Genomic DNA, 57,671 nt, shown 5'->3' on the forward strand with positions numbered 1-57,671 from the left:
GCACAAGGGCGCGAATACATCAAAGAGGCCGAGGTAGCACCTCATCAAGAGCCCGGATATAAGCACGCAATCACACTAATAATGCTAAAAGTGGCTTGTACAATTGGAGGAGTCCATATAAGGCGGTACACCCGCCGAGAAATTGTGCTTTCTGGGTGTGATTGCTGGGCGTAGAAACCTGTCAGGAGGACAGGTTGGCTTTACTCATAGCTGCGATATATGGACAAGTATTTTGAGCGTGATATGTGAATTAAACAGAATTCATAGCCATTAACCCAATCCTGCTAATTTATAGTAGAATAGCCAACTTAGTGATGAGGTACTGCTGCTGTATTAAAAGCGTTTAGTACCCTATGTTGTATCCTACACTTATCTCTTGCTCCGTACGAACGACGTTATGGTAGGTGTGAGTTTGGTAAGGTGTTCAACATATGAGCTTTTAAAGTTAATTAATACAGGTGGTTATAATGGCAATACAGTGGTTCCCAGGGCATATGAATAAAGCGCGCAATGAGATCAAAGAGATCATGCCGCAGATGGATGTCATTATTGAAGTGCTGGATGCTCGTATTCCATATAGTAGCGAAAACCCGATGGTAGGGCAGTTACGCGGAGACAAGCCTGTTATCAAAATCATGAACAAAGCGGACCTTGCCGATCCTGAACTGACCAAGCAGTGGATGGAGTATTTTGAACGTGAGAGCGGCGTAAAAGCACTGGCGTTTGGTCATGATAAGGCGAATGAAGTACAGCGTATTAATGCGCTTTGCAAAAAGCTTGCACCTCATAAAGTGGGTCAAGATAAGCAGCTAAAAGCTATGATCATGGGTATTCCAAATGTGGGTAAATCGACACTTATCAATACACTTGCTGGCAGAATTGTTGCAAAAACAGGTAATGAACCAGCGGTAACTAAAGCGCAACAGCGTATTAAGCTTGAAGACGGCATTATGCTTTACGATACGCCGGGTATGTTGTGGCCAAAGGTTGAGAACGAAAACTCGGGCTATCGTTTGGCGGCAACGGGTGCTATTCGCGATACTGCTATCAATTATGAAGAAGTGGCGAGCTACACCGCTGAATATCTGCTAGGTGCATATCCAGAGCTTTTAAAAGCACGTTACAAGCTCGACGAATTACCGGATTGTGACTGGACATTTATCGAAATGGCTGGCCGCAAGCGCGGTTGTGTAAAGGGTGGCAATCAGGTCGATACGCATAAGATGTCGGAGATTTTAATCAACGAACTGCGCGATGCTGTTATCGGGCAGATCACGATGGAAACGCCGGAAATGCGAGAGTCGGAAGAAGAAATGGTTGCTGAGTTACGAGCACAAGCTGAGGCTAAAAAGGCCGCGCGTGAAGACGAAAAACGTCAGCGCCGCGCAAGAGCGCGTAAGAATCGCCGCTAAGCGGCGAATTTGGTTTGATTCCGACCTTGTTTGGCACGATAGAGCGCGGCATCGGCGCGCTTTATAAATCCATCTTCCGATTCATCAATATGGTATTGTGCAACGCCAATACTGACTGTCACTTTGACCTCACATTCCGCCTGCTCTAGTGCAACATGGATCTTCTCAGCAATCGCAATTCCTTGCTCTAATGTCGCTTTGGGTAGCAATACCATAAATTCTTCGCCTCCCCAGCGGCACAGCAAACCGTTGTTTTCTATCTGCCGTTTACATACGTTCGAGAAGCATTGCAACACTCTGTCGCCTACCACATGGCCATGTTGATCGTTCACTTGTTTGAAGTGGTCAATGTCCATCATCAACATTACTACAGGGGTTGATTGGGTACGCGCTTTAGCTAAATGATGCTGAAGCTGTGGCTCGAAGGCTTGACGATTAAAGGTATCGGTGAGTTTGTCGTACTTCGCCATTTTTTCTAAGCGTTTTTGATAATGATTAAACGTCAGCTGCGCTACGGCCAATATTAATAAGGTGACGAGGCTCCCTACCCATAAATTGGTTGTGAGGATGTCGCTTATTCCACTTGATTTATCTATTGTTTGCTCAACAATTAGATACCAGCCTATAGAGTCCAAATAGCGCGAATGAACAAACTCGGCATGGTCGTCGGTTTCCAACTGAAATTGATATTCGGATTGATTGAGCAGCGCCGTTGCTTGGGTTGGAAAACGATCATGAATACTGGTGCCAGATAGGGTCTGATCGTTAAAAAATAATAGCCTGCCTTTGTGGTCAATAAAGTACAGTTTGCGTGCGTAGCTGGCTTCGTATTGTTCGATTAAATTGTGTAAATCAGCCAATAAGATACCAACCCCAACAACGCCAATTACATCGTTGTTTTGCCTTATTTTATGATTGACGTAAACAATGGCTTCGTTGTTATCTCTTGGGTCTATATCAACATTGAGCGCATAGTCAGCATCGCTATGCAGGCTTTCTCGGTACCAATCGTTTTGTTTGGCACGGATGTCTAACTGTTGGGTGCTACCATCAAAGTGGTAATAAGTGAGGCTCTTGTCGTCCACTAAAAAGCTCGTTTTTGCGTGATGTAATACTCGAGTATCTTCTAAGTAGGTGAAAATAAGCGCAGGGTCTTGCTGTGAAGACGTTAGCCAACGTTTAATAAAGACGTTATTTGCCATTTGCTGAGAAACAATGATTGGAGCTTGGAGCCGTTTTTGTATATCTAAATCAATCAGATGGCTGGTGAGTGGCAGAGCATCATCGCTCACCCCTTTATACAACGATTGTTTAGCATGCTCGATACTTATCCAGCTGGTGAAAATAAACCCTACCAGCAGCAGCAGGCTTAACAACATGTTATAACGGTAGCGTCGAGCGTTCATATTATTGTTATTTTTGGAAAAATAGAATGATACGGATTCTAGAAAAAGAAAACGATTACACGACATTACAGCTGAACAAACGCTGATAGAAAATGTAGGCATAAAAAAAGCCCTGAGCAGGGCTTTTTGATTCATATCTACCGTCACCGATATGAGCAATGTAGCAAGTAAAAAGTGGTTGCCAGTGATACACATCAAGGGGCGTTGTAGCACATCACCGACAACACGATTCAGGGCCGAATCAGCAAGAGTATGTCCTCTTGTTGATATTGATTATCAATTAGATTTACCGTCAGGTCAATACCTTTTTGAAAATAATTCTCATTAATATTTATGCAGCTGTTTTTCGGTAAGCGTTGAAAATAGATATAAATTTTAGGCATAAAAAAAGCCCTGAGCAGGGCTTTTTACGTTCATATCTACCGTCACCGATATGAGCAATGTAGCAAGTAAATTGTGAGAATAAACTTAGTCAGGTTTAGGGGCGACTGAATTAAGCTCATTCAAGCCATTAACGTTGGCCAGCCGTGTTTCAGGGTCGAGAAACAAACTAGAGTACTAATGCCAATCTCAATGTAGCGAGTACATCAGGTAGACAGGGCTTTACAACTATCAACCTTACTAACTGAATTGGCTAAACAACACGTTGCCGTCTTGTTGATAGTGATTATCAGTTAGATCTAACAATGAGTCAATACTTTTTTGAAAATAATTCTCATTAATATTAGTGTGGCTGTTTTTCTAGGAAATACCGAAGTAAAAATAAATTTTGGACATAAAAAAAGCCCTGAGCAGGGCTTTTTGATTTCATATCTACCGTCACCGATATGAGCAATGTAGCAAGTAAAAAGTGGAGTTAGCGTCTAAATACGAGGAGCAATGCAAGTGCCTACTAACGTCCTTGGTAGTTGTGGATACCAGCCTTGTTTCGGGTCAAGAAACTATTGTGATAACAAGTTGAGCCGTCACTCTCGTCTTGTTGATAGTGATTATCAATTAGATTTGAAGAGCTGTCAACGCTCTTTTTGAAAATAATTCTTATTTAGATCTAAGTGGTTGGAATTACGCCAAATTTAAATTTATTGAGTGTATTGTTTTATTAATGTGATGGTTTTTGGTGTGTAGTATGTCTTATTTCTGCTTATTCTAGGGGGCAAAGTATTATTCTATATTGAGCTTTGTAGGTTCACCGCTTCTAGAGCTTCAGAGAAAAGCTAGGTTAATTCACCATCCACATCTTAGATATTTTGATTAACGCAGCAGTCATACTTTCGCTTTACTCGTTATTTATTTCCACACTACTTTGTATTTTGTGCATATTGCTCATGATTTTTATGCACAAAACGCGTTTTACTCAACTTAATCAACTTATTTCCGCAATCTATGGTTAATTGAGGGTTAACAATAAGCTCGTACTTGATAGCAGGTTGTAGTCGCTAGTCACAATACGTTTAAGACAAATGAGTACAGAGCAATGAGAACAACAATAATGAAGCCAGTTGCAGCAATGTCATTAATTGCGGTAACTGCTTGCCCCGTTTTGGCACAACAAGATGAAGCACTAGCCAGCAAGGTTGCAAAGCTAGAAGCGCAATTAAAGGAATTACAGTCCAATAAATCACTGAACCTTGAGTTTGGTGGGCGTGTACAACTCGATTTTAACCATTTTAGTGGTGCATACAGCGCCGATAATAAGGGTGATGCCGCGAGCGATTTCTTTCCGCGCCGGATCCGCACCTATGTCGAGAGTGAGCAGGGCGACTGGGAGCACAAGTTGCTACTCGATTTTGCTGAAGGCGATGCCGAGATAGTCACTGTAAGAGTGCGCTATACCGGCTGGAACAACGGCCCGCGCTTTCAGTTTGGTAAATTAAGAGAAGATATCACCCTGAATGCGCTCACCAGCAGCAAACACATCAATACCATAGAGCGCAGTTCCATCGCTGATACGTTTTCTCCTTACTTTCGATGGGGCGCATCAGCTTATCAATATTTTAAAGATTCCGGTTTTCGCTATGCGTTAGGGGTATATAAAAACGACGCCTTTGGTGCATCTGGGCGTGACCAAGATGACCGTCTGGCACTTGCCTATTCGGGGCGTTTGACTTGGTCGCAACACACTCCCGGTAAAACCCTGCATTTAGGTGGTTGGGGTTCGTACCGTGATATGGGCGGCGCTACGCTGGGTAATCGCCTTGCTCGCGGTGAAGTACGCGAAGCCAAAGTGCGCCTCGTGGATTATGCTGCAGGCGGTGATGTAGTTGCTCTTGATAGCATGTCACAAGCCGGGTTAGAGCTCGCTTATCAACATAACGCCTTTATGCTTGAGGCCGAATATGCTACACGCAACTTAGATACCCTCGACCCTACTTCTGCTTTAGATGGGGGAGATATTTCGGGTTATCACTTGTCCTTGAGCTATTTCCTGACCGGTGAACACAAACAATATTCTGCAGGCTCTGCGGTATTTAAGCAACCTAAAGGGGTAAAAAATGCGTGGGAATTGGTTGCACGTATTTCCAGTATGGATGCTGAAAACGCCAACCAAGGTACGCAAGTCGATGCCTACACACTGGGCGGCACCTATTACCATTCCAGCAGCTTAAAGTTCATGGCTAACCTTGTCTATGCGAATGTTTCAGGAGCTGGAAGTTCCGCGTTGGTTGGTGACGAAGATTCAGGGTTTGGTTTTGCTGCACGCTTGCAGTATCTATTTTAACGGGAGCAGGTTATGAAGTTTGCATTAAAGCACCTCAAGTTAGCAATGGCTGGCGTGGCAATGATGTCTACTCAGGTATTAGCGGATACCCACTTTTTAATTCCCGGCGGTCCAGGTGGTGGTTGGGATACTACGGCTCGAGCTGTGGGCGAGGCGTTGGTGAAATCAGGGCTTGAGTCCAATGCGTCGTTTCAGAATATGTCAGGCGGCGGTGGCGGCCGTGCTATTGCTTACTTAATTGAATCGGGCAATAAAAAAGGCGATATGTTGATGGTTAATTCAACGCCAATCGTGCTGCGCGCATTGTCGGGTAAGATCCCCTACAGTTATCGTGATTTAACGCCCATTGCCAGCGTAATTGCCGATTATGGTGCATTCGTGGTGCGTGATGATTCGCCTTTTAAGAGCTGGAAGGAGGTGATTGCTCGTCTAGAAGTAAATCCAGGTTCAGTGACAGTCGCGGGTGGTTCTGCTCGCGGCAGTATGGATCATCTCGTTGCAGCACAAGCAGTAAAAGCGGCAGGTGTTGACGGTCGCAAGCTGCGTTACATTCCTTACGATGCCGGTGGCAAAGCCAAGGCCGGTTTATTGTCTGGCGAGGTGAAGATGCTCTCGACCGGATTAAGTGAAGCGCTCGACATGGCAAAAAGTGGTCAGGCGCGCATTCTTGCTGTTACTGCGCCAGAGCCTATCGCGGACTATCCAGAGATCCCAACCCTGAAGTCTCTAGGCTATAACATGGAATTTGTTAACTGGCGTGGTTTTTTTGCGGCTCCGGATCTCCCCCAAGCAAAACTCGACGAATATACCGTGAGATTACAAAAGCTGGTGCAAAGCAAAGAGTGGGAAGCGGTGCGTGCACGCAACGGTTGGTTGAATCTATTTAAGCCACAGCACGAGTTTATTGAGGCGCTAGAGGCACAAGAAGCGCAGCTGAAAGTGGTGATGGAAGAATTGGGTTTCGTTAGACGCTGATTAAATTAAATAGGTGGCTGCAGTGAGGTTACTGCACCACCTAAAAGTGGGTAATTCACTATGTTAAACCGAGAGTTGTTAGGCCCAGTGCTGTTTTTAATTCTGTTTTCACTCTATGCGGTATCTGCTTGGCAAATCCCGATTATGCCTTTTGAAGAGTATGAGGCGGTAAACTCAGCAACTTTGCCTAAGGTATACGCGCTGATTGGCATTGTTGTTTGTCTTTTGTCGATCGCCGCAACATTGTTTAAAGGCGTCTCTGCGCCTGATACACGTGAAGGAGCGGAGACTATCTCCAAGGCAACCATAGCCCAATGTGCAGCACTGATTGTATTGATGCTTATCTACAGCAGTGTGCTTGAAGAACTCGGCTTTATTGTTTCGACCATTTTGTTTTTAGGCTGTGGCTTTTTAATTATGGGTGAGCGACGTAAGCAAATTTTGTTATTGGCTTCAGTGCCTGTGGTTATCGTGTTTTGGGCCATTATGACGCAGCTACTTGGGATCTATCTGGTTCCTGGTGATTTTTGGAGTTAAGCCATGTTAGACGGTATTTTAGTTGGCCTGTCCACGGCCTTTATGTGGCAAAACTTACTGTACGTAATTGTTGGTTGCTTTGTCGGTACTTTTATCGGCATGTTGCCCGGCTTAGGGCCAATCACGGCGATTGCGTTGATGATCCCTATCACTTACAACATCGGTGCCGACTCCGGTATGATCTTAATGGCGGGCGTATATTACGGCGCTATTTTTGGTGGTTCGACTTCCTCTATTTTGATTAACGCTCCCGGTGTAGCTGGTACTGTGGCATCGTCATTTGACGGTTATCCAATGGCAAAACAAGGACATGCGGGTAAGGCTTTGGCTATTGCCGCTTATGCTTCATTTACTGGCGGAACGATTGGTGCGTTGATGCTTATGATAGCCGCACCACTGCTTGCAAAAGTGAGCTTAAGTTTTCAGTCTCCAGACTATGTGATGTTGATGTTTTTGGGTCTGACCGCGATTGCTGCTTTTTCTGCAAAAGGGCAATTTTTAAAAGCCATGATGATGACCGTATTTGGCTTGATGCTGTCGACGGTGGGAATAGACCCTTCATCTGGAACTGAGCGTTTTACCTTTGGTCAGGCAGACTTGCTAGACGGCGTAAGCTTTTTGTTGGTCGCAATGGCAACCTTTGCATTGTCTGAGGCGCTGATCAACGTGATCCGTCCTGAAAAAGCTAATCAAGGTTCGAATGATGATGACACCCCCGTTATTGGCTCAACAAAATTATCTGGCGCTGAAGTGAAAGAAATGGCGCCAGTTGTGGGGCGCTCTTCGATTTTAGGATTTATCATTGGTGTATTGCCGGGGGCTGGCGCAACGATTGCGAGTTTTATGGCTTATGCGACAGAGCGAAATTTGGCACCCAAAGCCATTCGTGAGCGTTTTGGGCGTGGTGAAATCCGTGGCTTAGCGGCACCTGAGTCGGCAAACAATGCCGCTTGTACTGGGTCGTTTGTACCCTTGTTAACGCTTGGGATCCCAGGGTCTGGCACCACTGCGATTATGTTAGGGGCGCTGATTGCCTATGGTATTCAGCCGGGTCCTACGTTAATGCAGGATAATCCTACGGTGTTTTGGTCGGTAATTGTGAGCATGTATTTTGGCAACATTGTGCTGCTGATTTTAAATTTGCCACTGATCCCTTATTTCGCAAAGGCTTTGACCCTGCCGCGTTCAGTTCTCACGGTGATGATTTTATTCTTTAGCTTGATTGGTGTTTATCTGGTGTCATTTAATACTTTCGATTTGTTTATGATGGTGGGTTTTGCCTTGGTGGCGGTGGTGCTGAGATTATTGAGTTTCCCGATGGCACCTTTGCTCCTTGGATTTATTCTCGGCGATATGATCGAACGTAATTACCGCCGCGCCATGATGATTTCGGATGGCTCTATTAGCTTTATCTGGGAGCGGCCGTTAACTTTAGGCATATTTGCGCTTGCCATGTTAGTGTTGTTGATCCCATTAAAAGAGTACTTCCAGCAACGAAAAGTTGCGCAGTAACCCTAGTAAACCCGCAGTGAGGAAATACGTGTGTCGCAATCACAAAAATTAGCACGCAGACCAAAACGCTTAGAAACGCGACTGATCACTTGGGTTGTGGGCTTGTGTGTGATCCAAGCATGCTTATTTACCGCGCTGGTGTATCAGGTTATTACGCAAAGCTTACACCAGGAAGTGGGAGAAAAAGCCTTGGCTTTGGCTAAGGCGGTGGCGGTTCGTGAAGATGTTATGGCGGCACTCATAACAGATAGGGATAGCTCACAGATCCAACGCCTCAATACTAATGTTGAGCTGCTGCGCCAGGCAACTGGCGCAGATTTTATCGTCATTGGTGACACCGAAACGCGACGTATTGCCCACCCAGATGAGCAAAAAATTGGTCGCACTATGGTCGGAGGGGATAGTCAAGCGGCGCTGTCCGGAGAGAGTTATATCTCAACGGCACAGGGAAGTTTAGGTGAATCTATTCGCGGCAAAGTGCCGGTGTACTCTCCCGCTGGTGAGGTGATTGGTTTAGTCTCGGTAGGCTTTTTAGTGCAATCCGTCGAGTCGTTGGTGTTGCAGCGCAGCATTGCCGTTTTTGTCGGAGCTGCAGCGGTGTTACTGCTCAGTGTCATTGCCGCGATTTGGATTGGTCGACGTGTCCGCCAAGCCATTTTTGGCCTGCAACCAGATGAAATCGGGCGCTTATTTGCAGAGCAAGAGGCCATACTGAATACCGTACGGACGGGGATTATCGCGCTTGATCCGGATGGCAGCGTGCGTCGTTTGAATCAACGTGCGTGCGAAATTCTCGAAAAGCCTCGCGGCTTGAGTAAGCAAGGTTTGCACCTGAGCGATCTGTTGCCAGAGCATAGCGACTTCTTGTTGCATAATCCCAATCGCCCTTTAGTTGGTTTTGAGCTATTTGTTGCAGACAAGCGTTTGGTGTTATCGCGATTTGCGCTACAAGTGCAAGGTCAACACGAAGGGATTTTACTGAGTATGCGGCCCTCCGATGAACTAGAGTATGTGTCTAAGCAGCTCACTAAAGTACAGGCTTTTGCAGAGCTATTGAGGGTGCAAACGCATGACTATTCAAACAAGTTAAATACCATTGGCGCGCTTATCCAAATGGCGCAATATGACAAAGCGATTGAGCTGATAGGTCAAGAAAGCCAAGGCTCACAAGCGCAAATTGAAAACCTTCTCACCTATATACAAGAGCCCGTTATCGCGGGCTTATTACTCGGTAAATACCATAAAGCGCGAGAGCACAATGTGGCACTCGAGGTGAGTTCCGACAGTGCGCTGTGCGCTATCCATCAAAAAGAGATGTTGGAACGAATAGTTTCAATATTAGGTAATCTTATTGATAATGCCATTGAAGCGGCAAGAACGACGGCACAGTTGCGGCCTGCCAAAGTGGTCGTAACAGTGGATGAAACGGTTCAGGATATTATCTTTGATGTTGAAGATAGCGGCACTGGACTGATTGGTAACGTCGAAGAGGCGTTTACGCCGCAGTTTAGTACTAAGTCCGGCGACCAACATGGTGTTGGCTTATATCTCGTAAAAACAAATCTTGATTCCTGCCACGGAACCTTAGAGGTTGGGGAGTCTGAATTACTTGGTGCAAGGATCACGGTCTTTATTCCCAAGCAAGTAAAAGAGCAATAACAATGACTTATTCTGTGGTGATCATCGAAGATGAAGTAGCTGTGGCACAATTATTAGCGCAATACCTAGTGACACCGGCAACACCAAGTAGCGCGAGGCAAGGGCAATATCGGGTGGTGGCCAGTAGCGACAATGTTTCTACCGCGACGGTACTGTTGAGTGCGATACAAGCTGACTTAATTTTATTGGATATTTATCTACCTGATGGCAACGGCCTTGAGTTTTTAAAGATGCTACGCGAGCAAGGCTGTAAAAGCGAAGTGATGCTGATCACCGCAGCAAAAGAAGTAGCGACGCTAGAAAAGGCGATCCGTTTGGGAGTCTGCGACTTTCTAGTTAAACCGCTGATCTTGGAACGACTCGACCTCGCACTCGCTCGCTTTGAGGCGCGTCAGCAGTGTTTGGATGGTGCCAATGAAGTGACGCAATCTATGGTAGACACTTTATTTGGTAGTGAACAGGCGAGCGTACCAAGTACGGCTAGACTACCCAAAGGCGTAGACCCACTTACTTTGGAAAAAATTCGTACGGCATTTCAAAGCCAGCCCAAGCAGGTGTTCACTGCAACCCAAATGGGAGAATTGGTGGGTGTGAGCCGCTCAACCGCTCGGCGCTATTTAGAGTTTTTGGTTAGTATAGAAGAAGTAAAAGCCGACCAAAGCTACGGTAGTATTGGTCGGCCAGAGAGAAGCTATCATTTAAATTAAGGGTGTGCCTGTAGTGACTGCCATGGGATCACCGGCGCATCATTGCTGCTAGGACGAGTAAATTCGCTGAGATAAGGTGTAGGTCCTGTGAAGAAACCGGTATTACGTAAGTAAAAGCGGCTTTGCTCCTCACCACCTTGATAATCCAAACGCGACCCTTTTCTGGCGGTGGCGTCATAAGTGAATTTAGCCTGATTCAACTCAACCCAGTTACCTTGGGTGTCACGCAAAAACTGGCGGTTATAAAATGCCTTACGCTCAAACTGTCCAGCTTCGGGTAAAAAGTTTTCCAAAAAGCTATGCGGTCTTGCAACATAGGTGTTGGTTTCAGGGCGGCTAAAGGCTGCGATCAGCTTCCATTGACCGGTTTCCGGCGCATAAAAGTAGCCACGATATTCTGTATGGCCTTCATAAGTCGTACTAGGCTCGATATTGACCAAAAAGCGATATGTCGTATCCGGTTGCCAGTTATAACGTAAATAGCTTTGCCCACCAGAACCTTCATTGCCAAATTCACCGACGTAAACGCCTTCGCCTTTGGCGAGTAATTTGATTTTAAGATTGTCAGGAATTGTGCTCGGATCATCGGTTTGGTACGGGCTCCAAACCGAAAATAGCACGCGACGCTCGGTGGGTGAGTTTACCTGAATACCAAAGTAACCTTCGCCAAAACCATTCGCCATAAAATACGAACCTTGTGGATCATAGCCAGATGGCACCGTTACTTCGTTGTAAAACCAGTTATAGTCCTTTTTGTCAGGTACGGTATAGGAAAGGTGTACTGAAGGGCCGCGACGACCCCAGTAAAAGTCTTCTTTGACATAGTTAGGCGCGGGGGCCATGGCCTCACCATCGAGACTGAGCCCGGTAATGGCAGGGAAGGTACTGTTTCGCCCATTGGCTAAGGTGTCACCGGCTATTTGGACGGTTTGATAGCCAACTTGCGTCACGATAAAGTCACCGACTTTAACCTTATTCGGACTTTGTCTATCGAGGTTAAGCGCCACTTGTTTATTGTTATGCGTTACCAGTAATGTACTTGGTGCACTTGGTTTCTCAAGGTGTAAATAGAGGGTATAGGTGCCAACGTTATTGGCATAAAAATAGTGATTAAACCTGAGTTGCTTATCTTGCCATGGGGCAATTCCGGCTTGAGTTATATATTGCCTGCTGGCGTCAATATCATTATTGACCCAGGCGTTACCGTAACTGCTGATATAAGCCTCTTGTGCTGAGGCAAATACTGAGGCGCACAGCAGTATCGGTGTGATTATTGTATTCTTCATCTTAAGTTCCTTGAATGGGGCGCGTTGCCCCATGTTGATTAGAAAGAAGTGTTAATGCCTAAACTGATACTGCGGCCGTAACGGCTCAAGTGGCTCACTTGCTCTTGGGTTTTAATGTATGACCATTGACGCTCATTGGTGAGGTTAGTCACGTTTAGGTCAATTCGTGTCTTTTCAGTAAGATTATAGCTGGCACTGAAATCAAACTGACCATAATCCGCTGCCCATTCCGGGCCGCCCCATGCATCTGGATACTTCAGGTAATCATCTCGCCAGTTGTAAGCGATACGCGCTTGGTAGTCATCCTTTTCATAATAGATAACCGCATTGTAAGAATGCTCAGACATACCAGCGAACGGTAGCTCGTCTTTTTCGGGGTCGTCGTATTTACTATCCGTAAATGTGTAGTTGATTTGCATACCTAGACCATCAAATGGTGCCGGTAGCAATTCCTCAAATGACTGTTGGTAAGCAATTTCGAAACCTTTGATCTCTGCTCCCGCTTCTGAACGTGGAGATACTTGAGTAAATTCCGGACCGTCAACTTCAACGCCGTCTTTTATGAATTTACCCACTTTTATCGTGCCAACACGTCCCTGAGCGATAACAGATTTAATGTCTTTGTAATAGGTTGCAAAGGTGAGCGCACCATAATCAGAGAAGTACCACTCTAGTCCCAAATCAAGTTGGTTTGCTCTAAGTGGCTTGATCCCAGGGTTGGCAAGATTAAGTTCAAACTTACTGAAATTAATTGAGCTATATGGGGTTAGAAAGTCGATGCTAGGTCTGGTGATAACTTTAGCCGCACTGGTTCTAAATAACAGTGAGTCTGTTATTTCTAACTTAAAGTTCATGCTAGGCAGTACATCAGTATAGTCATCTTCTACGTAAGAATCGGAGTAATAATCGGCAATATCCCCTTCTATGCGATAGATAATGTCGCCATCTTCGTCTTCTTCTACGTTGTATACCAGACTTGGGTAATCAAAAACGTAGCCATCAGAGGAGATCTCGGTTTTGATTGCTCTTACGCCTAGGTTTAGGTTGTAAGGCATTTCCGACAGCTCACCGACTAGATTGGTCTCTAAATAAAGTGCAAACGTTGACTCAGAAAGTTCGTAGGAATCTTTAGGGCTCTTGGAGGCTCTAATTTTTTCATCTGCGGCTTGGGCATTGATGGATTGATAAAAAGCATAGAGTTTGTCGTAGTCAAAGCTTGCCCACGGCGCAGGGTGCATGCCTGGCTCACCCTCTAAGAAATTATCAAAGTTGGCGGGTACAAGTACATCAGCGGGGAGTCTAAATAAGTTAAGGCCACCGAGCTTTTCTACGCTTGAGTTATCAAAGCTATCGTAATCTGAGTTTTTAAAATAAGCCCCACCATTACTGAACATCGATGGGTTATTTGACTTGCTCACATCTCTGGCTTTAGATTGCTTACCGTAATGAAAGCCAAACTTGATGTCTTTGACAAATTCCCATTCTGGAATAAATGTCCCTTCGAGCCTTAGCTCTTCAACATCACTTATCACTTCCGTGCCATAGTTGTAGCTGTAGTGAGCACCAAAGGGTTGATCGGCATTAAGTGCTGGCGACATAGTCACATCTGGCAGGAGGTTGTCGCCGGTTTGATCTATGGTGATGGTATCAACAAAGCCACGCGCCACGATGTAGCGGTTGTCGCCATCATTGATCCGCTCGGCACGGGACTTAGACACATCAAATTCAAGCGTTAGATTACTGGTGGCATACCACTTGAAGTTAAGACCGGCCTGCCAAGTGTCGGTATTGCGAGGCTCAGAGACGTTCAGTAGCTCAGCCATTGCACCATCGACTAACTCAATGTAGTTGACGTTGCCATCTTCATTAAATTTTAACTCACCTACTGCAGGGATCCCGGGCGTCCAAGGTTCATCATAGGTGACGAATGAGATTTGATATTTTTCACCGTCGGTTTTGTAACTTGAGTATAAGCTATCAAAGGTGACATCAATATCATTCGTTGGGCGCCATTGTAAGGCGAGGCTTGCACCAATGCGCTCACGTTCGTCTTGCCAGTTCGAGTAGCGTACATATCCTGGGATCATTGATGGGTGTACTTTCTCGCCCTCGTCTAGCTCACCATTTCGGTTACTATCAACAGGGACTCGCACGTCGGTATTTTCTTCAGGATCGTAAAACCCTTGTCCCTCGTAGGAGTCTTCGCGTTGTGTTCGCTCTGAATAAACGGCGGTGAATAGGGCGCCAAAGGTATTGTCAAAAAAGGTATCACTAATTAGGAAGGAGGCTTGAGGGTTGGTATCGCCGGTACGTTCTTCGTAAATGGCTTTGGCACTTCCGGCGAGGGTAAAGCCATCCATATCTAACGGTCGGCGGGTTTTTATATTGATGACTGAACCAATCCCCCCCTCTTGCGTTTGTGCTTGCGGTGACTTGTACACTTCTAATGCTTGAACCATCTCAGGCGCAATTAAATCGAAGTTAAAGTCACGGCTAGTGTGTTCAGATGCCATTCTACGACCATTGATGGTGGTAACGTTAAAGTCCCCGCCAAGACCCCGCACAGTGACGTTTTGTCCTTCACCGGCGTTACGGGTAATGGCGATACCCGTCATTCGTTGTAGCGCTTCAGCAAGGTTTTGATCTGGGAACTTACCAATGTCTTCGGCAACGATGGCATCCATTACGCCGACGGCGTTTTTCTTGAGAAAGAGTGACTCTTTGATACTCGAACGTACGCCACGTACTTCAATTTTCTCGACTTGTTGCTTGGCTTTATCTTGCTCGTCGGATCCGCTGTTCTGTTCTGTTTCCTGTGCGTGCGCGTATTGGGACAGGGCACAGCTCACGGCCAATCCCACAGCACACAGTTTTAGAGTGTGTTTCATCTTGTTGTCCTGTTGAGTGTTGTTATTATTGCGCCCGCTTTACGGGCGCTTATTCAGGCATTGATAGCATTTGCTATAGATAACGTATTTAACCTTTGGTTAGTTATGTAACAATGCCTAGTGGTGCTGCAGTGCGCCATGTGCCCCTGGTGAAATCCGGGAAGTCCTTGCTATTACTTCTGTCTGCAACTGAGTCCATTGAAAGAGGGAAGACCGCTGACCAAGCAGCTGCGTCGTAAACATCCTGATCTAGCGGTTCGCCATTACGAAGGCAGTAAATAATGCGCCAGAACATTAAGAAATCCATGCCACCATGGCCGCCGTTGCGCTCTGCTTCAGCCCCCATTTTTTGCCAAAGTGGATGGTCGTATTTACCGTACCAATCATTCATGTCGTAATCCCACTCGTGAAAGCTCTTACTCCCGCCGTTTTCAAGCGCGATGCGGTTGGGGAATCCTGCAAATACGCCGTTAGTACCTTGAATTAAATTGTGGCGGGAGTAAGGGCGTGGGGTAGTGGTATCGTGCTGTACCATAATCGAACGACCTTTGATGGTTTTAATGATGCTAGTGTTCATATCTCCAGCAATATAGTTCAGTTGGTTACGCTCATGATTTGCTGGGAATTCTCGTTTGGCATAGGCTGCCCGACCCAGTGCTGGTGAGCTCATGGATGAGATATAGTCGAAGCGATCGCCACGGTTGATATTCATATATTGAGAAACAGGTCCTAAACCATGAGTGGGGTAGAGGTTGCCGTCGCGTTTGGTATGCCACTGTGTGCGCCATGAGCCGGTTTTATGCTCAATTTCTTTCATTTGCCAACGAAGTTCATGGATGTAAGCTGCTTCACCGTGCAGTAACTCACCAAATAACCCTTGGCGAACCATGTTTAATACCATCAGCTCGTCGCGACCATAGCAAACGTTTTCCAGCATCATGCAATTCTTTTGCGTGCGCTCTGCGGTATTTACCAATTGCCACGCTTCTTCTATGGTTACTGCCGCTGGCACTTCAACCAAAGCGTGTTTGCCACTCTCCATTGTGTCTACCGCCATAGGCGTATGCCATTTCCAAGGCGTAGAGATGATCACAATATCAATGTCATCGCGCGCCAACATGCGGCGATAGTCCATATCATTCTTGCCGTAAGTCGCAGGTTTGGGTAAACCCTTGTCGACAACAATTTTAACCGCTCTATCGACGACTTCTTGGTGCGTATCGCAGATGGCCTTGATCTCGACACCGTCAAGATGGCAAAAGTGTTTTACCGCGCCAACTCCACGTTGACCCACACCAATAAAGCCCACTCGCACAACATCCAGTTTCGGTACGACGAGACCTTGAACTGAATTTCCTTGTGGCTTTGGTGTAAGCGGCGTCTTATTATTGTTACTTGCGCAGCCAACTACTGCGCTTGTTGCTGCGATAGCAGCCATTGATTGAAGAAATCGCCGGCGGTTTAGATCACCCATAATAACCTCTTAGTTGTTCACTCTTGTTGTTAAAAACGAAATATTATTTTTTGGTTATTATTACGGCAGTTTCATTTTGAACGCAAGTAAAATATCTTTCATATTCTTTCGTTTTATTTTCAAAATGCTTTGGTCTTTTATTTAAATCCATGTAAAACAGCGGGTTGTTTTTATTTTGATTGAAAATTAAAAAAATAAATTGAAAGCAAATGAAAGGTGTGTAGACTAAATTTAACCAAAACGAAAGGAGGTGTCATGCTGAACACCATCGAAAGACGCCACGAAATTGTTCAACTCGTTGGTCAAGCGGACCGAGTAGAAGTAACAGAACTGGCAGAACAATTTGGTGTATCAACCGTGACGATCAGAAATGATCTCAATGCCCTACATGAAAAAGGATTGTTGGTTCGCTCTCATGGTGGTGCCGTTGCGAGTTCTAGGTTAACCAAAGAGCTCACCATAACGGAAAAGCACGATCATCATCACCAAGTGAAAGTAGAGCTTGCAAAGGTAGTGGCGGGTCTTATAGGCAATAATGAGTCTATTATTCTGGACTCAGGTACCACCACAGAAGAGGTTGCGAGGCAACTGACTGAGCATCAACAGTTAGTGGTGATGACTAATGGACTTAATGTGGCGCAAGCGCTCGTTGTAGCCGATGGCGTTGAAGTGTTGATGACCGGAGGCTCACTGCGTAAAAAGTCGCTGTCGTTTTATGGCAGCCACGCAGAAGATCAGCTAAAGCAATATCACTTTGACCGTTTGGTGCTTGGTGTTGATGGGTTTTCTGTTGATGTTGGTGTAACAACACACTTTGAGCCAGAAGCCGCGCTTAACCGCGAGATGTGTAAAGCTGCAAAGCAAGTCATAGTGGTGACGGACTCCAGCAAGTTCGATCGTAAAGGTGTACATCGTATTATCGCCTGCGAAGAAATTGACGTTTTGGTAACGGACAGTGGTATTCCAGCTGATATTCATCAGCAATTGGTTGCCGCCGGAATTGAGGTACATTTAATAACGTCTTAAGAGGTGATCATATGCGGCGTTTCCAAGCCCTAATCGAAGCCAATAAATCAGGGAAAAACTCAGGCATTTATGCCATCTGCTCAGCTCACCCTTGGGTGCTGGAAGCGTCGATAAGATATGCCAAGCAGGAAAATACGCTGCTATTAATTGAGGCCACGGCCAATCAGGTTAACCAATTTGGCGGTTACACCGGGATGCGTCCCGCGGATTTTATTGCCAAAGTCGAAGAGATGGCCGACGAGCTTGGTTTTGATAAGCAGTTACTGATTTTTGGCGGTGATCACTTGGGACCAGTTTGTTGGACGAGTGAAAATAGCCAAGCCGCGATGGCCAAAGCGTGCGACTTAGTCGCTGAATACGTGAAGGCCGGTTTTAAGAAAGTTCACTTAGATGCCAGTATGCCCTGTGCTGACGATCCTGACGCGTTAAGTGATGATATTGTCGCTGATCGCGCTGCCTTGTTGTGTCAAACTGCGGAAGCCGCCGCAATTGCGACGTTTGGTCGTAGTGATATTGTTTATGTGATTGGTACTGAAGTTCCTCCTCCAGGTGGAGCTGATGAACAGATTGACAGCCTTCAACCGACCAGCCAAGTTGCTGCGCAAGAAACCCTAGCTTGCCACCGTGAACTCTTTGCAAACAAAGGATTAACGGATGCTTGGCAACGCGTGGTTGCGATGGTAGTGCAGCCGGGTGTTGAGTTTGATAACACCCAAGTGTTTGACTACAAACCGAATGACGCAAGTGCATTAAAAGACTTTATTCGTACCGTTGACCGTATCGCTTTCGAAGCGCATTCGACAGATTATCAAACTGCAGGCGCTTATCAGTCGTTGGTTGCTGATCACTTTGCCATTTTGAAAGTCGGACCTGAGTTGACCTTTGCGCTGCGTGAAGGGTTATTCGCGCTTCACCATATTGAAAAGCAATTACTACCCGATGTTCATAGTCAGTTTATTGAGGTAGTGGACGAGGTCATGCTGGCAGAGCCAACGAGTTGGCAGCGTTTTTATCACGGCGAGTCACAGCAACTCCGGTTCTTGCGCCAATTTAGCTTTAGCGACCGTATTCGCTATTACTGGCATCAAGAAGCGGTGCAAAAGGCGTTAGCAACGATGCTCGAAAACCTAGCGCGGCAGACTTTACCATTGCCGCTTATCAGCCAATATTTTCCAGAGTTATATCAACAAGTACGCCGTGCTGAAATAGAAAGGGACGCCAAAGCGTTGGTGATTGCCAAAATTCAACGTGTTGTAGCTCGCTATTCAAATGCGTGTTTTGCCATGGAGAAAGCGTCATGAACACTTTGCTAGGACACGAAATTGCGCAATTAAAAACACTGAATGCCTATTGGACAGCAAAAGAGATTTGTCAGCAGCCACAGATGTGGCAAGAAACCGCTCAGTTGGTTGCGAGCATAAAGCCTAGGCTTTTTTTGGAGTTAGCTCCTTTTCTAGATGACCCTGATACTCAGGTTATTTTGACAGGGGCGGGTACATCCGCTTATATCGGTGACGCCATCGCCACTCATCTTAGTACACACATGCGCCAAAGTGTGCGTGCAGTGAGTACAACTGACTTAGTTGCTGCACCAAGGCAATACCTAGCGACGGATAAACCGTGTTTATTGGTATCCTTTGCTCGCTCCGGTAATAGTCCAGAAAGTGTAGCGGCCGTAGAGTTGGTAACACAGCTGGTTAGTAACAGTCAGCACCTTTTTATCACCTGCAATCGTGATGGAAAGTTGCATCAAGCAGCGCAGCAGGCAAGCAATGCAACAAGTATATTGCTACCGGAGCCCGCGCTTGACCAAAGTTTTGCAATGACGAGTAGCTATTCGTCAATGATGGTTGCAGCGCTACAACTTTTTGCTGCGGATGACGGCTCCGTGGATAAGTTGATCAATGCAGCGCAAAGCATGTTAGCTGCGACAGAGCAGCAAAATATCCGTGCATTTGCACAACAGCCATTTGAACGTTTGGTGTATTTAGGAGCGGGTTGTTTACTGGGATTTGCAAAGGAAGCTGCGCTAAAAATGCTTGAGTTATCGGCAGGCCAAGTAATGAGCGTGAGCGAGTCACCGCTTGGCTTCCGTCATGGTCCAAAATCACTTATCAATAGCAAAACTGTCGTGGTATGTTTTATCTCAAGTGATGGTTATACCAGCTTGTACGATCAAGATTTAGTTGCCGAGTTGCAGCGTGACGGTACAGCCATGACGGTGCATTCACTTTGTCCTAAAGTGCCACCACTAGAAGACGTGTGGCAAGGGTTACTGTATATGTTGTTTGCACAGCAGTTAAGTTTCTATAAAGCGCTAACCCTCGGTATTTCACCGGACAATCCTTGCCCGTCGGGGGAAGTGAATAGAGTTGTGCAGGGCGTAGTCATTCATCCATTTGGGAGTGAAGTATGATTTATGGGGTGGATGTTGGCGGGAGTAAAATTGAAATTGCGGTGTTCGATGAAAAACTACAACGTATTGAATCGTGGCGTGTGGCGACCCCAAAGCACAGTTATGAGGCGTTTTTAGCGCAAATCGTCACTTTGGTGCAGCAAGCAGATGACAAATATGGTTGTAAAGGACAGGTTGGTATTGGTATGCCGGGGATAGTAAATGCGCAGCAGCGCGTGCTATCAGCAAATGTCCCTTGTGCCAATGGTAAAGAAGTTAAGGCTGATCTCGTTGCACAACTTGAACGGCCCATTGCCGTAGAAAATGACTGCCGTTGCTTTGCGTTATCAGAAGCCAGTCTTGGAGCCGGTAAGCAATATCAAAAGGTCTTTGGGGCAATAATAGGCACTGGTGCCGGAGGCGGATTTTGCATTGACGGCGCGTTGTATAAAAGTGCCCAAGGGATCGCCGGAGAATATGGCCACCATCCGCTTTCTGCGGTGTTGCAGCAAAAATATCACCTGCCTATTTTAGCGTGTGGCTGTGGACTGCAAGGGTGTTTAGAGCGCTATGTCGCAGGGCCAGGGCTTGCCGGTTTGTATCAACATTTCACGACGCAAACACTTACCTCAGAACAAGTTATCACAGCGATGCGGGCTGGAGAAAGTGAAGCACGCCATGCTTTTAATTGTTATATGGATCTGCTGGGATCGGCGTTTGCAAATTTGATCAAAGCATATGACCCTGAAGTTATCGTGCTTGGCGGTGGTATGTCGCTGATTGATGAACTTGTAGAGGCGCTCCCAAAAGCCATCGAACCCCATGTATTTTCAGCGGTATCAGTGCCAGATATTGTTAGAGCCAAGCATGGTGATGCGAGTGGCGCATTGGGTGCGGCATTACTTGGGAGTAAAGTACATGCTTGAGCAGCTTCGTTATATTCAGCCCCGTCGAATCTATACCCCTACCAGCGTCCTTGAAGCGCACGTTGCGGTAATAAAAGGTGAGCGTTTTCACGCGATTATTCCAGCGGCGGAAGCGCCTGATAATACCGAGTCTTATCCCAAACTCGACATGTGGCCTGGGTTAATTGATTTGCATATTCATGGTCGCGAGGGCTGTGATGTTATTGATGGCAAACTCTCCAGTTTAGAAACCATTAGCAGGTCGTTGCTCAAACATGGCGTCACTGGTTTTTTGGCAACCACGGTGACGACTACATGGCCACAAACTATTGCTGCGATGAAGGTTATTGGAGCCGCCTATAAGCAAAAGATGCCGGGCGCTCAGGTGCTGGGCGGATACAGTGAGGGTTTATTTTTTAGTGAAAAACACAAAGGTGCCCATAACGAAGCCTTTTTTAAACCGCTAGACGAAGCCTTAATTGATGAAATGATTAGCGCGGCTGATGGTGCGCTTAAAGCGGTGGCACTTGCGCCCGAAAAGGCTAATGGCGTTAAGATGACACAGTACCTAAGTAAACATGGGGTGCGAGTGATGTTAGGTCATTGTGATGCGGATTTTGCGCAAACCAATGCTGCTCTTGCACATGGTGCCTGCGGCGGGGTGCACGTGTTTAACGGCATGCGCGGCATTCATCACCGTGAGCCGGGCTGTGCTGGTGCGTTGTTACTTGATAGCCAAGCCTTGGTTGAAGTGATTGCCGATGGTATTCATTTACACCCTGCGATTTTACAGTTGATCTACCGCCTAAAAGGTCAGCATAAGATGGCCTTGATCAGTGATTGTATTAATGCTGGTGGCCTTAAAGATGGTGAATATCAATTGGGTGAAATGCCAATTGTGGTTAAGGGTGGCGTGGCGAAAACCCACAGTGGCAGTTTGGCCGGCAGTACACTAACACTTGAAAAAGCAGTGAAGAATTTAGCAGAATTGGCCAACATTCCGCTTCTAGAAGCCATTAATATGGCAAGTTTAGTACCCGCAACTTATTTAAATATGGACAATGAACTTGGTAGCATTGAAGTGGGTAAAATAGCGCATTTTTCTTTGCTAGACGATGTCTTCCAAGTCCAGCATGCTAACTTGTTTGGAAAGCAGATATTTTAAACAAAAATCCAAGCTCACCGCGCTGAAATTGACAAAATACAACGGAATTTTCTTAAATACAGCGGCCTAGCAGTAAGCGATACAGTAAAAATGGGTCACAAAGTTTCGCATTAGAAACTTTTTCGCGAATTGATTGCATTTTAGACGACTTCAAGGATGATGTTCGCTACAAGAGGTGATATACTCCCGCCGAATAATTTTTCTACTTTAAATAGAGTAAAACAATGGCAGATTTATCGAAATACAGAAACATTGGTATTTTCGCGCACGTTGATGCGGGTAAAACTACCACCACTGAGCGTATTCTAAAGCTTACTGGTAAAATCCACAAAACTGGTGAAGTACACGACGGTGAGTCTACTACTGACTTCATGGAGCAGGAAGCTGAGCGTGGTATTACAATCCAATCAGCGGCGGTAACTTGTGAGTGGAAAGGCCACCGTTTAAACGTTATCGATACTCCTGGACACGTTGACTTCACAGTAGAAGTATACCGTTCACTTAAAGTACTTGACGGTGGTATCGGTGTATTCTGTGGTTCTGGTGGTGTTGAGCCACAATCAGAAACTAACTGGCGTTATGCGAACGAATCAGAAGTTGCACGTGTAATCTTCGTAAACAAACTAGACCGTATGGGTGCAGACTTCTACCGCGTAGTTGGTCAGGTTGAGAAAGTACTTGGTGCTAACCCACTAGTTATGACTCTACCAATCGGTATCGAAGACCAGTTCTGTGGTGTTGTAGACGTACTTGAGAAGAAAGCATACGTTTGGGATGACACAGGTCTTCCTGAAAACTACGAAGTACAAGACGTTCCAGCTGACATGGTAGACAAAGTTGAAGAATACCATGAGATGCTAGTTGAGTCTGCTGTTGAGCAAGACGACGACCTAATGGAAGCGTACATGGAAGGTGAAGTTCCTTCACTAGAGCAAATCAAAGCGTGTATCCGTAAAGGTACTCGTGATCTTGCGTTCTTCCCAACGTTCTGTGGTTCAGCGTTCAAAAACAAAGGTATGCAACTTGTACTAGACGCTGTTGTAGATTACCTACCTTCTCCTACAGAAGTTGATCCTCAGCCGCTAACAGATCCTGAAACAGGTGAGCCTACTGGTGAAGTAGCAACTGTTGACGCTGATGCACCACTTAAAGCGCTTGCGTTCAAAATCATGGACGACCGTTTCGGTGCACTTACGTTCATCCGTATCTACGCAGGTCGCATGAAGAAAGGTGACACTATCCTTAACTCTGCAACTGGTAAAACAGAGCGTATCGGCCGTATGGTTGAGATGCAAGCGGACGAGCGTACTGAACTTACTGAAGCACAAGCGGGTGACATCATCGCTGTTGTTGGTATGAAGAACGTTCAAACAGGTCACACGCTATGTGATCCTAAGCACGAGTGTACACTTGAAGCGATGATCTTCCCTGATCCAGTAATCTCAATCGCTGTAGCACCTAAAGATAAAGGTGGTAACGAGAAGATGGGTATCGCGATCGGTAAGATGGTTGCAGAAGATCCTTCATTCCAAGTTGAGACTGATGAAGATTCAGGTGAAACTATCCTTAAAGGTATGGGTGAGCTTCACCTAGACATTAAGGTAGACATCCTTAAGCGTACATACGGTGTAGACCTAATCGTTGGTCAGCCTCAGGTTGCTTACCGTGAAACTATCACTAAAGAAGTTGAAGATAGCTACACGCACAAGAAACAGTCTGGTGGTTCTGGTCAGTTCGGTAAGATTGACTACCGTATCAAGCCTGGCGAAGTTGGTTCTGGCTTTACGTTCAAGTCTTCAGTTGTTGGTGGTAACGTTCCTAAGGAATTCTGGCCAGCAGTTGAGAAAGGCTTCAAGTCAATGATGGACGAAGGTGTACTAGCGGGCTTCCCAGTACTAGACGTTGAAGTTGAGCTATTCGACGGTGGTTTCCACGCAGTTGACTCATCAGCAATCGCGTTCGAAATCGCTGCTAAAGGCGCATTCCGTCAGTCTATCCCTAAAGCGGGTGCACAACTTCTTGAGCCAATCATGAAAGTTGACGTGTTCACGCCAGAAGACAACGTAGGTGACGTAATCGGTGACCTTAACCGTCGTCGCGGTATGATCAAAGACCAAGAAGCTGGCGCAATGGGCGTTCGTATCAAGGGTGAAGTACCACTATCTGAAATGTTCGGATACATCGGTCACCTACGTACTATCACGTCTGGTCGTGGTCAGTTCTCAATGGAATTCTCACACTATGCACCATGTCCAGCAAACGTTGCTGACGCGGTAATCGCAGCTGAGAAAGAGAAAAAAGCAGCTAAGTAATTAATTACTTCTTTTGCATAAAAAGGTCGCCTTTGGCGGCCTTTTTTATTTTTAAATTCAATTGTTTATAGGTTTAATGCCCTGTCTAAAAGTCGTCACGATTATTTCATGTTTTATTAATTTTAAAGTTCTTGCTTTAGGAACATTGGCTCTTTATCATTAGCTTTTCTTCAATAAATTGGGTCACATTATTGCGTCGTGGGCTCAAATTTGATTGTGGTTGGGTAAATAAAGGAGATACTCAATGAGAACTTTAGAACTGGAAATAAACTGGCATTTCTATGTACTGGCACTGTCCCTTATCTGGCTGGGTAATGCGCTGTTTTCTATCTTAGATATTCCCTCATCATTATTGCAAATAGTTACACTTACCTTACTATTTTTTACCCTATCATTATTGGTACTGTCATTAACCGGAAAGCGTTTTCTTCATATAGATAAAGCGGGAGTCAGCTATAACTTTTTTGGTAAAACCCATTATATCCATACGGAACATATTCAGGCGATTAGGTTACGCTCTTTGGGCATTGTAAGTCTTCCTGAGGTATATCTCGATGATGGTCGTATTATTCGCTTCTTTAGCTGGAAAATGAATCGCGATGAGCTTTTAAAAGCAGAAAGTTTGGTCAGATAAGGTGTAAAGGAAGTGCAGGTGAGGGTTTCACCTGCTCAAATTTAAAGGTTTCACACCAATTGCATTAATGCAATTGATATTACTTTTCATTCAGCCAAATTGCGGCTTGTTTTGCAAAGTAAGTCAAAATGCCATCCGCACCAGCACGCTTAAATGCTAGTAGAGACTCCAGTACAACAGGCTTCTCAGCCAACCAGCCGTTATCAATCGCAGCCTTATGCATGGCGTATTCACCGCTGACTTGGTAAGCAAATGTTGGTACTCCAAACTCATCTTTAACGCGTCTGACAACATCAAGGTATGGCATACCTGGTTTTACCATCACCATATCAGCACCTTCTTGTAAGTCCAAAGCCACTTCACGTAATGCTTCGTCAGAATTAGCAGGATCCATTTGATAGGTTTTCTTGTCTGCACCTTTTAGGTTGCCTGCAGAGCCAATCGCGTCGCGGAAAGGGCCATAATAACTCGATGCATACTTGGCAGAGTACGCCATTATACGAGTATGGATAAAACCGCACTCTTCAAGTGCTTCACGCACAGCGCCAATTCGGCCATCCATCATATCGGAAGGGGCGACGATATCGGCACCTGCCTCTGCATGCGAAAGCGCTTGTTTGACTAATACTTCCACGGTTTCTTCATTCATGACATAACCATCTTCATCTAAGATACCGTCTTGACCGTGGACTGTGAATGGGTCTAATGCAACATCGGTGATCACACCAAGCTCAGGACATGCTGCTTTAATAGCACGTACCGCTCTTTGTGCAATCCCTTCAGGGTTGTATGCTTCCTCAGCTAGTAACGATTTTTGTTCCGCCGGTGTTACTGGGAATAAGGCGATGGCAGGAACCCCTAGCTCTACTAGTTGCTTGGCTTCCTCAACTAATAGATCAATAGATAAACGCTCAATACCTGGCATTGATGGGATAGCTTCACGCTTAGATTCACCATCCAATACAAATACTGGATAGATTAAGTCATTAACCGTTAGCGTGCTTTCGCTCATTAGACGTCTTGAAAAGTCATCGCGACGCATTCTGCGCATGCGAGTTAGGGGGAAAAGATCGAGTCCTGATTGAGCCACGTTAGTTCTCCTGATTGGGTTTGAAAGTAACAACACGATTACGACCTTGCTGTTTTGCTTGATACAAGGCTTTATCCGCATTGTCAGTGTAAAGCTGTGGATTATGTGGATCGCTAACCACTGCACTATAAACGCCTGCACTAGTGGTTAATTTAAGCGTATCTTCACCAAATTTGATATTGAGATCCGCTGTAGCCACTCTCAGGCGTTCAGCTACTCCGACTGCACCTTCTTCTGGGGTGTTTGGTAGTAGCAAAATAAACTCTTCACCACCATAGCGGAACACTTCATCATGTGGTCGCCGCAAGTGTGATTTTATTAAGCTGGCAAATTCGCAAATTGCTTGATCACCAGCCAAGTGGCCATATTTGTCGTTAATTTTCTTGAAGTGATCGATATCAAAAATAACAAGGCTCAATACTGTCTGCTCTCGTCTTGAACGACGTACTTCCATCTGTAAACGCTTGTCGAAATAGCGCCGGTTCTTCACTTTTGTGAGTGGATCTTCCATGTTCATGCGCTCGAGCTCCCGGTTTTTATCCTCAAGTTCCCTTAATGTGACTTGAAGCTCAAAAGTACGTTCCTCAATGTTGGACTCTAAGTCGTACTGGGCCTGTTCTTGTAGTTTAAGCTTTTCTTTTAATAGGGCATCTTCAGCTTGAGTATGAGCTAGCCGTTGCTGTTGCTTGGCCAGCTTTTCATCTCTTTGAAATATATATAGACGTATGAGCAGGTAACTCAGCAACGTGGCTTCAACAACAAAAATACCAAAGTAACCCAAGTGGTTCAAAAAGCTGCCGGACTGAACCCCGAGCTCGACCGTAAACGGGTAGCTAATTACGATAAAGTGGCAGAGCGCGATTGCGATTAAGATATTTCGGCTCTTGTGGTTAATACGGGCGAGCGTATAGATAATCAATACAGAGACAATAAAGCTAATGCTAAGCGCTAGCAGGAGAGACTGAGAAACCGGTAAAAAAGCAATGAGCAGAAACAAGCACAATGTCGCTAGAATGGCCTTTCTTTTCGTCAGCTTAGGGTGCGCAAGAAGTGACTTTCCAGAGCAATAACTCAAAGCGGGCAATAGCAGTGCGCTGAGCAATAACATCATCATGCCTTGACCATACTGTTGAAACCATTGCCATGAAGAGTAAAAGTAGCGATAACCAAAGCCATAGATATGTGCATTGAAAAGCCATACTGTAGCGATAAACAAAGTGGCACATAAAAAGTAACCTTTTTTTGTAACACAATAGAGTGTGGCATTGGTTAAGGCGAGTGCTAGTACAAAGCCTGCTAAAATTCCAAAAATAAGATTAAATTTACTCTTAAATTGGAGGTATTCATTCGGCTCCCAAATTGCAAGAGGAGCCGTGATAACCCCCTCATCACTGATCTGTAAGTATAAATGGCTTTGAGTTTGTGGCTGCAGCTCAAGCGGAACAACTAGAGATTCATACTTTAGTGGCCGCTTAATCAGTGGCAAGGCATCGCCCATATCTAAGCTGAATATTGGATGGTTCGGTCTAACATGATAGGCAGTTACCGCATCGATGAGATTATTGTTTATACTTACCAATACTGGTGTGAGCGAGTTGTTGGTATTGTGCAGCGCTATTTTTAACCATAAGTACTTCGCTACAGGTCGAAGGCCTGTGGGGACTTGGGTGCTGTTATGCCATTCGACAGGAGCCGCAAGCAGTTCGTTTAACGATGCATATTTACTCAGTGTGTAACTTAGCTTTACTTGGTGTTCTACCTTAAATGACTCTGAAATAGTGACGGCAGAAATTACAGCAGAGCTGTATATCAATATAAGTAAAGACAACACAATGCGCATTACTGGCTTTACCTCACAAACAGCTGTTTAAAATTAGCCGAAGTCGTGCTCATCACTTCCGTGACAGGACATTGTTTTAGGTGTGCAATTTGCTCAGCCACATAAGATAAATACATTGGTTCATTGCGGCGAGACTTGGGTTTTGGGCTAATTGTTCTAGGTAGTAGGTAGGGCGCATCAGTTTCCAAAAGCAAACGGTCTAGGGGGATGTATTGGATTAGATCTTGTAGTGCTTGACCTCTACGTTCATCGCAAACCCAACCTGTTATGCCTATCATTAACCCATAGTCCAAGTAACGTCGTAGTGCGTTATGATCACCAGTAAAACAGTGTAGTACTCCTTGAACGTTAACTTCTTGCAGTAACGAAAATAGCGCATCGTGCGCGTCTCTTTCATGTAGATACACTGGATAATCAATAGCTTCTGCTAACTGCAGTTGCGTCAAGCACACGCTTTGTTGTATCGGCCTTGGTGAAAAATCGCGATTAAAGTCCAAGCCACATTCACCAACAGCAATAGCTCTGTCACTACTTTTTAAAAGAGTGAGGAGATCATCGTAGAGCGTATCAGGTGCATCTTTTGCGTCGTGAGGGTGGACACCTGCTGTACAATAAAGCTGGTATTGCTCTGCGAGAGAAATACTTTGTTCGCTGCTTGTTAAGTCGCAGCCAATGGCGAGCATAGATTCTATGCCAGCGTTTTTGGCTCTAGCAATTACCTCGGCCAAATCGGATGAAAATTGCGAGCTGGTGAGGTTTACACCAGCATCGAACATCGTGTTCATCAGTTAACTCGTTTAACTCGCGTTGTACGGTTTGAGCCCGCTTTTTTCATTAAAAACGAGCCAAAAGAGGCGCGTTCAATAATTAATGTGTCTCCTTCATTGGCGAAAAAAGTTTCTGAAGAAACTTGCCGCCATACTTGACCATTGTCCAAGGTGAATACCATTTTATCGCGGCCTTGAGTGGTTGTTTTTACGAGTTTAGCTGTAATTTCTTCGATTTCTTCGCTTGCCGCTTTAACTTTATGCTCTAAACCAAAGCCATCTTCTTTCAATTCTGCTTTTTTTTCATTGCGCGCTGTTTTTATTTTATCTTTGCTTACAGGCGCTTTGCTTGAATGTATTTCCGTGATTGGTTTATTAGCAATCACATTGTCGTAGCACATGAGTCGTTTAAAATCATTTTCAATCAGAGTACAAGCTTGTAGTGCCTGTGTATTTATCGGCTCTGCGGCGCATAAAGAGGAAAATCCTAGTGCGAACAGTATCATGGTTTTTTTCATTGTTCTGACTCCTGTTGTTTTGGTTTGGCGCTGTAAAATTTGGCTAGAATGAGCCCCAACTCAAACAAGAGTAGCATAGGGAATGCCAATAGAGTTTGAGATAGAACATCTGGTGGAGTTAAAAACATTGCGATGACAAAAGCACCAACGACAACATAAGGTCGTTTCTCTTTTAAGCTCGCAGGGGTTGTCATGCCACTCCAACATATAAGCATGATAGCGACGGGAATTTCAAAGGCGATACCAAAAGCAAAAAATAGCTTAAGGATAAAGCCAAGGTAACTGCTAATATCCGGTGACAGTGTCATCATCTCAGGCCCCACACTGGTAAAAAAGCCAAGTATGATAGGCATGACAACAAAGTAACAAAATGCTATTCCGCCATAAAATAGCAGCACACTAGAAAGTAATATAGGAATGAGCATACGTTTTTCGTGTTTATATAAACCGGGTGCGATAAAGCCCCACACCTGATGCAAAATAAAAGGCACAGCGGCAAATAGTGACACAAAAAGCGTTAATTTAAATGGAGCAAAAAACGGTGCTGTAACGTCTGTGGCGATCATGGTTGTGTTGCTAGGCAAGCTATTTACAAGCGGTGCTGCAACGAAGGCATAGATGTCATTGGCGAAGTACACCAAAGCAACAAAGATAACGAAAACGCTCAATAACGCTCTCATTAAGCGGTTTCTTAACTCAACAAGGTGAGCTATAAATCCACTTTGGGCTGATTCTGTCATGTAACTTGACTCGTACGAATATAATTCCAGTTAGATATAACAAAAAGGAGCGGCTTGGGCGTCTAATTACCCAAAGCTAGCCTTTGACTGAACTATCTAACTGCTAGATTGATTAGTCTTTGTTTTTATTATTTTCGGTTGATTTATAAGAATGTCTGACTGATTCAGCCGCATCTTGTAATTCTTGAACGGATTGCTTGAGTTCGGGGGCCAAATCTTGCATTCCCTGTTGTTCCGCTTTCTTCAAATTATTATGTAGCTCGTGAACACGTAATTCTTCACTCACTTCAGCCTTGACTGAATTGGCGACAGATTTTACCGTTTTTATCCATCTCGCTACGGTGCGGATTGCAACGGGAAGACGTTCAGGGCCAAGTACAATTAGGCCAACGATAAGAACGACCACTAACTCCCACATACCCATGTTGAATTACACCTTATCTTTTTCTTTCTCTGATACCGGTTGTGCTTGCTCAGTTGTTGTATTTTTTAACTTTTCTGGCTCAGAGTCGGTCGCAGTTTGCTCATCAGATACCGCCTTTTTAAAGCCTTTAACTGCACCACCCAAATCACTACCAATACCGCGTAGTTTTTTAGTTCCAAATAACAAAACAATGATGGCTAAAATAATAAGTAATTGCCAAATACTGATCCCACCGAATCCCATAATAACTCCATTGATACTTACTGCTTATGAATAATGATTATACGCCTAGCGAGCAAAAAATCACCCTGTTTTACGCCATGCGCCAATAAATACTAGCACGGCAATAATCGCGAGTAGGCTACTTGCGACAGGCTTGTCAAAAATAAAGCTCAATCCCGATATAATTGCAAAACTGCTCGCTGCTAAGCCCAATAATAGAGGCTTAGTCGCAGTATCTGCTTTTTGTGTGACAGTTGGAGGGGGGCGGCGCTTGAGATTTTGGTAAATCAAATCTGGCAGTTCAGGCATTTTTTCAGCCCAAAATGGTAAGTTTGCATATAGCTTTTTCGCCACCGCGAGAGGTCCAACTTGCTCTTGCACCCAATGCTCTAAAAAAGGTTTGGCCGTTTTCCACAGATCTAACTGTGGATAAAGCTGGCGCCCTAGGCCTTCTACATACAGCAGAGTTTTTTGCAATAATACGAGCTGTGGTTGCACTTCCATATTGAACCGTCTTGCTGTATTAAACAAATTTACTAGCACATGGCCGAACGAAATTTCAGCGAGCGGTTTGTTAAAAATGGGTTCGCATACAGTGCGAATGGCAAACTCAAACTCTTCTACGCAGGTATCTGCCGGAACCCACCCAGAATCCACATGAAGCTGTGCCACCTGACGATAATCACGATTAAAAAAGGCGATAAAGTTTTCGGCCAAATAGCGTTTATCTTCACGGTTTAAGGTGCCGACTATGCCGCAATCTATACCAATATACTTAGGGTTATGAGGATTTTCACGAGAGACAAAAATATTGCCAGGGTGCATATCTGCATGGAAAAAACTGTCACGGAATACCTGTGTGAAAAAGACTTCCACGCCGCGCTCGGCCAGCAATTTCATATTGGTGCCTTGCGCTAACAAGGCTTCGGTGTCTGAAACCGGAATACCGTAGATGCGTTCCATAACCAGCACGTTTTTACGTGAATAATCACTATATACCTCAGGGATATACAGTGAATCTGAGTCTTCAAAGTTGCGTCTGAGTTGAATTGCGTTCGCGCCTTCTCGCATCAAGTCTAGCTCGTCGAGTAAGGTTTTTTTGTATTCCCTAACAACTTCCACCGGGCGCAGACGTTTTCCTTCGCTGAGTAAATTGACAACGATTTTAGCGAAACGCTCCATTAAAGAGAGGTCGGCATGGATTTGTTTCTCGATATCGGGACGAATAACTTTGATCACGACATCTTTTAACTCATCTTTGTGTTGTAGCTTGGCTGCATGTACTTGCGCTATCGAGGCTGAAGCCAGCGGTTTTGATTCAAATTCAGCGAAGTATTCATGAATATTGTCGATTTCTAGCGCTTGCTCAATGAGCTTTTGTGCCATCGCGGGGTCAAATGGTTGAACTTGATCCTGCAAAAATGCAAGTTCTTCAGCAATATCTGGTGGTAGTAAATCTCGACGGGTCGAAAGCATCTGGCCAAACTTGATCCACACTGGCCCCAAAGTTTGTAGTGCCAAACGTAGGCGTGTGCCTACTGGTTTGTCTTTATGTTTGTTGCGCAGCCAAAACAAACTCGCTCGAGCGAGTTTACCGTACCAAGGTTGCTTATGCGCAGGGACGATTTCGTCTAAACCATAGGTTAAAAATGTTTTGGTGATCTGATGCAAGCGAAGTAAAGACAACCTAATTTCCTTTGTTTTGCTGAAGTAATACGCTGAGGCGTTGATTTAAGCTTTCGACCTGATTGTTTAATGTTCTCACTTGCTGCTTAAACTGTTGAAACTCGAGCGGGTGAGGCGCAACCTTCAACTCATCTTGAAATAACCCTGTTAGGGTTGCCTTGGCTACCTGTCCATCTTGCTTTGCGCGATGCGCTAACTTATGAAAGGTATCTACGGCAATTTGTGCGGGCCCATCACCGACATATTTGGCGAGGTGTTCCGCCCAATCAATATCAAGTGTTGCTAATGCATTACTATATAGTTGTGCTAGCGCCAAATCCCCTTCAAGATCGAGCTTATCTTGACGGATAAGCGCAGTGAGTTGGCTTGGATCTTTGAGCTCAAGCAAGGTTGGTAAATCGGCACTAATAGAACAATCGGCTTTGCCATCAAAAGGGCATAGAACGTGAATGTTAATGCCTGTGTAAGTCACAGCTAAACAAGTATTTTGATCGCGAATATCAACACTGATCACTTTGTGTTGGCCTTTACTTAGCACATGCTTTAGCTCAGGTGAGAGTTTAAGGCCTTTGTTTAAAGCCGTCTCAAGTACGGCGCCAAGTAATGAAGCTAACACAGCAACTCCTAGAATTTAAAGCCGCGATGAAGGGCGACAATGCCTCCGGTCATATTCTGGTAGTCAGTTTGTTCAAAACCGGCTTCATCCATCATGGATTTTAGCGTTTCTTGATCTGGGTGCATGCGGATAGATTCTGCAAGATAGCGATAAGACTCACTGTCATTTGCAACTAATTTGCCCATTGCAGGTAATAGTGTAAATGAATACATATCATACAGCTTTGCCAGCGCCTCGTTATCTGTCTTTGAAAATTCAAGTACCAGTAAACGTCCACCTGGTTTTAGCACTCTGTACATTGAGCGCAATGCTTTATCTTTATCTGTTACGTTGCGTAAACCAAAGGCAATAGTGATGACATCAAAAGTATTATCGTCAAATGGCAGCATTTCTGCGTTCATTTGAACGTATTCAATATTGCCAACAAGTCCCGAGTCGCGTAATTTTTCGCGGCCTACTTTAAGCATTGAGTCGTTAATATCACCTAAAACAACTTGTCCTTTATCACCAACTAATTCGCTAAATCTTGCGGTTAAATCACCCGTACCGCCAGCAAGATCAAGTACTTTGTGACCAGCGCGTACACCTGAGCAGGCAATAGTTTGACGCTTCCACAAACGATGGATACCGAATGACATCAGATCATTCATGATGTCGTATTTTGCAGCTACAGAATGAAATACGTCTGCAACCATAGAGGCTTTTTTGTCGGTCTCGACTGTTTTGTATCCAAAGTGGGTAGTATTGTCTTGTGACTCTTTCATGTGGGTTCCATCATTACTCTGCAACTATGCTTGCTAGTGTACTTGATTGGTAGCCGTAGGTGCAATTTCTTATCCGTGTTGTATTGTTGAAAATGCAAACAAAAGAGGATATTGCGGATCAGTGGCTAATATAACAGTGTTGGCCGAGAGAATGTGCCTTCTGCGCAGCGTAACCTGCGCGTTTTGCCAACACATTAAAGTCTTGCTCTGGTGCAAGTTGGGCTATCCCAAGAGCCAGAGACACATTAGGTAATGGAATTTTCCCTTTCGCGCTGACAAACTTTAATCGCTCAACACCTTTACGCACTTTTTCCGCGATAACACTCGCGGTATCTAAGTCTACATCGGCAAGGATAACCGTGAATTCTTTTTTACCTGTGCGACCAGGTAAGCCACTTTCAACGACATAACGTTTGATATTATTGGCGATACGATTAAGCACAACTTCACCCACAACATCACCAAACCGCGTTGAAAACTCGTCAAGGTTATCAACTTGGATAGAAAGCGCGCAGACAGATTTTTGCTGCGATTGCCATAGGGACACTTTTTGATGAAGATAGTGACGCTTATAAAGACCCGTTTGTGGGTCTAATAAGTGTTGTTTACGCAAGTCGAGTAGTAACTTTTGATTACGTTCATAATCTAAACGCGATTTTATTAACGCTTGTTTAAATTGTTTGTGCTGTTTTAGCAATAGCTCAGTTTGTTTGGTGAGTGTTGATAGTGCGCGCTTACTCTTTTGAATGTTGTGTTCATCTAAATTATGCACACATTGACTGACTTGTTGGGCAAAGCGAATAACCTGCTTTTGTGAGGTTTCTGCATTTTCGTGTAATTCAGTCACCAAAGAATCAACGCCTTCAAGTAATTCAGATTGTGTTTTTTGACCTTGATCTAAAAATTGGTAGTAGAGTTGTTCAATGAATACGCAGTCTATTTTTGTGTGCGCTTTGATGGCTTTGTTGATGGCACAGTCAAGATCTTTGTTCGTGGCGCTAATATGGGTATAAGCAACCTGATAATTTAAAGGCGTGGGCGGCAAATGATGTTGCTCTAAAAACAGGCACACCTGTGTCATTTTTTCTTGGGCAACAGCCATGGGATCATGGAACATCATTTCATTTACCACAACAATTAATTATCAAACGTTAATGAACTACCACCAGCTCCTTCGGTGTAACTCTTGTCCTAATTGCACTAGACCTACATTAATCTGTATCGTCCGAATTTAAAAGTAAAAAATTTGTCTTTGAAATAGAAAATTTACATTTTTTTGTTGAATTGCTGATTTTCTCATCAATTTTTACTAGGTTGGGTAAATTGTATTCGATCTGAGATATTCGTGATTCTATCGAATTAAGTTGCATCTGTTACGGGACTCTCCTACTTTGACTAGCAGAAAGTTCATTTCACCATAACAAAAGCTCAGAACGATGGATAATCATTATTTTTTGGCTATTTTACCGCGAACTGAGTAACAACAAAGTATTGAGGAAGTCAGCGTGTTATCACCAAAATTAAAGCTGTGGACTAAGCGTTCAAGCGTCGCCGTTTATTTAACTGTCGCTTTATCTGGTTGTGCTATTACCGGAAGTGACAATAACGTTGAGTTTACTCAGATAGCTGGCAGCGTTATGAAATTTAGAAGTGATAACAATGCCTATGGTCGCAGTGATACAAAAGCAGAGTTTCTACTACCAAACCTCAGTGCAGAAAAGTTGGCGACCACAAATCAGCAGCGTCTACAGTTCTTGGCTCAGCTCGACAATATCGACACTTCAGCGCTGAGTGAGGAAAATCAAATCAATCTCACTATTTTGCGTGCACAAGTGCAGAATAGCGTCGATGAATATCGTTTTCATAGCCACTATATGCCGCTCACCTCGGAATACGGCTTTCATTCCGGTCTGTCTTTTATGATCTCGAGTCATGACTTTAAGAAACGTGCTGGTTACGAGCTATATTTGGCACGTTTGCAGCAGGTTCCACGCTATTTTAAGCAAAATATCGACTGGATGAAAGAAGGCATGGCAGTTGGTCTGACTCAGCCGAAAGCGGTGCTTGAAGGTTATGAAAGTTCTATCGAAGCTTATATCGTTGATGATGTGACAAAATCCGAGTTCTATGGCCCGTTTACACAAAACCAAGCGGGTTTGCCTGATGCCGAATTTAAAGCACTGCAACAACGTGCCAAAAAGATTATTAAAGGGGATGTGATCGCAGCATATCAAGATTTCCTTAATTTCTTTGTCAATGAGTATCGTCCAGCGGCTAGGACCGAAATTGGAATTTCTTCGACACCAAATGGTGAAGCGTTTTATGCGAACCGAGCGAAATACTATACCACCACGAATATGACGCCTAAGGAGATCCACGAGCTTGGTCTTAAAGAGGTGGCTCGGATCCGTGCGGAGATGGAAAAAATTATTAAAAAAGTAGGCTTTAAGGGAGCTTTTGCCGACTTTGTGCAGTTCTTAAGAACCGATCCACAGTTTTATGCTAAAACCCCCGAAGCGTTACTTAAAGAAGCTGCATATATAGCAAAGAAGATGGATGCTCAGCTACCTAAGCTATTCCATACATTACCAAGAAAGCCATACGGTGTCGCCCCAGTGCCTGCGAGCATTGCGCCTAAATACACGACAGGGCGTTATTCGGGGGCACGCAGTGATACTGATGCAGGTTATTATTGGGTAAATACCTACGCGCTGGATAAGCGCCCGTTATATGTATTGGAAGCATTGACTCTACATGAGGCTGTGCCTGGTCACCATTTGCAGATCTCCTTGAATGCCGAGCTTGATTACCTACCGGAATATCGTCGCAACGAATACATTTCAGCTTTTGGTGAAGGGTGGGGGTTATATTCTGAATTTTTGGGTATCGAAGCGGGGTTCTATCAAGACCCTTACAGTGACTTTGGTCGTCTAACCTACGAGATGTGGCGAGCGGCTCGTTTGGTTGTAGACACCGGCATGCATATGTTTGGGTGGAGCCGCGAACGAGCGATGAACTTTATGAAAGACAACACGGCCTTGTCCTTACATAATGTTAAAACGGAGACTGATCGTTATATTTCGTGGCCAGCTCAAGCACTGTCATACAAAATTGGTGAACTAACCATTAAGCGGCTACGTCGCAAAGCAGAAAAAGCACTGGACGATCAGTTTGATATCCGTGAGTTCCACCATCAAATCTTACGTCATGGCTCTGTGCCATTATTTGTGCTTGAAGAGCAAATCGACAAATATATTGAAACCACGATGAATCAAGCGCGTAAGTAATTGCGTTTATCCATCTAACAGAAAAGCCCAAAGCAGAGACTTTGGGCTTTTATCATTTTATTAGCCTAAGCTAGTTTAGTTTACAAAACTAATAATTAGCTGATACACATCATCGGTCGTTCGGCATTTATTGGCATTAATGATGAGCTGTTCACCTAAGTGTAGTGCTCGCTGTTGTACCGCTAAGCGCGCGTCTTCATCTTCAATCGCATCTATGTCTGCAACATGGGCGAGACCAATGGTGCGGCGGATCAATTCACACCCACAATAACCAACTGCGTCTTGCAATACTTTAGTGAGAAAGTATTCCGCGTAGCCTTCTGTTTGCAACGATAGGTCGCGTGTTTGTGTTTTCGCCAGTTCAAGCCAAGTGACATAGAAGCTCGATAGAGTGGTGGCGATACTATCGAGTAAATACACCTGCATATTTCGACGTTTTGGCAGAGCGTTAATGCGAGCATGTTGGGCACAGTAGTTGAGCAATAAATTGCCGATAAATGAGCCTAAATCAAAGCCTATTGGGCCAAAAAAGCCAAACTCTGGGTCGATTAGCTTAGTGTGATCGGTGTCGACGAAAATACTGCCTGTATGGACATCACCGTGAAGTAAGGTTTCTGGTGCATTGAGAAATTGGGCTTTGAGTTTTGCCACTTCAACTAATAACGTCTTATTTTTTCTCAGCATTTCCACAGACGATTGCAATGCAGCAGGAAAGTTGTTTCTTTCAGCATCGCGGTATGGGTCGTCAAAGAATAAATCTTCTGTGATTGCGCACAGTTCGGGATTAGTAAACTCGGTGACTAGGGCTTTCTTTTCACTCGGTGTTAAGTAAAAGCTTGAGTGGTAAAAGCTGGTTTTTGCTAGATAATTTGCGACGTCTTTGCTGAGTCTTGCAAAGGTGTTCGCTTGGTTTAATTCACCGCGTAAAATGCGTAGATGACCAAGATCTTCCAGCACGGTTAGTGCTAACTCCGTATTATGGTGCAACACTTTTGCTGTGGTATCTGGACAGATCTCACCATGGCGCTGTAATACACTGGCTTCAATTCTGGCTCTGTCTAATGTAAGCGGCCAGCTCTCACCCACACATCGAGCATAAGGCAAAGCTTGCTTGACGATGATGCTATTTTCTTGCGTATCTTGCACGCGGAAAACCAAATTCAGATTGCCATCACCAAACTCATAACAAGATAAGGTTGCATCTTTATCAAAGAAGCTTCCTAAATTAGTAATGTAATCAATAACTTTTTCTGCATCAAATTCAATGTAGCTCGACATGTTTCTGCACCTTGTGGATATTTGCTATTAGCATTCTATATTTTTAAATGTTTAGATGTCTATACTTCTTTAGATCTTGATGTAAAATATCATCAGTACACTTTGAAAGAGCGGGATGTCATGAAAACCTTAATTGCACGTAGTCTTAAATTCGAATCGGGCGTGGTACAGGTATTGGATCAATACTTACTGCCACATCAACAGGTGTGGCATGAATGCCGCGACGTTGCGACGATGAGCGAACTAATTCTGACACTTAAGGTTCGTGGCGCTCCGCTTATTGGTTTAGCGGCAAGTTTATTAATTGGTTATCTTGCCGAACAGGGAGAAGATAAAGACACAATTGCCCGCTCGATAGATGAACTTGAAGCAACGCGCCCTACAGCGGTGAATTTAATGCACTGCATGGCGAGATTGCGTGAAGCGTTACAAGCGAATGATTGGCAACAACAAGTGATCACAACCGCTGAACAGTTATTTGAAGAAGACACTGCGTTATGCGACCGTATGGCAAACATAGGCGCGGAGCTTGTGAATGCGGGAGACAACATTCTTACTCACTGCAATACTGGTGCGCTGGCAACGGCAGGTGTAGGCACCGCACTTGGCGTAATTCACCATGCTGCAAAACAACATGGTGACATTCATGTTTGGGTTGATGAGACTAGACCACTGTTGCAAGGTGGTAGGCTTACCGCGTTTGAACTAGATGCATGGCAAATCCCATACACGCTAATTTGTGACAATATGGCTGCGAGTTTAATGGCGGCGGGTAAAGTCGATAAAATCTTTGTAGGGGCAGATAGGATTGCGGCAAACGGTGATTTTGCGAATAAAGTCGGCACTTATAATCTCGCGGTGTTAGCCCATTTCCATAATATTCCTTTTTATGTGGTTGCCCCGATCACAACATTAGATAGCAGCTGTCCAAATGGCGCAGCCATTCCAATTGAACAACGCGCCAAAAGCGAAGTAACAGGTGTCAGTGGTAGTTTTGGTGATTGCCAATGGGCACCCAACAATGCCGAGGTATATAACCCGGCATTTGATGTTACGCCAGCGAGTTTGATCACCGGATGGGTGTTGGATACGGGGTTGTTTACGGGTGATGAGGTTGCCCTAGGCGTATTTTCACAAAGTTAAACATTTGTAATTATTTTAACTACTCGTAAATCCAAAATCTTGTTAAACTGTACCCATTTTGTGCTTCGATATAAATGGAGAAAGTAAAACAGGATGAAGAAGTTAATTGCTCTGATGTTGTTGGCCTTAGCTGCTAAGGCATTCGCTAAAGAGGAAATACCACTAGAGTCTTTTAGTAAAGGCAGTGAGTTCTCAGATGTAAAGATTTCACCTAACGGAGAATATCTTAGCTTTATCACAAAGAGAGAAGGTAAAAACACATTAATTTTTTTACAACTTGATAAATTCAAACTCATTCACGCCGTGCGATTCAATGGTAATGCTCAAGTTGGCCGCTATGAATGGGTGAATGATGACCGTGTGGTATTGGAAAAGGAATATATAAGAGGTTGGAAAGATCACCCTGAATTTCATGGTGAGCTATTCGGCGTAAATGTAGATGGAAGCCGTGCTAAGTATTTGGTGGGTTACCAGGGTGAAGAACAAACGGGTTCTCGTTTGCGCAAAGCTACCCCGCTGTATGGCACATCTTACATTCTTGACCCTTTGGTCAATGACGAAGACAAGATGCTGATTGTGACCTATCCTTGGACTGGCTCGAAAGAGCCTACCACAAGAGTTTACGAGGTCAACGTTCATACTGGTGTCAGACGCAAATTGACAAATGCTCCAAGAAAACTGGGCCGCTTTTTAACCGATCACCAAGGAGAGGTTCGTGCCGTAGTGTCTGAGGATGATGATGGCAATTCATTAGTTTTTATCCGTGAAGAAGCAGACTCAAAATGGGCTGAGCTCACATTAGAAAACAACTTAGCTGATTTATGGATGCATGGATTCGATAAAACTGGAACGTCAGTTTATCTTTCAGCATCTACGGCTGGTGAGCCCATGGCCTTCTATAAATTAGGCTTAGCAAGCAAAAAACTCACTCATGTTTTTCAAGATAAAGTGGTTGATCCAACAAAAGTATGGATAGATCCGATTGATAAATCCCCTTTCGCAATTGAACTATACCCCGGATATCCTACCTATGCATTTATTGATGAAAGTGCTGATTGGAGTCAACGCCTAAAGTCTCTGATAGCCTCGATCCCTGGAAATCAAATACGTATTGTAAGTAGCACGAGAGATGGTGGACAAGTGGTTGTATTCGCAAGCAGCGATACCAATCCTGGGGATTATTACCTTTATGATAGTAAAGCCAACAAGATGAAATATCTTGCGTCTGCAAGAGGCTGGATTAAACCAAATCAAATGTCTACAGTCGAGCCTGTTAAATTCGCAAGCCGTGATGGACTCACTATTCATGGATATCTAACAACACCAATAAACGCAGAAAAGAAAAACCTTCCTTTGATTGTTATGCCTCATGGTGGACCTCATGGACCAAGAGATTATTGGCAGTTTGACCCTGAAGTACAAATGCTTGCGAGCAGAGGAATGGCTGTGTTACAAGTTAACTTTAGAGGATCCGGTGGTTATGGAGATGCATTTGAAGTACTTGGCTACCAAAAGTGGGGCAAGGAAATTCAACATGACATCATCGATGGAACCCGTGACTTAATCTCTAAAGGTATCGTCGATAAAAAGCGGATTTGTATTATGGGGGCTAGTTTTGGTGGCTATTCTGCATTGCAAAGCGCAATATTAGAACCCGACTTATTCCAATGCGCAGTCGGTGTGGTTGGTGTATACGATTTACCACTGATGTTTGAAGAAGGTGATGTTGCTCAGCGTAGCTCTGGGGTCGCATATTTAGAACGTGTACTTGGTACCGATGAGAAGCAGTTAAAAGCATTTTCTCCAAGCTATAATGTCGATAAGCTTAAGGTTCCTGTCCTTATCGTACATGGTGGTGAGGACCAAAGAGCGCCAATTGAACAAGCGGAATCTTTAATTGATGCACTGAAAAAGGCTGATAAACCTTATCAGTATTACTTACTTGAAGATGAAGGGCATGGTTTCTATAAACCGGAACATCGTCTGAAATACTTTAAGAAAGTGCTCGCATTCCTAGAAGAACCTCTGCAGTTATAATTTGCATTAAAGAGCAGGGTGAGCGCCACCCTGAGCTTTGTAATTTAAAGTTTTATTAGCGGCAGTTTTGTTGCTGAATATTGCAGTATACTTTTTAGTACCCTCTGATATTAAATCTAATCAGATTAACTATTTTATCTGATTTCAAGTAAGCAACGCCTCTATGGTAATGACTTGGTACTAATCACGTTGAATTTGCGTGCTAATAGCCTGCTATTGGCGCGCAAATGCATTTTGCTTACCGCTTTTTTCGTGAAGTAGTCACAAAATCTTCATTTTATTTTTGGGGACAAGCTGTTCTACTATGGGGACTTTGAAGTAAGGAAAGTCGCTAATGAAGGGATGGTTCATTATTGGTGTGGTTGTACTGGCCTTATGCAGTTGCCACTCTATTCACCCGCAAAAAACCTACATCCATATAGTTGCAAGTTGTCCCCCTCAGGTATTTGAACAATTGTTTATCGATACGACAGATAGCTTAGTTATATCGCCCTCTGAGGCCGAAATTCCAATCGGCATGCACACAAATACTCTGCTTTTTTCACCACTGACCATGTCGTGGGATGTGGTGGATAAGCTTTTGGTTGAGTTGGACGACGCTGGGTTTAAGTTTCAAGCTGATTTTTTCGGTAAATATAATCACGCTTATCGTGATAACCATATCGGTATGTATTTTGTTGAAGGTTGTGAGCCTAACATGAGTAAGCAAGTACTCACAGCGTTTCGTTAACACTGTGAGTATTCAGACTTGGATTAATCAAGTAATGGAAACTGTTTTGCAATTTCAGAGTCCGTGCTTTTTGCAACCCAACCCTCTTGATTATTGAATAGGCGAATGGCGGTAAATTCTGGATCGCTACCCATATCGAACCAATGAGGCGTATTTTCTGGTACTGAGATTAGGTCACCTTGCTGACATAGAACTTGGTAAACCTTATCGTTTAAGTGTAAGCAGAATAGCCCTTGTCCTTTAACAAAAAAACGCACTTCATCTTCGCTATGAGTATGTTCAAAAAGAAATTTTTGTCGCAACTCCGAGGCACTAGGGTTGCCCTTTGCGAGTGAAATCACGTCGACAGTTTGATAACCGCCTTGCGCCTTTAATCTTTCTATATCGCTTTGGTAGGCATTAATAATGTCGTCTTGTGACATTTCAGCTGTGATATCGGTGTTAGCTTGCCATTGTTCAAAGCGTACGCCTTGCTCTGAGAGCAAAGATGCGATGATGTTTGCGTCTTGCTCTTGTTGCAAAGCTTGGCTTGGATTCTGTACTTGGTAGATAGTCAGTTGACTCATGAAAATGCCCCTTCATCAAAATGCTCAAAGCTTGATATAACTGGATGTTCAGGTGATGTTGCTTGTGCATCTCTAAACAACTGTAATGTGTGCATACCAGCGGCCTTTGCTGCGTCTAGCTCGGCAACAATATCGCTTAAAAAGAGGATTTGCTCTGCTTCGTACGGTAGGGCTGCAATAATATTCTGATACGACGAGACTTCCTGCTTGGCACCCACTTTAGTATCAAAGTAGTCGCTAAATAGTGGGCGAATATCACCATAGTCTGAGTAGGCAAAAAGCAGCTGCTGCGCTTTCACTGAACCCGAGGAATACACGTAGAGATTGCGACCATCCGCTTTTTGTTGTGTTAAAAACTGGTAGGCATCTTCATATAAATGTCCGGTAAAATCGCCGTTTGTATAGCCAAACTGCCAAACGAGACCCTGTAGCTGTTTTAATGGCGTGATTTTTTTATCTGCGGCGATCCACTCAAGTAGTGCGGCAATCACGGTATCAATATCAGCGTTGGCATTATCCAATTCTGCTCTGACGGCACTAATTTGCTCGGCAACGGCGGTGTCATGCTGATGGTCGCGAATAAATTGCGGTAAATGCGCAGCGGCATACGGGAATAGTATCTCTTTAACAAATGAGATACGGGTAATTGTCCCTTCAATATCTGTTAAAATGGCTTTGATCATTGGCGCCCCTCCAATTTAATGCGTTCTAATTCGCAGGCAAATAAAAACTCTAAGCCCTCAATATGACGACGAGTTTCTTGCACTGTACGGCCCACTGCATATAACCCGTGACCTCGGATCAATACACCGTGTATAACCGGTGTAGTTTGATGAGATTGCGCCACGCGCTGTGCTAGCCGCTCTATATCCTGATCGTTATCAAAAATAGCAATGGATAAGGTTTCTTCATGCGATTGAATGCCAGACAGTGACTTTTGCATTTCATAACCACAGATCTGAAATTGCTCGCCTTGAATAAATCGCGATAACACAGTCGCAGCAACGGAATGAGTGTGTAATATACACTGTGCACCCACGCATAATTCATATAATTTTAGGTGCAATGCAGTTTCGGCTGAAGGCTTGCCACTACCGGCAATGATGGTGCCTGTGGCGTCTAATTCCAGAAATTGTTCTGGTGTTAATTTACCTTTATCAAAGCCGCTGGCCGTGACAACAAAGCCAGAGTCTGTTTTGATAGAGAAATTACCACCAGTCGCGGGAACCCAGCCTTGCTGAGCAACCCAAGCTCCTGCGTCGATAAGCGCGAGTTTTGCGGCTTGTGTGTGCATAGTTAACACCTATAAATTAAATGCGTTTGGACGGCTATACATCTATTTTGAGCAATGATAGCATCCACTCACGATTAGCACCATAAGAAAGAGAGTGTTGCAGTGAAAAGTAAGTTACCTCAGGTTGGAATTAGTATATTTAGCCAAATGACGGCATTAGCGAACGAGCATGGTGCGATCAACTTATCGCAAGGCTTTCCGGAGTTTGATGCGCCTGATTACCTAAAATCGCAACTTAGCCACTATGTTGGCGAAGGTCAAAACCAGTATTCGCCTTCTGCCGGCGTACCGAGCTTGCAAGCACAAGTTGCGGCATTAATTGAACGTCGTTATCAGGTGAGTGTTTCAGGACAAGAACAGATCACGGTGACCTCGGGTGCAACGGAAGCACTCTTCGTGGCAATTCAGGCAATAGTATCTGAAGGGGATGAAGTTATTGTATTCGATCCGGCTTACGACTCTTATGAGCCTGCAATTGAACTTGCAGGCGGGAAAGCTGTGCATATTGCATTGACTGCGCCGCATTACCAAATTGATTGGCAACAAGTCGCAGCGAGTATCAACCCAAATACCCGTGCTATTATCATCAATACACCGCATAACCCGTCGGCTAAAACGCTGAAGCCGTCAGATTTAGAGCAACTAAAACAGCTGCTAAATCAGCATGACTTGTTATTGATCAGTGATGAAGTATACGAACATATTACCTTTGATGGTTTGCCCCATCTGAGCGCATTAACTGATCCAGCATTGTTTGAGCGTGCGTTTGTGATCTCTAGCTTTGGTAAAACCTTTCATAGTACAGGCTGGAAAATGGGTTACTGTGTGGCGCCAAAGCAAATGACTGTTGAATTTAGAAAGATCCATCAGTATGTAACGTTCTCAAGCTTCACTCCGGCACAACTTGCATTGGCTGATATGCTTGCTGAACACCCTGAGCACGTTGATGAGCTGAGTGGATTTTATCAACAAAAACGCGATGTTCTGGTTAAGGCGTTAGCGTCAAGCCGATTTACGCTATTACCAAGTGAAGGGACTTATTTTTTGCTTTTGGATTACAGTGAAATTTCTGATCTTGATGATGTTGCCTTTTGTCGCTATCTGGTGGAAGAGGTTGGGGTTGCGGCAGTGCCACTCAGCGTTTTTTACCAACAAGCACCTGAAGACAAGGTCATACGATTGTGCTTTGCTAAGGAAAACCAGACATTAGAAGAGGCTGCAAAACGCTTATGTCAACTTTAACCGTTACCCTTGTTCAAACAGATATCCAGTGGCTTTCACCTGAGGCCAACTTTACCCATATTGAACGTTTGCTAGAAAATGTCGAGCCAAGCGATTTAATTTTGCTACCCGAAACATTTGCTACCGGCTTCGCCGTAAAAGAGCCGGATGCTGAGCGCTATGCTGATGCAGCCATCGAGTTTTTACAGCAATGTGCTCAGCGCTTTCAGGCTGTTGTAGCGGGCAGCGTACTGATTCCGCAAGGAGATAAAAAGGCCAACCGTATGGTGTGGTGCCAGCCGGATGGAAAGATACTTCATTATGACAAAAGACACTTATTTTGTTTGGGTAATGAAGGTGATTTTGTCGTTGCTGGTGAGCACCGTGAAGTGTTCGAATTAAAAGGCATTAAATTCTTACCGCAGATCTGCTATGACTTACGTTTCCCAGTATTTCAGCGTAATCAGAACGATTATGAGGTTATGATTAATATTGCAAACTGGCCAGCGGCACGCCGAAATCATTGGGATACTTTACTGGCTGCTCGTGCAATCGAGAATCAGTGCTTTGTGCTCGCGGTAAATCGCGTAGGTGAAGATGGGTATGGCACTGCGCATAATGGTGGTACTAAAGCGATTGACTTCAATGGTAATAGCATTGTTTCGGCAGTAGACAACCAAGCTGAGGTTATTACCGTAAAGTTAGAGCTGAGCGACTTGCAGCAGTACAAAGCTAAATTTCCTGCTCATCTCGATGCGGATAAATTTACGCTGGTATAATACACATTGGTACATGCATAGCATGCCCAACTAAAAAGCTTAGTTGGGCATGCTCTAACTCGAAACTCAACAGGCCCTAAGATGCATTATATTGATGCACAAGCAATTCACCTTCTCTGCCAGTGGCGCTGTAATCATTCTTTGATAAACGGAAATAGCTCAACTGGGTGCGCATTTCATGGGCTTGCTCAGCCATTTGCCTCGCCGCTGCCATCGTTTCTTCGGTAATTGCAGAGTTTTCTTGAATAAGATCCGTTAGCCTTTGCACCACCAAATCCACTTCTTTAATGGCTTGTTGTTGCATTGAAGTCGACTCATTGATTTTAATAATGTTGTTATTTACATCGCTCACGGCTCCAACGATTTGTTGCAGCTTTTCACCGGAACTATTGGCAAGTTCAGTACCTTGCTCTACCTTTTGATTACTGTTTGAGATAATTTCTTTGATTTGCTTTGCAGAAGCGGCGCTACGCCCTGCCAGCTCTCGTACTTCGTTTGCAACGACTGCAAAGCCACGGCCATTTTCTCCCGCTCGTGCCGCTTCAACGGCAGCATTTAGTGCCAACAGGTTGGTTTGAAACGCAAGTCCATCAATCACCGATACAATCTCATTAATGTCTTTACTGGCTTTGTTCACTTCAATTATTGCAGCTACGGTTTGGGCAGATAAACTGCCTCCTTCTTTGGCTATGTTTTCTGCGTTTGTTGCTAGTCCTACGGCATCACCAGATTGGTTTGAAACTTTAGTGAGTTCATCTAACATATTGCCGGTGCTGGCACTGGCTTCTTCTAAGTTTGCTGCTTGCTCTTCTGTGCGTTGGCTGATTTCGGTGTTACTCGCCGCTATTTCACCGGCACTTTGAGCAACATAATTTGCTGCGGCTTGGATCCCTTCGATTACACTGGTGAGTTTTTTAATTGTGGTATTGGTGTCATTCTGAAGAGACTTAAACACGCCAAAATATTCACCCTTTACTTGGTTACTTAAGTCACCCTGAGCAACGTTAGCCAACACGCTGCTGACTTCGGAGATAGCCCCAGAGACCTGTAAAGTCGAACCATTTACATTCTCTTTAAGTTGTTGCAGTTGACCTTGTAGTGGCAACTCTATTTTTTGACTAAAGTCTCCTTCGGACATTGCGCCCATTACGCTGCCGAGTTCTTCAATGACTTGATTGAGGTTCTCGACTGAACGGTTGATATCACTTTTGAGATTATCGAGCTGTCCAGACATCGCAGATTGAATGGTGCGATCAAATCGACCATGGCTAATAGCCATCATCACCATAGAGATTTCCGAGATAGCAACATCAACGGCGGTCACAGAAGCATTGATATTATCTTTAAGTTGCGCGAGCTGACCCGTTGCAGCTACGTCCACTTGTTGTTTAAAGTCGCCGTTGCTGACGCCAGCCATCACAGTGCCTATTTCTTTCATTACTCTGTCTAGGTTTGCCATGCTGGAGTTGATATCTTGTTTTAAGGTATCTAATTGGCCTGCGAGTGGAGCATCGAGTTGCGCAGAAAAGTCGCCTTGGCGTAGTGCAGACATAATCGTGCTGATACCGTCAATCGCACTGCTAAGGCTGCGTACGGAATTATTTACCGAATCTTTAAGTTGCGCTAATTTTCCTTTAGCGGGCACGGTGACTTGTTCCTTAAAGTTACCTTGTTCAATATTGGTCATCACATGAACAATACCGTTCATAGTCGAATTAATCGATGCCAAAGAATCGTTAATATTATTTTTGAGCTTTTCTAAATCGCCAGACATGGGGGCATTAAGTTTGGTATCGAAGCGACCATTTGCCATATCAATGGAAATTTCATTCAGCTCAGAAATCGCTCGACTTAACGTATTGGCACAGTGGTTAGTGGCTTCTTTTAGGGTTTCTAGCTCGCCCCGGCACGGTACTTTGATGCGGTCGTCAAACTTGCCCGAGGCCATTTGATTCATGACGCGATTAGCCTCTGTAATAGAAAGCTGTAAGGCATCCAGTAGTGAATTAAATGCCTGTGCACTGTTGCCTATTTCATCGTGGCTACGAATGGGCGCTCGCAATGAAAAGTTGCCTTCCTGTTCAACTGATTTCATGGTTTCTACCAACTCGTGAACAGGTTTGGTAAGCGTTTTTGAGAACCAGTAGGCGACGATCAGTACTAATACTATAGTGACCGCTAAAATAATCATCAGGTATTGAGAGAGCGAGGTAATAGAAGCAAATGCTTCCGCTTCGTCAATTTCGGCAAGCAGTGCCCAACGGGTATTAAAAACTTCCACTGGTGTATAAGCAGACAACACGGCTTCGCCGTTGTAGTCTTCAATAACCTGTTGTCCAGATTGATTATTTAATGCTTGAGAGACTGCAAGCGTGGCTACCTTGCCGCGTTCAGGGTATCGAAATGAATTCACCACGGAATGATGTTGTGGATCTAAGAATGAGTCTGAACGCATCAAACCCTCGGGGCCGACGAGGTAGGTTTCACCACTTTCTCCTAAGCCTTCACGCTCGGTCATAATGGCATTGATGGCATCAATAGATAGCTGTGCAGCTACAATTGCAACGGTTTGGCCATTCACGACGATAGGTTTGGCGATAAAACTAGCGGGTGCATTATAGGAGGGGAGATATTGTTTGTAGTCTGCAAAAGCGCTGATTGTCGGATCCGTTGAGTCCTTCAGTTCTCGATAAAGAGAAGCTAGATTACTATTGGCATAGGGACCCGATTCCAGTGATGTAGCAAAATCAACTTCTTTAAATACAGAATAGACAACATTTCCATTACTTGGATCGATGATAAAGATATCGTAAAACTCATAAATGTCGGCGATATTGAGCATATATGGATGGTAACTGCGGTGTGCAAGGTCATAACTATCTAAGTGACCGGTTTCAATAAATTTGTACTTTTCACCAACTGGGTAGGGGTTGCTTGCTAAGTAACGTGTTTGCAGCGCAAGCCCAGACTCTGAAATGTTACCAATTAGCCTTGCTGTGCTCGTATCTTCGGGGTTTTCTTGATTGAATTTAGGTACGAACACTTCATCATAAAATCGCGATAATTTGGCATAGTTAATATCGGCCTGAGCGCTAGGAAAGCTGGTAATAAACTCTTGTGCAATCACAGGAAGTAATGGGTTTGCTGTAAAGGCATCGAGTTTATCCTCAACGGTCTTAAAGTAACGATTAACCGCGCTTTTTTTGATCTCACTAACGGCACCAAGTTGTGAATATACTTGCGCTGTCATGGCATTCGATGCGGTATTAAGTGCGATGGAAATAATTACTATCAACGGCACGAGCGCGACGATTAGAAATGCAAAAATCAGCTTTTTAGTTAAATTAAGAGAGTTAAAAAATTGCGAAAACCCAGACATAACCTAATTCCCTGTTGCTATGGAAGTACCTATAACAGCATAGAACAGTATTGATTAAGATCTAGACAAAAAATAAAAAACCCGGCTATCTAGATAGCCGGGCTTGTAAACTTAACGTTTCACGCTTCAATCGTGCTACGTATTAGTGCTTCCAATGATAGGTATGGGCCTTTTCTTCCATATACTCAGCAGTTGCTGGGTGCATTTGGGTTTGCGCGCCATTTTCGAAGAAGAAAGGCTGACGTTTATTGTCATAGTTGCCGATTTCATTCATGGTTGCCGCATCGTAGACACGGCCATTGATCACGGTGTAGGCAACTTTCTCTGAATCACGGATGTTAGACAGCACATCACCATCGATGATGGCAAGATCGGCGAGTTTTCCTTGTTCGATCGTACCAAGGTCACGGTCCATACCTAGATATCTTGCGCCGTCGATTGTACCGCTGCGAAGCGCCTGCCAAGGTGTAAAGCCGCCTTGTGCCATAGACCATAATTCCCAATGTGCGGCTAGACCTTCACGCTGGCCGTGAGCACCAATGTGCACAGTCACCCCCTTATCGCGAAGCTGTTTTGCGGTTTTGGCGACATTGATATGGTTATAGTGACGTTCAGGTGCTTTGCTTGGACGAATTGATCTTGGCTTTACCACATACTCAGGAACGAAGCTCATTAAGCGCTCGTTTTCCCACACATTCGTGTGTTGATACCAGTATTCTTCGCCAGAGATACCACCATAGGCAACAACAAAAGTTGGTGTAAAGCCAACATTTGTTTGTCCCCACATTTGTTCGATATCAGAGTAAATATTCGGGATCGGCAGGGCATGTTCAACACCGGTATGACCATCGACTATCATGTTCATGTTGTGTTGGAATTTTGAACCACCTTCAGGCACAACCATGATTTCCATGTTCTTCGCCGCTTCCAATACTTGCTGACGTGTCTCACGGCGAGGGTGGTTGTAACTCTTCACTGAAATAGCGCCAGCGTCTTTTAGGCGTTTAACGTGGAACTCTGCGTCTTCAAGGTTACTGATTGGTGTTTTATAACCCGGCGCGTGGCCAGCATATAAAATACGTCCAACAGAATAGGTACGTGGCGCGACCGTTAAACCCGTTCTTTGTAGTTCTGCCATAGAAAATACCTCGGCAGAGTTATTTGATGGATCATGGATAGTCGTTACACCAAAGCTAAGATTAGAATACTGATTCCAGTTTTGCTGTGGCTGTAGGTTATAGCTACCGTAACTGCCATGAGCGTGGGCATCGATAAGGCCTGGGATCACGGTTTTACCGCTAATATCCATCACTTTTGCTGTGCTAGGAACGTCTAGTTCACCTTGCTTACCGACTGCAACGATGCGATTCTCTTTAATTAGGATCACACCATTGTCGATGATTTCTTGTTCGTTCTCAGCGTTACGCATGGTCACTACTTTACCGCCAACTAGCGCAATCATACCTTCAGGCTTATCTGCTTTTTGCTCAAAACTCAAGTCGATGCCTTCAGCGGTTAGCTCATCGGTGTTGTCAGATGCACCATCGACGAAAGCGAAAGTGTCAGTCAGTTTGCGCTGATAAAGTGTGGGACCAAATGCCCAAGTTAGCGCGCTGCTGTCCGCTTTCCAATTTAGGAAATCACCAGAGTACTTTGATACTTGCTTAACTGGGAAAGCTTTCTCACCCTTGTTAATGGATAAGGTTTTACCTGTACTGGTAAAAGGTGCAACAAACGTATTGAAATGCTCGATAAACGCAACGTATTGACCATTTGGAGAGACTTTAAAGTCAAAGACGTAATCACCTTTGAAGTGGCTACGTTCTTCTTGACCATTGAGGTTAACACTTTTCAGTTCGCGATGTGTTTCATCACTCATGGTGGAGAAGTAAATGCGCTCAGAGTCTGCTCCAAAATGCGGATTGTCACCGCTTTTAATAATGCGTTTTGCCTCACCGCCGTTAGCATTAACTAGATAAATACCTGGATGCATTGACCAGTCACCGCTTAGCAAGTAGCCACCGGTTACCTTTTTAAATAGCACGTTTTTACCATTTGGTGAAAAGCTTGGTGAGATATAGTGACCAGGTTCTTGGGTGATCACTTTACCTTTACCACCGTTTGCAGATACAACACGTATTGCGCCTAAGTCTTTATCACTCCAAGTTGTGTAAACAATAGACTTGCCATCGCGAGAATAGCTTGGGTAGAACTCAAAGTGGTCGGTTTGCTTAGTGAGGCGTTTTACTTTGCCTGACGCAATGTCTTTTACGTAAAGGTAGCCAAGCGCTTGGAATAGTGCAGTTTCACCATCAGGAGAAATTTGCGACCAGCGTGCAAGTTTGACTTTAAAGGTGTCAGGCGCGACATCTACCGCAAAGCGTAGTGCCGGTGTGATTTGTTTTTCAGCGACAACGCGAGTAGGGATGACGTTGACCTCGTGCGATGCAATATTAACGCGGTTGAATACCCCTTTCGCCCAAAAAACGAGAGATTTACCATCCGGCGTGTAAGCAAAAGAAGGTGTGTTACCATGTGCGCCATTGGCTTCTTGTAAGTCGCGATCAAGGCCAGCATAAACACGAGTTTCGACGCCTGAGTGTAGATCTTTAATATATAAAGCACCGATCATTTCATTGCCGTTATCTTCGCGTTTAACAAACGCAATAGATTTACCATCAGGACTGATGGTTGGACGAATAGCACCGCCAGCACCACGGATCACGGTCTCTTCTTCACCGGTTGCTAAATCCCAACTACGAATTTCGAAAACAGCATCGAGCGAGTTTTTGTTATATTCCCAGCGCACACCAGAGGTCGCATCAACGGAGTAATAGATTTTCTTGCCATCGTGAGAAAAAGCGGGTTCTGCAACGTTCTTTTGCGATTTTGCACCATGTAGACGCTCACGGACCAGCACGCCTTTACCACCGCTGATGTGATACATACGAATAGAGCCACCTGGGATGGTACGCCCCGTTACTTGACCTTGCTTAACTGCAATGTATTGACCATCAGGCGACCATGCAGGGTTGTGAACAATATTATTCACTTCTTTTGACACCTGACGCAGGTTTTGGCCATCTACGTCCATCACCCACAGATTATCGCCACCTGCGCGGTCAGAGATAAATGCGATGTGTTTACCATCAGGCGAAAACTTAGGTTGAATGTTCCAGCCCATGTCGGATGTTAAGGCTGTTGCTTTACCACCGCCAATTGGCATGATGTAAAGGTCGCCAAGCATATCAAAGACGATGCTTTTACCATCAGGACTAACATCTAAGTTACTCCATGTGGTTTCGTTGGTATCGATGGTGATGGTTTGCTTTTCACCTGGTGGGTTGAGCACATCCCAGCCTTTGGTTGATTTCTCTTCTGTTTGCGTGGCTGTCACGGCATCATCAGCGCTGGCTGGCTGAGCCAAACCAATCACAGCAGCACCAATAGCAATGGCTAATGGTGATTTAAAAAATGACATAGATGTTCCCTTAATTTTATAGTTATTGCCCAAGGCGAGCGGTTTGCCTCGGTTAAATTAGCGTTAATATAAATGCTCACTAAGCATGAACAAGTTTTATTATGATGTCGAACAACATGCGTTTAATGACGCTTAACCCATTGCCTCTTTACGAACGAAGTGGAGATATGCCGCGAGACTGTCTTGCCATAGCGTCATGGCTTCTGTGAGCTCATCATGGCAAGATTTGCCATCCAATAAGCGGCGCTCTGCTTTTTTCAAGTTTGAGCCATAGCGATTAAATCCAAGTTGTAAGGCGGTGCTGGCTTGACGATGAAGCTGTCTGATACATTGATCTTCATCTTGCTCTAATAGCTGCTGAATATGAATGAGTTTATTACGAGCCGACAACACAAACTCGTTGTAAATCGAAGAGACTTCATCTTCACTAAATCCAGATTTTAGGGCGTTTACAGCCGTTTCATCGTACAGGATATCGGGCAATTCCACGCTCACATTGGCTTTTTTAGGAGACTGAGACTCGCTGAGCGCTTGGCGTAATTTTTCTTGCTTTATCGGTTTACCAACAATATCGCGAATGCCGAGTGCCAAGTATTCTTTTACCTCGTCTGGGCTGAGGCTAGCAGTAAAGGCTAGGAAAGGGGTTCGTTTGTTTTTATGCTCACAGTTTTGTAGCTGCTTTAATACTTCTTGCCCGGAAAGATCGGGTAAGTTCATGTCTAATAACACCACATCGAAATGATGCTGTATTAGCATCTCTATGGCGCTTTTACCATTGGTTGCCAATTTAACCTTATGCTCATCTTCTGCCATAAACTCAATAGCGATTTTTTGGTTGAGATCTAGGTCTTCTACCAACAGCACTTTTAGACCCGTGATACAGTTATCGTGTTGCGGACGCTGCTCCACTAAGCTCAGTTCACCAATGTTTAGCAGTAAATCAAAACTAAATGTACTGCCTTTGTTAAGCTCACTTTGGATATCCAGCTGTGAATTCAGACGGTTGAGTAGACGACTGGTAATGGCAAGCCCCAAACCTGTGCCACCCTTAACTTTACCGGCACTACTTTGTACGTAAGGCTCGGTCAGCTTATTAATATCTTCACTATCAATACCTGGACCTGAGTCAGTGATACTAAAACGCACTTTATGCTCAATTTGTTGGTCTTTTAAAATCTCAACTTTGAGTTTTACTTCTCCTTTATCGGTGAACTTAATGGCATTACCAACAAGGTTGATAAGAATTTGTCTCAGCTTTTGTTGGTCAAAGTAATAACACACCTGATCGGGTAGTTCGTACACCAATTCAAAGTGCAGCTTCTTTTGCTCCGCAAGCGGACTTAACAATAAGCAAAGGTTTTGTAGCCAACTTCTAAGCTCAACGTCCTCTTCGTACAAGGCTTCATCACTTTGCTCCAAACTGGCGTAGTCTAGTACTTTATCAATCAGTAAGTTTAGCGATTCAGCCGAGTTTACGATAGCCTCACAGTAGGCCTTGTTGCGACTATCTCTGGTGCGTCCCAATACCAGTTGGGCGCTGCCCAAGATACCGTTAAGCGGAGTGCGTATCTCATGACTGATCGTTGATAAAAACATACCGCGCAGTTCAAGGTCTTGTTGTGCCTTTAATGCCAGTTTATTTAGGTTTTGTTCTCTTTGCTCGTTACATAGCAGCGCCATGCCCGTGGCATAAAAAATAGGGGCAAGGACGCCATTAAAAAAGATAGTGATGGTAAACCAATTTTCTTTGAAAAGTGTGAAATGTGTAACATCTCCCATCAACAAAGTTCTACCGCTAAATATCACCAATATAATCAGTAAAATGGTGATATAGACTATGCTGCCGTTAGGGTATTTCTTTCTTGCAAAGCGGCTAAAAAAATAGAGTAGCAGTGTCGCTTCTGCTAAGTGCTGTAAGTCCGAGATAAGGATCCTATCTCTCAAGTTTGGAGAGAAAATACTGCTGTACATCAACAAAATGAAGAGCCCTGCAGTAACGCCGAGAAACACTTTAAAGGATGGGCCTTTAACCCCTAAAAATTGCCTTATCGCCATGCAGTGGATAATGGAAGCCGCAAACAGCAAGGTATTAGCAATGGGAATAGTTTCCCAGTTGTCAAAATAGCCGTGCAATGCAAAGGAAGAAATCGCACAGAGCAAAACCAAAGGGTAAAAAATATAGAGCAGCGTTCCGGGTGTGCTTTTATTTGCTCGCCACGTTAAAAAGGTAAGGAGCGCCATCATTGCCGTCATGACGAGACTAGTTAGGTAGAGGGTTTTTGGGTCGAGCATGTACCTAAGGCTGCTTTCAGTTGCGAAAAAACTTAGCATAGAGGTATTCGCCAAGGCAGTAAAGCCTGTATGAAGCTGAAGCCTCGATATCTCGATGTCAGCGCTGTCTTTCACCCGCCAACTTGCGTCAGCAGGTTAAAGACAGATGAAGCTTAGCGGATCTCGTCAGGAATATTCTGCTGAGCCCACGAAAGGAGTTCGATACGGTTACGACATTTGGTTTTACGAAATGCACTGTACAAATGCGTTTTCACCGTATGTGGACTGATATTTAGCTCTTCAGCGATCTCTTTGTTTTTCGCACCTTTACTCATCAGCGCGATAATTGCTTTTTCTCGCTTAGTGAGTTTCACAGGTTCGATATCACCTTCGGTTAGTTTATGTAATGCATCTTTATTAAATTGCAGCATGCGATTTAACACATTACACATCACGTCACGGCGATACCACAGTTGATCTTCAAGCAACAAACGGATCCCTTTCATTAGCACGTCGGCATTATCAGTCGTGTAGAATACACCACGAATACCACTTAGCAGCGCACGATTGGCCAGCTCCGGATTTTCATCTAAGTTGAATAGTACGATATCGCATTTGACTTTGAGGTTGACTAGTTGTTCTTTTAATTTACCCCAAGAATCGTTCACTGCGGTTTCGATGAAAAGTAATCGAGTGCCTTCAGGCACATCTGAGATATCAGTTCCAGTCGTAACATCCAACCCTTGGGTTTTTAACAAAGGTTGTAACACATTGATACCAATGGTGTTAACCGGTTCTTTATCTAATAACAAAAAAGCACTACTGCTCATTTTAGGACACACTCTAATTTTTCCGATTTCTCAATGCTAACATGGGATTCAGACCTTTTGTATTAGAATTTTTAGTACAAGATAGAGAAATCCGCTATATAACAAAGTGAAATAATAACTCGAAATTATGTACAGAATATGTATTTAGATGTAATTTGTTGAAATAAGTAAGCTTTTAACGATTTTCGTTAATAACTTACTCATTTACATTGCTTAACAGAGAATAATCTAAACTGGTACTTTTTTCGTATTTTGATAAGGCGGCCAGCCCATTTCTTTTCCAGCTAATACATGTAGATGAAGATGATATACGGTTTGACCACCGTGATCATTACAGTTCATCACTACGCGATAACCATCTTCTGCAAAGCCGTGCTCTTTCGCTAATTTGGCTGCAACAACATATAAATGACCAACAAGATGAGCATTTTCTTCCGTCACGTCATTGATGGTCGCAATTGCTGTTTTAGGAATAACTAAGACGTGAAATGGTGCTTGTGGATTAATATCTCTAAACGCGAGTGCTTGTTCATCTTCGTAAACGATGTCTGCAGGGATTTCTCGATTAATAATTTTGGTAAAAATAGTTTCTGAACTCATGGTCCTTCCTTATCTGGCATATTGAATTGCTCTAGCATAGCTAACTCTCAAGGAGACTCAATAGATTTGATGCGTTATCCCACTGCGCATCAATTAAAAGGGTAGAGATATAAGCAGGTATGCAGTAATCTCATCAAGGTATAATGATTTGGTACTCACGAAGGAGTGAATAGATGCGCTTAAAATATACGCTTGCGACCGCTGTTTTACTGTTGTCACCGCTTTCACAGGCTGCGTTGCTAAGTTTTCCTGAAGAAATTATTCCCTTGCAAGTTGATGATAAAACCATTGAACACTCATTCTTCTCCAAAGTGCGAGAGTTGGACTTAGCCAAAGGGGAGTATGCGGTCAAAATGCGTTACACCGACTTGTATGAAGTGGGCTATGACGACCACGAAACCATAGAGTCGAAGCCATTCTGGGCGAAAGTAAGTATCGATCAAGACGGCGAGTATCAGGTTGAATTTAACCGTCCTGACAATGTGGTTGCGGCAAAGGCATTTGCAGATCAGCCATTGATTATGTTGCAAGCACCCAATGAATCGTTAGCGACAACATTGGTAGTGACACAAGAAAGACCAAGAGTAACGACAGCGATGGTAAGTGAGCCATCAACACCCACTGCACCACGTTATTCAACGCCAAGCACTGCCACACGAGCCGTTACGCCAACACCTGTGGCGCCTAAGTCAGCACATCCAGATGTGGTTGGCATGCTGGACTATTGGTGGCAACAAGCAACCCCAGAACAAAAACGGTTGTTTTTGGAAAAAATAAAGGGCAATTAAGCCCTTTATCTGAATAAGTCTTAATGTGATCTGTTAGTCTTTATTAACGAGATTCAATCAAATTGGACCGTTGTGTATGTGCCGGAAACGAACCCGCAGGCGTAACTCGTTTTTCGCCTATAACAAGCTAGAAAATTTTGCTCAAAGGGCTAACAACACCTTTTGCGCCTAGCTGTATAACATGAGTATATATTTGCGTTGTCTTTACATCGGAATGACCAAGTTGAGCCTGCACGGTTCTGATATCTGCACCACTTTGTAGTAAATGAGTAGCAAATGAATGTCTAAAAGTGTGGTGCGTTATAGGT

At 44.3% G+C, this 57,671-nt stretch carries 45 protein-coding genes and 1 pseudogene (1 of these 46 running past the window's edge); 21 read left to right on the top strand and 25 right to left on the bottom strand.

The window, feature by feature from the left end; genetic code table 11:
• The first annotated feature begins 467 nt into the window (after positions 1-467).
• Complete coding sequence (gene ylqF / locus NH462_RS20960; protein ID WP_039493363.1) at positions 468-1,412, top strand: ribosome biogenesis GTPase YlqF; 945 nt, start codon at positions 468-470, stop codon at positions 1,410-1,412.
• On the opposite strand, the gene NH462_RS20965 is transcribed toward ylqF, so the two are convergent.
• A complete protein-coding gene (locus NH462_RS20965; protein ID WP_253107663.1) occupies positions 1,409-2,818 on the bottom strand; it encodes a sensor domain-containing diguanylate cyclase in 1,410 nt (469 codons plus the stop codon). The genes ylqF and NH462_RS20965 overlap by 4 nt on opposite strands.
• 1,489 nt (positions 2,819-4,307) lie before the next feature.
• Between NH462_RS20965 and NH462_RS20970 the strand changes: the two genes are divergently transcribed.
• The 6 genes from NH462_RS20970 to NH462_RS20995 are packed head-to-tail and all read left to right on the top strand — an operon-like array spanning position 4,308 to position 10,927.
• Positions 4,308-5,537, top strand: coding sequence for a porin (locus NH462_RS20970; RefSeq protein WP_253107689.1), 1,230 nt, complete (start codon positions 4,308-4,310; stop codon positions 5,535-5,537).
• A 12-nt stretch (positions 5,538-5,549) separates the two neighbouring features.
• On the top strand, positions 5,550-6,512 hold the full coding sequence (locus NH462_RS20975) for a tripartite tricarboxylate transporter substrate-binding protein (RefSeq protein WP_253107664.1): 963 nt from the start codon (positions 5,550-5,552) through the stop codon (positions 6,510-6,512).
• Between the two features lie 60 nt (positions 6,513-6,572).
• A complete protein-coding gene (locus NH462_RS20980; protein WP_253107665.1) occupies positions 6,573-7,049 on the top strand; it encodes a tripartite tricarboxylate transporter TctB family protein in 477 nt (158 codons plus the stop codon).
• A gap of 3 nt (positions 7,050-7,052) precedes the next feature.
• Complete coding sequence (locus NH462_RS20985; RefSeq protein WP_010606897.1) at positions 7,053-8,561, top strand: tripartite tricarboxylate transporter permease; 1,509 nt, start codon at positions 7,053-7,055, stop codon at positions 8,559-8,561.
• 30 nt (positions 8,562-8,591) lie between these two features.
• The gene (locus NH462_RS20990; RefSeq protein ID WP_253107666.1) at positions 8,592-10,220 is read left to right on the top strand and encodes a sensor histidine kinase; all 1,629 of its coding nucleotides are present in this window, start codon (positions 8,592-8,594) and stop codon (positions 10,218-10,220) included.
• 2 nt (positions 10,221-10,222) lie between these two features.
• On the top strand, positions 10,223-10,927 hold the full coding sequence (locus NH462_RS20995) for a response regulator (RefSeq protein ID WP_017218317.1): 705 nt from the start codon (positions 10,223-10,225) through the stop codon (positions 10,925-10,927).
• Here NH462_RS20995 and NH462_RS21000 read toward each other — a convergent pair.
• The 3 genes from NH462_RS21000 to NH462_RS21010 form a co-directional block, all read right to left on the bottom strand.
• A complete protein-coding gene (locus NH462_RS21000; protein WP_253107667.1) occupies positions 10,924-12,213 on the bottom strand; it encodes a DUF3472 domain-containing protein in 1,290 nt (429 codons plus the stop codon). The two genes, NH462_RS20995 and NH462_RS21000, sit on opposite strands and share 4 nt — an antisense overlap.
• A gap of 38 nt (positions 12,214-12,251) precedes the next feature.
• Positions 12,252-15,101: a TonB-dependent receptor gene (locus NH462_RS21005; protein WP_253107668.1), complete on the bottom strand. Its 2,850-nt coding sequence runs from the start codon at positions 15,099-15,101 to the stop codon at positions 12,252-12,254.
• Between the two features lie 103 nt (positions 15,102-15,204).
• Positions 15,205-16,575, bottom strand: a complete 1,371-nt coding sequence (locus NH462_RS21010; RefSeq protein ID WP_253107669.1) for a Gfo/Idh/MocA family oxidoreductase — start codon at positions 16,573-16,575, stop codon at positions 15,205-15,207.
• 255 nt (positions 16,576-16,830) lie between these two features.
• Here NH462_RS21010 and agaR point away from each other — a divergent pair, with 255 nt between their 5' ends.
• The 7 genes from agaR to NH462_RS21045 all read left to right on the top strand — a co-directional run bounded on the left by agaR (position 16,831) and on the right by NH462_RS21045 (position 25,012).
• Positions 16,831-17,601 (top strand): transcriptional repressor AgaR, encoded by a 771-nt coding sequence (gene agaR / locus NH462_RS21015; RefSeq protein WP_010376494.1) that lies wholly within the window; start codon positions 16,831-16,833, stop codon positions 17,599-17,601.
• Between the two features lie 11 nt (positions 17,602-17,612).
• Positions 17,613-18,902 carry a D-tagatose-bisphosphate aldolase, class II, non-catalytic subunit gene (locus NH462_RS21020; protein WP_253107670.1) on the top strand — a complete coding sequence of 430 codons (1,290 nt, stop codon included), beginning with the start codon at positions 17,613-17,615 and terminating at the stop codon, positions 18,900-18,902.
• A complete protein-coding gene (locus NH462_RS21025) occupies positions 18,899-20,017 on the top strand; it encodes an SIS domain-containing protein (RefSeq protein ID WP_253107671.1) in 1,119 nt (372 codons plus the stop codon). Before NH462_RS21020 ends, NH462_RS21025 begins: the two co-directional genes overlap by 4 nt.
• Positions 20,014-20,922, top strand: a complete 909-nt coding sequence (locus NH462_RS21030; protein ID WP_253107672.1) for an ROK family protein — start codon at positions 20,014-20,016, stop codon at positions 20,920-20,922. The genes NH462_RS21025 and NH462_RS21030 overlap by 4 nt, the downstream gene beginning before the upstream one ends.
• Entirely contained in the window at positions 20,915-22,066 is a 1,152-nt protein-coding gene (gene nagA, locus NH462_RS21035; protein ID WP_253107673.1) for an N-acetylglucosamine-6-phosphate deacetylase, read from the top strand. The genes NH462_RS21030 and nagA overlap by 8 nt, the downstream gene beginning before the upstream one ends.
• Positions 22,067-22,290: 224 nt before the next feature.
• Positions 22,291-24,378: an elongation factor G gene (gene fusA / locus NH462_RS21040; RefSeq protein ID WP_253107674.1), complete on the top strand. Its 2,088-nt coding sequence runs from the start codon at positions 22,291-22,293 to the stop codon at positions 24,376-24,378.
• A 244-nt stretch (positions 24,379-24,622) separates the two neighbouring features.
• Positions 24,623-25,012 (top strand): hypothetical protein, encoded by a 390-nt coding sequence (locus tag NH462_RS21045; RefSeq protein WP_253107675.1) that lies wholly within the window; start codon positions 24,623-24,625, stop codon positions 25,010-25,012.
• Positions 25,013-25,091: 79 nt separating this feature from the next.
• Here NH462_RS21045 and hemB read toward each other — a convergent pair whose 3' ends face one another.
• From hemB to NH462_RS21100, 11 genes are all read right to left on the bottom strand, one after another.
• Positions 25,092-26,102, bottom strand: coding sequence for a porphobilinogen synthase (hemB, locus tag NH462_RS21050; RefSeq protein ID WP_026001016.1), 1,011 nt, complete (start codon positions 26,100-26,102; stop codon positions 25,092-25,094).
• Between the two features lies 1 nt (position 26,103).
• The gene (locus tag NH462_RS21055; protein WP_045964737.1) at positions 26,104-27,942 is read right to left on the bottom strand and encodes a diguanylate cyclase; all 1,839 of its coding nucleotides are present in this window, start codon (positions 27,940-27,942) and stop codon (positions 26,104-26,106) included.
• Positions 27,943-27,950: 8 nt separating this feature from the next.
• On the bottom strand, positions 27,951-28,727 hold the full coding sequence (locus NH462_RS21060) for a TatD family hydrolase (protein ID WP_010376478.1): 777 nt from the start codon (positions 28,725-28,727) through the stop codon (positions 27,951-27,953).
• The gene (locus NH462_RS21065) at positions 28,727-29,227 is read right to left on the bottom strand and encodes a hypothetical protein (protein ID WP_253107676.1); all 501 of its coding nucleotides are present in this window, start codon (positions 29,225-29,227) and stop codon (positions 28,727-28,729) included. The genes NH462_RS21060 and NH462_RS21065 overlap by 1 nt, the downstream gene beginning before the upstream one ends.
• Positions 29,224-29,967: a twin-arginine translocase subunit TatC gene (gene tatC / locus NH462_RS21070; RefSeq protein WP_045964743.1), complete on the bottom strand. Its 744-nt coding sequence runs from the start codon at positions 29,965-29,967 to the stop codon at positions 29,224-29,226. Before tatC ends, NH462_RS21065 begins: the two co-directional genes overlap by 4 nt.
• Positions 29,968-30,079: 112 nt before the next feature.
• The gene (gene tatB / locus NH462_RS21075) at positions 30,080-30,391 is read right to left on the bottom strand and encodes a Sec-independent protein translocase protein TatB (RefSeq protein ID WP_010376473.1); all 312 of its coding nucleotides are present in this window, start codon (positions 30,389-30,391) and stop codon (positions 30,080-30,082) included.
• 6 nt (positions 30,392-30,397) lie between these two features.
• Positions 30,398-30,634, bottom strand: coding sequence for a Sec-independent protein translocase subunit TatA (tatA, locus tag NH462_RS21080; protein ID WP_010376470.1), 237 nt, complete (start codon positions 30,632-30,634; stop codon positions 30,398-30,400).
• Positions 30,635-30,694: 60 nt separating this feature from the next.
• The gene (ubiB, locus tag NH462_RS21085; protein WP_010376468.1) at positions 30,695-32,299 is read right to left on the bottom strand and encodes a ubiquinone biosynthesis regulatory protein kinase UbiB; all 1,605 of its coding nucleotides are present in this window, start codon (positions 32,297-32,299) and stop codon (positions 30,695-30,697) included.
• Between the two features lies 1 nt (position 32,300).
• Positions 32,301-32,915: an SCP2 sterol-binding domain-containing protein gene (locus tag NH462_RS21090; protein ID WP_253107677.1), complete on the bottom strand. Its 615-nt coding sequence runs from the start codon at positions 32,913-32,915 to the stop codon at positions 32,301-32,303.
• An 8-nt stretch (positions 32,916-32,923) separates the two neighbouring features.
• A complete protein-coding gene (ubiE, locus tag NH462_RS21095) occupies positions 32,924-33,679 on the bottom strand; it encodes a bifunctional demethylmenaquinone methyltransferase/2-methoxy-6-polyprenyl-1,4-benzoquinol methylase UbiE (RefSeq protein WP_010376465.1) in 756 nt (251 codons plus the stop codon).
• Positions 33,680-33,797: 118 nt separating this feature from the next.
• The gene (locus NH462_RS21100) at positions 33,798-34,799 is read right to left on the bottom strand and encodes a GGDEF domain-containing protein (RefSeq protein WP_010376464.1); all 1,002 of its coding nucleotides are present in this window, start codon (positions 34,797-34,799) and stop codon (positions 33,798-33,800) included.
• A gap of 385 nt (positions 34,800-35,184) precedes the next feature.
• Between NH462_RS21100 and NH462_RS21105 the strand changes: the two genes are divergently transcribed.
• On the top strand, positions 35,185-36,966 hold the full coding sequence (locus tag NH462_RS21105; protein ID WP_253107678.1) for a DUF885 domain-containing protein: 1,782 nt from the start codon (positions 35,185-35,187) through the stop codon (positions 36,964-36,966).
• 75 nt (positions 36,967-37,041) lie between these two features.
• On the opposite strand, the gene mtnK is transcribed toward NH462_RS21105, so the two are convergent.
• The gene (gene mtnK, locus NH462_RS21110) at positions 37,042-38,244 is read right to left on the bottom strand and encodes an S-methyl-5-thioribose kinase (RefSeq protein ID WP_010376462.1); all 1,203 of its coding nucleotides are present in this window, start codon (positions 38,242-38,244) and stop codon (positions 37,042-37,044) included.
• A 120-nt stretch (positions 38,245-38,364) separates the two neighbouring features.
• Between mtnK and mtnA the strand changes: the two genes are divergently transcribed.
• From mtnA to NH462_RS21125, 3 genes are all read left to right on the top strand, one after another.
• On the top strand, positions 38,365-39,387 hold the full coding sequence (mtnA, locus tag NH462_RS21115) for an S-methyl-5-thioribose-1-phosphate isomerase (protein ID WP_045964755.1): 1,023 nt from the start codon (positions 38,365-38,367) through the stop codon (positions 39,385-39,387).
• 93 nt (positions 39,388-39,480) lie between these two features.
• Positions 39,481-41,424 carry a S9 family peptidase gene (locus NH462_RS21120; RefSeq protein WP_253107679.1) on the top strand — a complete coding sequence of 648 codons (1,944 nt, stop codon included), beginning with the start codon at positions 39,481-39,483 and terminating at the stop codon, positions 41,422-41,424.
• 334 nt (positions 41,425-41,758) lie between these two features.
• Positions 41,759-42,154, top strand: coding sequence for a hypothetical protein (locus tag NH462_RS21125; protein ID WP_253107680.1), 396 nt, complete (start codon positions 41,759-41,761; stop codon positions 42,152-42,154).
• A 23-nt stretch (positions 42,155-42,177) separates the two neighbouring features.
• Here NH462_RS21125 and NH462_RS21130 read toward each other — a convergent pair whose 3' ends face one another.
• The 3 genes from NH462_RS21130 to NH462_RS21140 are packed head-to-tail and all read right to left on the bottom strand — an operon-like array spanning position 42,178 to position 44,014.
• Positions 42,178-42,720 carry a cupin domain-containing protein gene (locus NH462_RS21130; RefSeq protein ID WP_130127141.1) on the bottom strand — a complete coding sequence of 181 codons (543 nt, stop codon included), beginning with the start codon at positions 42,718-42,720 and terminating at the stop codon, positions 42,178-42,180.
• The gene (gene mtnC / locus NH462_RS21135) at positions 42,717-43,403 is read right to left on the bottom strand and encodes an acireductone synthase (RefSeq protein ID WP_253107681.1); all 687 of its coding nucleotides are present in this window, start codon (positions 43,401-43,403) and stop codon (positions 42,717-42,719) included. Before mtnC ends, NH462_RS21130 begins: the two co-directional genes overlap by 4 nt.
• Entirely contained in the window at positions 43,400-44,014 is a 615-nt protein-coding gene (locus NH462_RS21140) for a methylthioribulose 1-phosphate dehydratase (RefSeq protein WP_010376449.1), read from the bottom strand. The genes mtnC and NH462_RS21140 overlap by 4 nt, the downstream gene beginning before the upstream one ends.
• Positions 44,015-44,116: 102 nt before the next feature.
• Here NH462_RS21140 and NH462_RS21145 point away from each other — a divergent pair, with 102 nt between their 5' ends.
• Complete coding sequence (locus tag NH462_RS21145) at positions 44,117-45,256, top strand: methionine aminotransferase (RefSeq protein ID WP_366034220.1); 1,140 nt, start codon at positions 44,117-44,119, stop codon at positions 45,254-45,256.
• Positions 45,244-46,014 carry an amidohydrolase gene (locus NH462_RS21150; RefSeq protein WP_253107682.1) on the top strand — a complete coding sequence of 257 codons (771 nt, stop codon included), beginning with the start codon at positions 45,244-45,246 and terminating at the stop codon, positions 46,012-46,014. The genes NH462_RS21145 and NH462_RS21150 overlap by 13 nt, the downstream gene beginning before the upstream one ends.
• A 76-nt stretch (positions 46,015-46,090) precedes the next feature.
• Here the strand turns inward: NH462_RS21150 and NH462_RS21155 are convergent, their stop codons facing one another.
• From NH462_RS21155 to NH462_RS21175, 5 genes are all read right to left on the bottom strand, one after another.
• The gene (locus tag NH462_RS21155) at positions 46,091-49,393 is read right to left on the bottom strand and encodes a methyl-accepting chemotaxis protein (RefSeq protein ID WP_253107683.1); all 3,303 of its coding nucleotides are present in this window, start codon (positions 49,391-49,393) and stop codon (positions 46,091-46,093) included.
• A gap of 142 nt (positions 49,394-49,535) precedes the next feature.
• Complete coding sequence (locus NH462_RS21160; protein WP_253107684.1) at positions 49,536-52,874, bottom strand: amidohydrolase family protein; 3,339 nt, start codon at positions 52,872-52,874, stop codon at positions 49,536-49,538.
• Between the two features lie 132 nt (positions 52,875-53,006).
• Positions 53,007-55,166: an ATP-binding protein gene (locus tag NH462_RS21165; RefSeq protein ID WP_253107691.1), complete on the bottom strand. Its 2,160-nt coding sequence runs from the start codon at positions 55,164-55,166 to the stop codon at positions 53,007-53,009.
• A 152-nt stretch (positions 55,167-55,318) separates the two neighbouring features.
• A complete protein-coding gene (locus tag NH462_RS21170) occupies positions 55,319-55,975 on the bottom strand; it encodes a response regulator transcription factor (protein ID WP_010376437.1) in 657 nt (218 codons plus the stop codon).
• Between the two features lie 228 nt (positions 55,976-56,203).
• Positions 56,204-56,575 (bottom strand): histidine triad nucleotide-binding protein, encoded by a 372-nt coding sequence (locus NH462_RS21175; RefSeq protein ID WP_010376435.1) that lies wholly within the window; start codon positions 56,573-56,575, stop codon positions 56,204-56,206.
• Between the two features lie 173 nt (positions 56,576-56,748).
• Between NH462_RS21175 and NH462_RS21180 the strand changes: the two genes are divergently transcribed.
• On the top strand, positions 56,749-57,363 hold the full coding sequence (locus NH462_RS21180; protein ID WP_253107685.1) for a DUF2057 domain-containing protein: 615 nt from the start codon (positions 56,749-56,751) through the stop codon (positions 57,361-57,363).
• A gap of 127 nt (positions 57,364-57,490) precedes the next feature.
• Here NH462_RS21180 and NH462_RS22950 read toward each other — a convergent pair.
• Positions 57,491-57,671, bottom strand: a pseudogene (locus NH462_RS22950) (phage integrase N-terminal SAM-like domain-containing protein) (it continues 310 nt past the right edge of the window).

It is taken from the genome of Pseudoalteromonas sp. OANN1 (genome assembly GCF_024124685.1).
GTDB lineage: Bacteria > Pseudomonadota > Gammaproteobacteria > Enterobacterales > Alteromonadaceae > Pseudoalteromonas > Pseudoalteromonas piscicida.

Bases quoted from the DNA above. Each gene is read 5' to 3' on its own strand.
- ylqF (WP_039493363.1), top strand. From the start codon at position 468: ATGGCAATACAGTGGTTCCCAGGGCATATGAATAAAGCGCGCAATGAG.
- NH462_RS20965 (WP_253107663.1), bottom strand. From the start codon at position 2,818: ATGAACGCTCGACGCTACCGTTATAACATGTTGTTAAGCCTGCTGCTG.
- NH462_RS20970 (WP_253107689.1), top strand. From the start codon at position 4,308: ATGAAGCCAGTTGCAGCAATGTCATTAATTGCGGTAACTGCTTGCCCC.
- NH462_RS20975 (WP_253107664.1), top strand. From the start codon at position 5,550: ATGAAGTTTGCATTAAAGCACCTCAAGTTAGCAATGGCTGGCGTGGCA.
- NH462_RS20980 (WP_253107665.1), top strand. From the start codon at position 6,573: ATGTTAAACCGAGAGTTGTTAGGCCCAGTGCTGTTTTTAATTCTGTTT.
- NH462_RS20985 (WP_010606897.1), top strand. From the start codon at position 7,053: ATGTTAGACGGTATTTTAGTTGGCCTGTCCACGGCCTTTATGTGGCAA.
- NH462_RS20995 (WP_017218317.1), top strand. From the start codon at position 10,223: ATGACTTATTCTGTGGTGATCATCGAAGATGAAGTAGCTGTGGCACAA.
- NH462_RS21000 (WP_253107667.1), bottom strand. From the start codon at position 12,213: ATGAAGAATACAATAATCACACCGATACTGCTGTGCGCCTCAGTATTT.
- NH462_RS21005 (WP_253107668.1), bottom strand. From the start codon at position 15,101: ATGAAACACACTCTAAAACTGTGTGCTGTGGGATTGGCCGTGAGCTGT.
- NH462_RS21010 (WP_253107669.1), bottom strand. From the start codon at position 16,575: ATGGGTGATCTAAACCGCCGGCGATTTCTTCAATCAATGGCTGCTATC.
- agaR (WP_010376494.1), top strand. From the start codon at position 16,831: ATGCTGAACACCATCGAAAGACGCCACGAAATTGTTCAACTCGTTGGT.
- NH462_RS21020 (WP_253107670.1), top strand. From the start codon at position 17,613: ATGCGGCGTTTCCAAGCCCTAATCGAAGCCAATAAATCAGGGAAAAAC.
- NH462_RS21025 (WP_253107671.1), top strand. From the start codon at position 18,899: ATGAACACTTTGCTAGGACACGAAATTGCGCAATTAAAAACACTGAAT.
- NH462_RS21030 (WP_253107672.1), top strand. From the start codon at position 20,014: ATGATTTATGGGGTGGATGTTGGCGGGAGTAAAATTGAAATTGCGGTG.
- nagA (WP_253107673.1), top strand. From the start codon at position 20,915: ATGCTTGAGCAGCTTCGTTATATTCAGCCCCGTCGAATCTATACCCCT.
- fusA (WP_253107674.1), top strand. From the start codon at position 22,291: ATGGCAGATTTATCGAAATACAGAAACATTGGTATTTTCGCGCACGTT.
- NH462_RS21045 (WP_253107675.1), top strand. From the start codon at position 24,623: ATGAGAACTTTAGAACTGGAAATAAACTGGCATTTCTATGTACTGGCA.
- NH462_RS21055 (WP_045964737.1), bottom strand. From the start codon at position 27,942: ATGCGCATTGTGTTGTCTTTACTTATATTGATATACAGCTCTGCTGTA.
- NH462_RS21060 (WP_010376478.1), bottom strand. From the start codon at position 28,727: ATGAACACGATGTTCGATGCTGGTGTAAACCTCACCAGCTCGCAATTT.
- NH462_RS21065 (WP_253107676.1), bottom strand. From the start codon at position 29,227: ATGAAAAAAACCATGATACTGTTCGCACTAGGATTTTCCTCTTTATGC.
- tatC (WP_045964743.1), bottom strand. From the start codon at position 29,967: ATGACAGAATCAGCCCAAAGTGGATTTATAGCTCACCTTGTTGAGTTA.
- tatB (WP_010376473.1), bottom strand. From the start codon at position 30,391: ATGGGTATGTGGGAGTTAGTGGTCGTTCTTATCGTTGGCCTAATTGTA.
- tatA (WP_010376470.1), bottom strand. From the start codon at position 30,634: ATGGGATTCGGTGGGATCAGTATTTGGCAATTACTTATTATTTTAGCC.
- ubiE (WP_010376465.1), bottom strand. From the start codon at position 33,679: ATGAAAGAGTCACAAGACAATACTACCCACTTTGGATACAAAACAGTC.
- NH462_RS21100 (WP_010376464.1), bottom strand. From the start codon at position 34,799: ATGATGTTCCATGATCCCATGGCTGTTGCCCAAGAAAAAATGACACAG.
- mtnK (WP_010376462.1), bottom strand. From the start codon at position 38,244: ATGTCGAGCTACATTGAATTTGATGCAGAAAAAGTTATTGATTACATT.
- mtnA (WP_045964755.1), top strand. From the start codon at position 38,365: ATGAAAACCTTAATTGCACGTAGTCTTAAATTCGAATCGGGCGTGGTA.
- NH462_RS21120 (WP_253107679.1), top strand. From the start codon at position 39,481: ATGAAGAAGTTAATTGCTCTGATGTTGTTGGCCTTAGCTGCTAAGGCA.
- NH462_RS21125 (WP_253107680.1), top strand. From the start codon at position 41,759: ATGAAGGGATGGTTCATTATTGGTGTGGTTGTACTGGCCTTATGCAGT.
- NH462_RS21130 (WP_130127141.1), bottom strand. From the start codon at position 42,720: ATGAGTCAACTGACTATCTACCAAGTACAGAATCCAAGCCAAGCTTTG.
- mtnC (WP_253107681.1), bottom strand. From the start codon at position 43,403: ATGATCAAAGCCATTTTAACAGATATTGAAGGGACAATTACCCGTATC.
- NH462_RS21140 (WP_010376449.1), bottom strand. From the start codon at position 44,014: ATGCACACACAAGCCGCAAAACTCGCGCTTATCGACGCAGGAGCTTGG.
- NH462_RS21150 (WP_253107682.1), top strand. From the start codon at position 45,244: ATGTCAACTTTAACCGTTACCCTTGTTCAAACAGATATCCAGTGGCTT.
- NH462_RS21155 (WP_253107683.1), bottom strand. From the start codon at position 49,393: ATGTCTGGGTTTTCGCAATTTTTTAACTCTCTTAATTTAACTAAAAAG.
- NH462_RS21160 (WP_253107684.1), bottom strand. From the start codon at position 52,874: ATGTCATTTTTTAAATCACCATTAGCCATTGCTATTGGTGCTGCTGTG.
- NH462_RS21165 (WP_253107691.1), bottom strand. From the start codon at position 55,166: ATGCTCGACCCAAAAACCCTCTACCTAACTAGTCTCGTCATGACGGCA.
- NH462_RS21170 (WP_010376437.1), bottom strand. From the start codon at position 55,975: ATGAGCAGTAGTGCTTTTTTGTTATTAGATAAAGAACCGGTTAACACC.
- NH462_RS21175 (WP_010376435.1), bottom strand. From the start codon at position 56,575: ATGAGTTCAGAAACTATTTTTACCAAAATTATTAATCGAGAAATCCCT.
- NH462_RS21180 (WP_253107685.1), top strand. From the start codon at position 56,749: ATGCGCTTAAAATATACGCTTGCGACCGCTGTTTTACTGTTGTCACCG.